This is a genomic window from Zestomonas carbonaria (assembly GCF_904061905.1).
In the GTDB taxonomy this organism is placed as follows: Bacteria; Pseudomonadota; Gammaproteobacteria; order Pseudomonadales; family Pseudomonadaceae; genus Aquipseudomonas; species Aquipseudomonas carbonaria.
On record NZ_CAJFCI010000029.1, the window covers coordinates 115,344 to 165,251 of the forward strand.

Here is a 49,908-nt window from a genome sequence, read left to right on the forward strand (position 1 = left end):
TCAAACCCCACATGGGGCGGTAATCCGGCCGTCCCGGGCTCATCACAAGGAGTCACCCCATGTACAAGCAAACACTCATCGTGCTCTGCGTACTGGGTTCAGTGGCAGGCTGCGCCACCAAGCCCGAGAACCCTGTCGACTACTACACCTACCGCAACCAGCCGCTGGTCAAGCAGGTCGAGGACGGCATGACCCGGCAGCAGGTGCTGAGCATCGGCGGCACGCCGTCGAGCGAGGTGCAGCGCCAGTTGCAGCCAGGTACCTGCAACAACTACATCCTCACCGAGGCTGGCCATCAGCAGCCCTACTACGTGCGCTTCGACTCCGCGGGGCGGGTCGACAGCAAGGGTTTCATGACCTGCGAGCAGCACGAGAAGAACCAGCGCGAGCTGGAGAAGCTCTAGACTGAATCGATACTCAAGGCACGTGTCTGTAGGAGTGAGCTCTGCTCGCGAAGCTAACGCAGACGCCTCGTCCGGGCGCAACCGCGAATCGCGGGCATGGCCCGCTCCTACGAGTTCTCCGTGGCATGACCGTCACTCCGACCAGTCCCCTTTCCCTTCGGAAGAGGGTTAGGGTGAGGGGACGGCGGTCGGTGATTTCGAGGCGCCGATATTCGCGGGCAGAGCCCGCACCTACGGTACGCGGCGTCTTGGTCACGAGATGGGCGTGAATGCCGATCCCCCTCCCCGCAACTACCGTCCCGTGGCGCCACGCCTCACCTGACCCGACCGATCCACCAGAGCACCGCCAGCGGCACGCCGAATACCACCAGGAAGACCAGCATCTCGGTGACCAGGGTCTGTCCTGCCGTCAGGCCTATCGCGCCATGCACCAGGCAGGCGACCAGCCAGGGCACGACGAACAGCCAGGCGACGGTCTGCCGGCCGAGGCCGAAGGCGCGGCCGATCAGGATGACGCAGCCGAGGAACAGCAGGCCGACGAGCGTTGCGATCAGGGTGTGCACGGTATCCGCCCTCTTCTCCACATATGTCTCGTAGCGTAGCGCCGATCGTCATCGCCTACGGCCTAGCGCCCTGCAGGCTCTTGAGCAACGGCTCGCACTGGCTCGGCGCGCCCTCGCCGGGCGCGATCAGCGCGAGCACCCCGGCGGCCGGGGCGATCACCGCGCCGAGCGCCAGCAGGCCGGCGCCACGGGCCAGCAGCGGGCCGGCCTTCACCCCGGCGTCCGGCGACTTGAAGGTGCCACGCACGTACAGCGGCGAGCGCAGGGAAATGATGCGCAGGCCCTTGGATTCCGGGTTGATGTTCAGGTCGAGCCGCTCGCTCTTGAAGTTGGCGGTGCCATCGACGTGGACGATGGCGTTCTCGGTGTCGAACACCACCACGCGGGTGGCCAGCAGGCCGTCCTTGATGCCCGCGTCGGCCGCCGCGCAGTTGATGCGCACCGGCTTGTCGCCGAACAGCTTGCCGACCAGGTAGTTGCCCACGTTCAACCCGGCGATCTCCATCAGGTCACGACTCACCGCCCCGTCGTTGACCAGCAGCTTGAGATTGCCGTTGGAAGTCCCGAGCAGCGCGGCCACCGAATTGCCGGAACCGCTCAGCTCGGCATCGCCATGCAGTTCGCCGAGGCTGGTCTGCAGCGGCGCGAAGGTGGGGAACAGTTGCTTGAGCTTGAAGTCGCGTGCGCGCAGCGTGGCGCGGCCCTGCAGCGGTGTCAGCCGGCCGTTGAGGCGGATGTTGGCGTCCAGCCGGCCGCCGGCCATCGAGAAACGCAGGGGTTCCAGGCTCAGCTCGCCGTCGTTGAGCACCACGTGGGTGGACAGGTCGTCGATCGGCAACTGGTCGCCATGCACGATGCGCTTGCCGGTGAAGCTGACGTCGGCGTCCATCGCCCGCCAGCGCTCGGTGCGGAACTCCTCGACCGGCAGCGCCTTGTCCGCCGGCTGCACGGCGGCAGCGCCGCGCTGTTTCTTCTCGGCGTTGGAATCGGCGCCGATCAGCGACGCCAGGTCGCTGAACAGCAGTTGGTTGGAGGTCAGGCTGCCGGACAGCTTGGGCCTCGGCGAGCGATTCACGAAGGTGAGATCGCCATGGATATCGCTGTCGCCGATCGAACCGTTGAACCCCTGGTAGCGGAACAGCGCGCCGCCCTCTTCGCGCAGGCTGGCGATCAGGTGGCCGTCGGTGGCATAGGCCGGGGTTTCCGGCAGGGTCACGCCGGTCAGTGGGTAGAGCTCGGCCAGGCTGCGGCCGGACAGCTTCAGGCGCAGGTCGAGGGCGCCGAGATTGCGCGGATCGCTGAGGGTGCCGGCGAGCACGACCCGGGTGGCGCCGATGCGCACGTCGGCCTGCACCGGCAGCGGCTGGCTGGCGTCGTGCAGCGCGAGCAGGCCGCCGACCTTGCCGTTGCCGGCGAGCGGCAGCCCCCGGTAGCGGCCCTCGACACGCCAGCCGAAGGCGTAGTCCTGGGTCGTCACGCCCTGTTCGACAGCCTTTTCGGCCACCTTGTCGCCGACGATCTGGCTGAACGGGACCGGCTCGCCGAGCGGGTCGATCCGCAGGGTCGCCTGGGTCTTGAGCGGCTGGTCGTCGATACGTACCACGCCCTGGTCGAAACCGATGCTGCCGATGTCCAGGGTCCAGGGCGCGGCCTCAGGCTGCTCGGGGTCCTGGCCGCCGAGGTCGAAGGTCCAGTTGTCGCGGCCGTCGGCGCGGCGAACCAGACGGGCATCCGGGGTACTGAGCTGGATCTGCGGGATGCTCACCGTCTTCCACAGCAGCGGCAGCGGCGCGAGGCGGAACTCGACCCGCTCCAGCCGGACGAAGTCGTCGCCCTCCAGCCACTCGGGATTGCCCAGGCGCAGTTGCTCGGCGACGAAGTGGGGCCACGGCAGCATCCCGCTCCAGCCGTCCTGCCCCACCTCGCGGTACCAGCGCACGGAAAGGTCGCCCTCGATGGCGAACGGCCGGTCGAGGGTGGCCGAGACCTTGTCGTTGAGGATCGGTTTGACCCGGTTCCAGTCGAAGGTGGCGATGAAGATCGCCAGGGCGGCAATCAGCAGTGCCAATACGGCAGCGCTCCAGCCCAGGGCGCGGCGGACACTCATGTACTTCTCCTTGTCTCCTTGTCGCGGCCAGACAACGGCGGCCGCATCGCTGCGTCTCGTTCTCTATCGACGGCGGCAAACGCCAATGATTCCCCCATTCCCGAGTGGAGCAGTCAAGCAATCAATGCCGTCGATATTTACCATTACCCATATGAACTTTTATATCTAATTCATGCGAATACCATGTGCCCCGTAGCCACTTGAAACCTCCCCCAGGAGAACTCCATGAAAAGCCAAGTATTCGCCACCCTGTTCCTCACCGGCCTCTCCGTCAGCGCCTTCGCCCTGCCGGCCGATCACACCGAACTGCCCTATGCCCGCGAAGCCGCATCCGCAACCCTGGTCGCTGGAGACGGCTGGCAACGCACCGGCGGCAAAGCCGAGCGCAACGCTGCTCCGGAAAGCCAGGACCGCTTCGACATCGCCCGTGGTGACGGCTGGGAGCGTACCGGTGGCAAGGCCGAGCGCAACGTCGCCCCGGAAAGCCAGGACCGCCTCGACATCGCTCGCGGTGACGGCTGGGAGCGTACCGGCGGCAAGGCCGAGCGCAACGTCGCCCCGGAAAGCCAGGACCGCTTCGATATCGCTCGCGGTGATGGTTGGGAACGTACCGGCGGCAAGGCCGAGCGCAACGCTGCTCCGGAAAGCCAGGTTCGTTTCGACATCGCTCGCGGTGATGGCTGGCAGCGTACCGGTGGCAAGGCAGAACGCCATGCCTGACCCTACCGGCGCCAGCCGGAATGCCCTACCACGACAAAGCCCGGTGCACCGCAGTCACCGGGCTTTGTGCATCATGGGGCATCGACCGGCCCCCGCTTGCCGGTAGCCCGGATGCAATCCGGGATAACACGCACCATCACTCCTGCCCCGAAATGGCCGTTCGACGCCTCCGAAGCCCATTTGCTAGAGTGCCGCGCATGCCACGTCCCAGCCTCCGCGCCGAACAGAAACAGCAGACCCGTCAGGCCCTGATGGGGGCCGCGCGCAACCTGATGGAAGGCGGTCGCGGCTTCGGCAGCCTGAGCCTGCGTGAAGTGGCGCGCGCCGCTGGTATCGTGCCGACCGGTTTCTACCGGCACTTCGCGGATATGGACGAACTGGGCCTGGCACTGGTCGCCGAGGTCGGCGAAACCTTCCGCGAAACCATCCGCCAGGTGCGCCGCCACGAATTCGAAATGCACGGGATAATCGACGCCTCGGTACGCATCTTCCTCGCCGCGGTGACGGCCAACCACGCCCAGTTCCTGTTCCTCGCCCGCGAGCAATACGGCGGCTCGCTGCCGGTGCGCCAGGCCATCGCCGCCTTGCGCCAGCGCATTACCGACGATCTGGCCGCAGACCTAAAGCTGATGAACCGCATGTCGCAACTGGACGATGCCGCGCTGAGCGTGCTCGCCGACCTGGTGGTGAAGACCGTGTTCGCCACCCTGCCGGAGCTCATCGACCCGCCGGCCCCCGGCCAGCCGACGCACCTCAGCGCCGAGGCGAAGATCATCCAGCAACTGCGCTTCATCATGATCGGCGGCAAGCACTGGCACGGCCTGGGCAAGCCCGGGGGCTGATTCATGACACGTTCGTTTATTGGGTCCCCGCGTTCGCGGGGATGACGGTTGGGCGAAGCCACCGCCCATCATCTCGTCACCCTGAGCATGTGATGCACGATTTCGGTGCATTAGCCGGATCACCGCACCAAATAAAACCTGACCAAGCACCCAAATTCGCGCACAGCGCTGCCCAATAACGGGCTCCGCGACGTTGGCAAGGCACTTGCTCTAGGCATTCCGTCTACCTAGCGGAAACTGCCCCATGCTGGTGATTCAGCAACGCATCGCGCCCCGCGACACCTGGGACGCCGAACTGCACCTGACCTTCGAAGCGCGCAGCAAGAGCCGCTTGCGCTGCTTCACCACGACTGGCGAGGAAGTCGGCCTGTTCCTCGAACGCGGCCAGCCGCCGCTGCACGATGGCGAATGCCTGCAAGCCCGGGATGGACGTGTGGTGCGCGTCTGCGCCAAGCCGGAGCAACTGTTGCACGTGACCTGCGCCAATGCTTTCGAGCTGACCCGCGCCGCCTACCACCTGGGCAACCGCCACGTCACCCTGCAACTCGGCGATGGCTGGCTGCGCCTGCCGGACGACTACGTACTCAAGGCCATGCTCGAACAGCTCGGCGCCACGGTGGAGCTGATCGAGGCACCCTACCAGCCCGAACACGGCGCCTACGGTGGCGGCCATCACCATTCCCACGCCGGCGACGCCGAGTTCAGCTACGCGCCGCGCCTGCACCAATTCGGCATCCGCCAGTGAACCATGCCGCCTGGGCGCTATTGAGGCTGGCCAGTCCGCAGTTGCCGATCGGCGGCTACAGCTATTCCCAGGGCCTGGAGATGGCCGTCGAACAGCAACGGGTGCACGACGCCGACAGCGCCCGGTGCTGGCTGGCCGACCAGTTGCTGCTCAACCTGGCGCGCTACGAGGCGCCGCTGCTGCTCGCCCATTGCCGGGCCGCCGCCGACGGCGACTGGGAGCGCCTGCTGGGCTTGGCCGAACAGCACCGCGCCAGCCGCGAGACCCGCGAGCTGCTGCTGGAAAGCCGGCAGATGGGCTACTCGCTGCAACAACTGCTCGACGGCCTGCCGGAGCTGGATGAAGCCGCCCGCGCACTGTTCGCCCGCCTCGAGGAATTCGGCCTGCCCCTCGCCTGGGCGCTGGCCGCGCGCGCCTGGAACATCACGGCACAGGACGCCCTGGCCGCCTGGCTGTGGGGCTGGCTGGAGAACCAGTTGGCGGTACTGATGAAGACCTTGCCGCTCGGCCAGCAGGCCGCGCAGCGCCTGACTTCGGAGCTGTTGCCGACGCTGGACGAAGCGCAGCGGCGGGCCACCGCAATCGATCCCGAACACTGGGGCAGCGCCGCCTTCGGCCTGGCCCTGACCAGCATGGCCCACGAGCGCCAGTACAGCCGTCTATTCAGGTCATAGGAGCAACTGTCCCGTTTTTTCTGGGTCCCCGCGTGCGCGGGAATGACATGACCGATCGACCGTCATCCCCGCGCACGCGGGGACCCACTAGACAGCGTAGGAGCGGCCCATGGCCGCGAAACCACCAGTAGGAGTGACACGGAAATGAACAGCCAACCCCTGCGCGTCGGCATCGGCGGCCCGGTCGGTTCCGGCAAGACCGCCCTGACACTGGCGTTGTGCCGCGAGCTGCGCGACCGCTACAACCTGGCGGTGGTCACCAACGACATCTACACCCAGGAAGACGCCCAGTTCCTGGTGCGCAACGAGGCGCTGGCCCCGGAGCGGATCATCGGCGTGGAAACCGGCGGCTGCCCGCATACGGCGATCCGCGAGGACGCCTCGATCAACCTGGAAGCGGTCGACCAACTCAACCGCCGCTTCCCCGGCCTGGAACTGATCATCGTCGAGTCCGGCGGTGACAACCTGTCCGCCACCTTCAGCCCGGAACTCTCCGACCTGACCCTCTACGTGATCGACGTGTCGGCCGGCGACAAGCTGCCGCGCAAGGGCGGCCCGGGCATCTGCAAGTCCGACCTGCTGGTGATCAACAAGATCGACCTGGCGCCGATGGTCGGCGCCTCGCTGGAAGTGATGGACCGCGACGCCCGCAAGATGCGCGGCGACAAACCCTTCGTGTTCAGCAACCAGAAGACCGGCCAGGGACTCGACGAGATCATCGCCTTCATCGAACGCCACGGCATGTTGAACCCCACCTAAAAGCCGAAAAAAGCGCTGAAGGCTGGAAAGCTGGACGAGAAACATCGGTTCCCTCTGACTCGGCCGTTTTTCGTTCAGCCTCCAGCCTTCCAGCGCTTTTCCTCGAAGGGTTTCGGCCCCCTTCATCTACAAGGAGCACCACCCCATGAACCTGCGCAAGACCCTCTTCAGCCTCGCCCTGTTCCTCACCCCGGCGCTGGCCTTCGCCCACCCCGGCCACGGTGACAGCGGCCTGGCCTCCGGCCTGGCTCACCCGGTGTTCGGTCTCGACCACCTGCTGGCGATGCTCGCCGTCGGCCTGTGGGCGGCCCAGCAGCAGGGCGCCGCACGCTGGGCGCTGCCCTGCACCTTCGTCGGCACCATGCTGCTCGGCGGCCTGTTCGGCTTCCAGGGCCTGGAGATTCCCCTGATGGAAACCGGCATCGCCGGCTCGGTGCTCGCCTTCGGCCTGCTGGTCGCCCTCGCCGTGCGTCCGCCGCTGGCCGTGGCGGTCGGCCTGACCGCCCTGTTCGCCCTGACCCACGGCGTCGCCCACGGCCTGGAACTGCCGGAGCTGGCCAGCCCCTGGGGCTACGCCGTCGGCTTCGTCGCCGCCACCGCTGCCCTGCATGCCGCCGGCTATGGCCTGGTACGTGTCCTGCCGCAGGCAGCCGCTCCGCTGGTGCGACTGGCCGGTGCGGCCTCGGCCGGCGCGGGTGTCTGGCTGCTGGCGAGCTGAGGAAATCCGCGGCTGGCCTGGCCCGGATCGCATCCGGGCCACGGCTTTCCGGCGCATTCGTTCGCGAGCCCGTCGCGAACGAATTCGCTCCCGCAGTTCACATCACGGCAACGTGCCACTCCCCACCCCACCCTTCATTTGTCATAGTCGCGGTGTCTGATTCGCAGTCCCTGATCACAGGAACCCCGTCATGCTGCGCTTCGCCCGCTTCCTGCTCGTTCCCCTGCTGCTGATCGCCGCAGTGCTCGTCGGCCTGGCATTGACCAGCCGCCCCAGCGCGCCGCCAGCGGTGCTTTCCGGTTTCTCCGATCAACCACTGGTGATCGCCCATCGCGGCGGGCGGGGCCTGTGGCCAGAGAACAGCCTGTTCGCCTTCGAACGGGCCAGCAGCCTGGACGTCGACATGCTGGAGATGGACCTGCGCCTGAGCCGCGACGGAGAGCTGGTGGTGATCCACGACAAGACCGTCGACCGCACCACCAACGGCAACGGCCCGGTCGCCGACCTCGACCTGGCCGAGTTGCAGGCGCTGGACGCCGGCTACCGCTGGAGCGCCGACGGCGGCGAGAGCTTCCCCTATCGCGGCCAGGGCGTGCGCATCCCGACCTTCGCCGAGGTGCTGGAACGCTTCCCCGAACAGCCCAAGGCACTGGAGATCAAGGTGCCGGACGTCGGCATGGAAGAACGGCTGTGCGATCTGCTGACCGCCCACGGCCAGCGCGACAAGGTGATAGTCGCCAGCTTCTACGACCGCACCCTGCAACGTTTCCGCGAATCCTGCCCGGACGTCGCCACGGCCGCCGGCCCCGGCTCGGTGCGCCTGCTGGTGGCGCTCGACTGGATCGGCCTGGGCCGCACGCTGTCGCCGTCCTACCAGGTGCTGCAGATCCCGCCCAGTCACGGCGACCTGCGCGTCGCCAGCCCCAGCCTGCTGCGCACCGCCCACGAGCGCGGCCTCAACGTGCAGTTGTGGACCATCAACGAGCAACCGGAAATGCGCCAGTTGCTCGACATGGGTGCCCACGGGCTGATCACCGACTACCCGGACCGCGCCTTGCAGCTACTGGGCCGCTCGACGCGCATCAGCTCCTTGAGCGATCAATAGCGAAGCCCGCCCAGGTCTGGCTCACCGGCATCAGCTCCAGGCTGTTGATGTTGATGTGCGCCGGCTGGTTGAGAATCCAGTGGATGGTCTCGGCGATATCCTCCGGCTGGATCGGCTCGGCGCCGGAGTAGGTGGCGTCGTACTTGGCCTGGTCGCCGCCGAAGCGCACCAGGGAGAACTCGCTCTCGCACAGCCCCGGCTCCAGGTCGGTGACCCGCACGCCGGTCCCGACCAGGTCGTTGCGCAAGCTCAGCGAGAACTGCCGGACGAAAGCCTTGGTCGCGCCGTACACGTGGCTGCCCGGATAGGGCCAGTTGCCGGCCACCGAGCCGAGGTTGACGATCCCCGCGCCACGACCGTGGGCGATCAGCCGGGGCAGCAGCAGCCGGGTGCTGTAGAGCAGGCCCTTGATGTTGGTGTCGACCATCACGTCCCAGTCGTTGAGGTCACAGCGCGGCGCCGGGTCGGCGCCCAATGCCAGGCCGGCGTTGTTGATCAGCCCGCGCAGGGTGGCGAACTTTTCCGGCAGCCCGTCGATGGCCCGCTCCATGGCGTGGCGGTCGCGCACGTCGAGCACCAGCGGGTGCACGTCGGTGAGCGCCGACAGCTCGTCGGCCAGCGCCTGCAAGCGTGCCTCGCGGCGCCCGGTGATCACCAGCGACCAGCCGGCCTCGGCGAAGCGTCGCGCGCAGGCCTCGCCGAATCCCGAGGTGGCGCCGGTGATGAAGAGGGTGGAAGTCATGCCGAATACTCCTGCAGCGGTTCGAGGGATCAGGTGTCTAGATTACCTCTTCGCGCCGCGCCCCACCGCTCAAGAAACCAGCAACCCCGTCCAGCCGGCATGGGCCGTGGCTCACGGCGGACTTTGCCCACCTTGTCCACAGGACGCTCCACAGATTCCTTGGATAAATCCCCACCGCCGTCGAGGCGACCCGGTGGATAAATCGCCCGTCCGCGCCTGGACAAAAGCTGAACAAATCGCTGAAACCTCGACGAGGCGTGGCCTGCAGCCATCCTTACCGACCTTATCCACAGCCCTGCCCACAGTGCACGTGGACAACCTCTCGGTTTTCGAACGAGCCGGAGCGTCGATTCAAGCAATTGTTTTGGCTGGAAAAAGCAGAACGTTCAAAAAACGCCCAGGCACCTTGGAAGCCCGGCCTGCGGGCTGCCTGGCAATCCCCGCCCAGCTTATCCACAGCACCCTCCACAGATTACGGGGATATCTCGATGCGCTACCGCGTTACCACGCCCAGGTTCACCGTCAGCGGCCAGCGCACCTCGCGCAACCGCGCCGTCTCGCCCCAGGCGCGGGCGAACTCGGGACGTAGCCGTTCGACCGGATCGACGCCTTCGGCGGCGCGGTAGTCGGCCACCGCCGACCAGCTTTGCAGGTAGCCGAGCAGGTGTTCCAGGCTCCATTGCGCATGCAGGCCGAAGGGCGGCACCTCCAGGCGCGGTAAGGGGAACGGCAGGTCCGCATAGCCGTTTTCCACATGCCGGCGACCGGTCGCCCAGTACGGACCGACGACGTCGTGGTAGAGATGCCCCACCAGCGCATCGAGCGCCGGCTCGATCTCCAGCAGGTTGTAGGAAAGCACCGCGAGCAGCGCTCCCGGACGCGACACCCGGCGCACCTCGGCATGGAAGGCGTCGACATCGAACCAGTGCAACGCCTGGGCGACCAGGGTCAGGTCGACGCTGCCTTCCGCCAGCGAGCTGTGCTCGGCCGGCTCGCAGCGGTAGTCGATATTGGCGGCGGTTGGCGCCTGGTCGAGTTGCGCCTGGCTGACGTCGGTGGCCACCACCCGCTGGAAATGCCGGGCCAGGTCCAGCGTCGCCTGGCCCGAACCGCAGGCACAGTCCCAGGCCAGCCCACGCGCCGGCGCCCGCTCGGCGAGCCAGGCGAACAGTTGCGCATCATAGGTTGGCCGGAAGGTCCGGTAGGCGGCGGATTGGCGGGTGAACAACTGGCGGGGGTCGGACATGGGAAGAGCCCTGGATCCGTAGGGTGGGAAACCGCGAAGCGTTTTCCACGCGGTGGCTGTCCACCACCGCGATGGTGGATGCGCGAAGCGACATCCACCCTACAGAAGCCGGACTCAGTCGACCAGGGTGACGGTGCCTTTCATCAGGGCGACGTGGCCGGGGAAGGAGCAGAAGAAGGTGTACTGCTCGTCCGCGCTGAGTTTGCTGACATCGAAGCTCACCGAATCCTGCTCGCCGGCGCCGATCATCTTGGTGTGGGCGATCACCCGCCCATCGTCGGGCTTCAGGTAGTCCTTGTCGAGGCCGGCGGCCATGCCGTCGGTGGCGACCGGCTGCACGTCGGCGGTCTTGGTCAGCACCCAGTTGTGGCCCATCACGTTCTTGGGCAGCTTGCCGCCGTGGGTGAGGTTCACCGTGAAGGTCTTGCAGCTCTTGCTGACCTTGATGTCCTGGGTATCGAAGGTCATCTGGTCCGTGGAGTTCACCGTGACGGAACAGTCGGCGGCGAATGCGGGGACGCTGGCCAGGGCCAGGGCGGATGCAACGACTAGCTTGCGGAACATGACGAACTCCTTGGCAGGTTGGGCATGAATATCCTGGCGCCTCGCATGGCAGGCCCGAATGAGTCTGCGGCGAGCGCGCCTCGCCAGCCGGCGGGCCATCCGCTGGCAGGCTCTGGAAAGACGTTCATACCATAGACGAATCCCCGCAAGAGCGAGGCAAAAAGACGCACCGGGGCTTCCCCTCCCCTCGCTTTCCGCCGCCGGTTACCCTGTATGGGTTTGTTCACCCACGGAGTAGACGATGTCCCTGCGTTCGATTTGCGTGTTCTGCGGCGCCAGCCCCGGCGCTACCCCCATCTACCGTGAAGCCGCCGAGGCACTCGGCCGCACCCTGGCCGCGCGCGGCATCACCCTGGTCTACGGCGGCGGCGCGGTCGGCCTGATGGGCATGGTCGCCGATGCCGCCCTGGCCGCCGGCGGCCAGGTGATCGGCATCATTCCCCAGAGCCTGAAAGAGGCGGAGATCGGCCACAAGGGCCTGACCCGCCTGGAAGTGGTCGACGGCATGCACGCGCGCAAGGCGCGCATGGCCGAACTGTCGGACGCCTTCATCGCCCTGCCCGGCGGCCTGGGCACCCTGGAGGAACTGTTCGAGGTGTGGACCTGGGGCCAGCTCGGCTATCACGGCAAGCCGCTGGGGCTGCTGGAAGTGAACGGCTTCTACGACAAGCTCATCGACTTCCTCGACCACCTGGTGGCAGAACGCTTCGTGCGCGACCAGCACCGCGGCATGCTGCAGGTCAGCCCCTCGCCCGAAGCCCTGCTCGACCTGCTGGAAAACTGGAAGCCGACAGTCGCGCCGAAGTGGGTGGACCGCGAGCCGCGCTGAAGGCTCCGGGTACTCGCCCGTGGGGTGAGAAGGGATCAGACCCTTTCCGGTGGGCTGAAGCCCACCCTACGGGGTCGCCTGAGCAGAAAGCGTACGCCTCCACCGGGGCCCCGGCCGGCCATGCCTGTGGCTTGCTGCTCCCAGTTTATCCACAGCATGCTCCACAGATTGCGTGGATATCTCGCCAGCGGGCCGCTGCGTCCGGTGGAAAGGCCCAGCCGGACGATCACCGTCCGAAGCGGCATCGGCGCCGGGAAACCGTTCGGCCAGTATCCGTCCCCAGATACCTCCGAAGTTACCCACGAAAGCTGTGGAGCATGCTGTGGATAACGTGGGAGCAGAACCCTGCGAGACCATCCCAACGGGCCATTGCGGTCGCTGTACGTTTTCTGTCCACGATTCTATTTCCATTTTGAAAACAGATAGTTAATCCGCTGCGCGGACCATGCGCACCAATGAAAATCCCCATGCACGGTCCGCATCGGCGCACATGGCATCCACTCGGCTACTTACCCAAGAAATCTGTGGATCGCACTGTGGATAACGTGGGAGCAGAGTCCTGCGGGACCGGCCGGGCGGGCCTTGAAGAGAACTGTACGTTTTCTGCCCACCCGTAAACTTTCCAATTGAAAACATTGACTTACCGTAGGGTGCGCCGCGCGCACCGTTTACCGGAGCCCCACCTCACATCTCGCCGGCAAGCACGCTGCCGACCTGGATCGGTGTGCACGGCACCCCCTACGAAAGCCGCTCTGCTAGCCCCTCCCTTCGCCAACCCGCGCAACGGCTATGGTTTCTATACAGCCCTTCACTTCTTGGAGAGGAAGACGCTATGAACCATCCGCTCTGGCTCGACCTGGGCCAACACTGGAAATGGATCGCCCTGCGCGGCATCGCCGCGGTGCTGTTCGGCTTGCTGGCATTGATCTGGCCGGGGCTGGCGCTGGCCGTCCTGGTGATCATCTTCGGCGCCTACGCGCTGGTCGACGGCATCTTCTCCCTGATCGGCGCCTGGCGCATGCGTCACGAGGGCGAGCCGCTGTGGCCGTTGCTGGTGGTCGGCGTGCTGGGCGTGCTCGCCGGCCTGGTGGCGCTGCTCTGGCCGGAACTCACCGCGCTCGGCCTGCTGATGCTGATCGCCATATGGGCCATCGCCATCGGCCTGCTGCAGATCGTCGCCGCGCTGCGTGTGCGCCAGTTGCTCGACAACGAATGGTGGCTGGGCCTGTCCGGCGCGGTGTCGTTGCTGTTCGGCCTGTTCCTGCTGATCTTCCCCGGCGCCGGTGCGCTGGCGATGGTCTGGCTGATCGGCGCCTACGCGGTGTTCTTCGGCGTGCTGCTGGTGATGCTCGCCTGGCGGCTGCGCGGCACGGCGACACTGAGCACATGAAGGTAGGCGCCGCCGACTGGTGCGTGCTGCGCCTGGACGACAACGGCAACCAGTTCCTCGTCCGCGCCGGCCTGGACCGTGCGCAGGCCGAGGCGCTGGCCCGCGACTTCGCGGCGCGCGGCCACAAGCAGAGCTACTGGGCGCAACCGACGACGCCCGGCGCAGCCGATCCGCCGCCGAGCCGGTCGGATGTTCCGTAACGTCCCTTTCCGCACAGGAGTTCGCCGATGAAGAACGCATTCCTCGTCCTGCTGGCCGCACTCGCCCCGCTCGCCGGGCTGCCCCCGGCAGCCGCCGCGACCGAGCCGGCGTCCTGTGCCACGGTGCGTTTCTCGGATGTCGGCTGGACCGACATCAGCGTCACCACCGCCGTCGCCAGCGAACTGCTCGAGGCACTCGGCTACAGGACCAGGACCAGCACGCTGTCGGTGCCGGTGACCTATCGCTCGCTGGCCAACAGCGACCTCGACGTGTTCCTCGGCAACTGGATGCCGACCATGGAGAACGACATCCGGCGCTATCGCGAGGACGGCTCGGTGGAAACCCTGCGCGCCAACCTGGAGGGCGCCAAGTACACCCTGGCGGTGCCCGCCTACGCCTACGAGGCCGGCCTGCGCACCTTCGCCGACATCGCCCGGTTCCGCGACAAGCTGGGCGGCAGGATCTACGGCATCGAGCCGGGTAACGACGGCAACCGCCTGATCCAGAGCATGATCGACCGGGGCGTCTTCAACCTCGGCGACTTCAAGCTGGTGGAATCCAGCGAGGCGGCGATGCTCGCCCAGGTACGCCGCGCCCAGCGCAGCCAGGACTGGATCGTGTTCCTCGGCTGGGAGCCGCACCCGATGAACACCCAGCTTGAAATGCGCTACCTGAGCGGCGGCGACGACTTCTTCGGCCCCGACTACGGCCGCGCCACGGTCTACACCAACGTGCGCAAGGGCTACGCCAGCGAATGCCCGAACGTCGGCAAGTTGCTCGGCAACCTGGTCTTCAGCCTCGACATGGAGAACCAGTTGATGGGCCAGGTGCTCGACGACAAGCAGAAGCCGCGCGAGGCCGCACGCGCCTGGCTGCGCGCCAACCCGCAGGCGCTCGGCGCCTGGCTGGACGGCGTGAGCAGCCGCGACGGCCAGCCGGGGCTGGACACGGTCAAGGCCAAGTTGGCGGACTGAGATGGGCCTGTCGCTGGAACAGAAACTGCCACTCGGGCAGGCGGTCACCGACGGCGTCGACTGGCTGACCCGCCATGGCGCCAGTTATTTCGACACCATCGCCAGCGTCCTGGAATGGCTGATCAACGGCGTCACTTCCGGGCTGCTGTGGTTCCACCCGCTGGCGCTGATCGGCCTGTTCGCCCTGCTCACCCAGTGGCTGCAACGGCGCTGGGGACTGACCCTGTTCTGCATCGCCGCGCTGTTGCTGATCCTCAACCTCGGCTACTGGCAGGAAACCCTGGAAACCCTCGCCCTGGTGCTGTTCGCCACCGTGCTGTGCGTCGCCGTCGGCGTGCCGCTGGGCGTCCTCGCCGCCCATCGACCGGGCTTCTACGCCGTGCTGCGACCAGTGCTCGACCTGATGCAGACGGTGCCGACCTTCGTCTACCTGATCCCCACCCTGACGCTGTTCGGCCTTGGTGCGGTGCCGGGGCTGATCTCCACCGTGGTGTTCGCCATCGCCGCACCGATCCGCCTCACCTGCCTGGGCATCCGAGGCGTGCCCCACGAACTGCTCGACGCCGGGCGTGCCTTCGGCTGTTCGCGGCGCCAGTTGCTGACCCGCATCGAACTGCCGCACGCCATGCCGAGCATCGCCGCCGGGGTGACCCAGTGCATCATGCTGTCGCTGTCGATGGTGGTGATCGCCGCGCTGGTCGGCGCCGACGGCCTCGGCCGGCCGGTGGTCAACGCGCTGAACACCGCCGACATCGGCCTGGGCTTCGAGGCCGGGCTGGCCATCGTGCTGCTGGCGATCCTCCTCGACCGCGTGTGCAAACCGCCGGCACCGCGCCAGAAGGAGGCCGGCACATGAGCCTGATCCGCTTCGACCGGGTCGACCTGGTGTTCGTCAAGTCGCCGAAGCGCGCGCTCAAGCTGCTCGATGAAGGCCTGTCGCGCGATGCCATCTTCGCCCGCAGCGGCCAACTGGTGGCGGTGGCCGGCGCGAGCCTCGCCGTCGAGCGCGGCGAAACCTGCGTGCTGATGGGCCTGTCCGGCTCCGGAAAATCCAGCCTGCTGCGCTGCGTCAACGGCCTCAACCGGATCAGTCGCGGCCACCTGTGGATCGAGCACGAAGGCCGGCCGCTGGACCTCGCCGCCTGCAACCGCGCCGAGCTCAAGGCCCTGCGCACCCGGCGCATCGCCATGGTGTTCCAGCAATTCGCCCTGCTGCCCTGGCTGACGGTGGCCGAGAACATCGGTTTCGGCCTGGAACTGCAAGGCATGGCGGCGGCCGAACGGCACCAGCGGGTGACCGACAAGCTGGAGCTGGTCGGCCTCGGCCCCTGGCGCGACAAGCGCCCCGACGAGTTGTCCGGCGGCATGCAGCAGCGCGTCGGCCTGGCCCGCGCGCTGGCCATGGACGCCGACATCCTGCTGATGGACGAACCCTTCTCGGCCCTCGACCCGCTGATCCGCCAGCAGTTGCAGGACGAATTGCTCGACCTGCAACGGCGCCTGCACAAGACCATCGTGTTCGTCAGCCACGACCTCGACGAGGCGCTCAAGCTGGGCAACCGCATCGCCATCATGAAGGACGGGCGGATCGTCCAGCACGGCCGCCCCGAAGACATCCTGCTCAACCCGGCCGACGACTACGTGCGCAACTTCGTCGCCCACACCAACCCGCTCGACGTGCTCAGCGGGCGCAGCCTGATGCGCCCGTTGGCCGACTGCCACGACGGCGCCGGGGAAATCTGCCTGGACCGCGAACAGGACTGCTGGCTGGGCCTGGCCAGCGACCAGCGTCCGCTCGGCGCCCGGCGCGGCGACCAGCCCCTGGAGCTGCAACAGTGGACACCCGGCCAGCCGCTCAGCGAGTTGCTTCCCCAACCGACCCTGGTGGATGCGCGAATCGTCATGCGCGACGCCCTGCAAGTGCGCTACCGCACCCGCCACCCGCTGGTGTTGCAGGAACAGGGACGCATCGTCGGTCTGCTCGACGATCACGAGCTGTACCACGCGCTGCTGGGGCAGCCGGCGTAGCGGCTACCCTCTCCCGGAGGGAGAGGGAGCTGTTCGCCTAGTGCAATAACCCCTACTTCAACTCCCCGGAACTCTTGCCCAACAACCGCCGGGCAACGATCAGCATCTGGATCTGCTGGGTGCCCTCGAAGATGTCGAGGATCTTCGAATCGCGCGCCCACTTCTCCAGCAACTCGTCCTCGCCGTAACCCAGTGCACCGGCCAGCTCCACGCACTTCAGGGTCACCTCGGTGGCCACCCGCCCGGCCTTGGCCTTGGCGATCGACGCTTCCTTGGAGTTGGGCAGCTTGTTGTCGGCCATCCAGGCCGCCTTGAGGGTCAGCAGGCGCGCCGCTTCCCACTCGGCCTCCAGCCGGTAGAGGGTCGCCTCGGCGTGGCTGACGCTGAACAGCGGCTTCGCATAATCGAACGCACAGGCGCCCTTGAGCAATTCGCGGGTGCGGTCGAGCGCCGCCTTGGCTACGCCGATGGCCATCCCGGCGACCAGCGGACGGGTGTTGTCGAAGGTCTCCATGACCCCGGCAAAGCCCTTCTGCACGTCGATCTCGGGGTTGCCGAGCAGGTTGGCCGCCGGCACCCGGCAGTCGACGAAACTGATCGCCGCGGTGTCCGATGCCTTGATGCCGAGCTTCTTCTCCAGGCGGGCGACGGTCATCCCCCGAGTGCCCTGCTCGACCACGAAGGACTTGATCGCCGCGCGACCAAGACTCCTGTCCAGGGTCGCCCAGACCACCACGGAATCGGCGCGCGCCCCGGAAGTGACGAAGATCTTCTCGCCGTTGAGGATGTAGTCGTCGCCGTCCTTCACCGCGGTGGTGCGGATCGCCGCCGAGTCGGAGCCGCAGCCCGGCTCGGTGATCGCCATCGCCGCCCAGGTGCCGGCGAAGCGCTGCAACTGATCCTCGTTGGCCACCGCCGCGATCGCCGCGTTGCCCAGCCCCTGGCGCGGCATGGCCAGCAGCAGGCCGACGTCGCCCCAGCACAGCTCCATCACGCCGAGCAGCGCGGCCATGTTGCCGCCGTTCTTGACGCCTTCCTGCTGCTCGCGAGCGGCGCCGCGCTTGCTCGCCGAGCCGGCGCCCACCGCATCCGGCGAGCCGGCGTTCATGCCGTCGAGCAGCGCGGCGAGCAGGTCCAGCTCCTTGGGATAGGCGTGCTCGGCCTTGTCGTACTTGCGCGAAATGGGACGGAAATAGTGCTCCGCCACCTGATGCGCCTGGCGGACCAGGCCGCCGAATTTCTTGGGGGTTTCCAGATTCATACTGTCGCGTCCCTCACAGGTGCAGGCCGCCGGCCATGATCGCCACGCCGCGCAGATCGCGGTACCAGCGCTCGACCGGGTGTTCCTGGGTGAAGCCGTGGCCGCCGAGCAATTGCACCGCATCGCTGCCGATCTTCATCGCCTTCTCGGCGCACAACAGGCGCGCCAGGTAGGCCTCTCGGTGGAACGGCAACCCCGCCTCGGCCCGCGCGCAGGCGCGCCAGACCATCAGGCGCATGGCGTCCAGCTCCACGGCGATATCGGCGACCATGAACGCCACGCCCTGGCGATGGCTGATCGGTTCGCCGAAAGCCACCCGCTCGTTGCAGTAGCCGGTCACGTAGTCCAGCGCGGCCTGGCCGGTACCCACCGCCAGGCCGCACCAGGCCAGCGCGGCGTAGTCCAGGAAGCTCTGGTAGTCGAAGTCCTCGGAGGCCAGGCGCTGCTCGACGGGGACCCTGGCAGCCTTGAAGCGAATGCGTGCGGTGCCACCGGCACGCAGGCCCATGGCCGGCTCGGCGTGGCGGCTGACGCCTTTGGCAGCCGCGTCGACCAGGAACAGCGCCGGACCATCCTCGGCCTGGGCGGCGACGATCAGCCGGCTGGCCTCCAGGCCGCGCAGCACCAGGCATTTCTCGCCGGACAGCAGATAGTGCTTGCCCTTGCGCCGGGCACGGGTGGCCGGCTTGAGCGGATCGAACAACGCCACCGGCTCGTTGACCGCGATGGCCGTGAGCGGCGCCGGCTCGGCCTCGACGAAGGCCGGCAGCCAGCGTGCGCGCTGCTCCGCCGAGCCCCAGCGACGCAGGCAGTTGGCCGCCGACAGCGGCACCAGCAGGGCGGCGGCCAGGGACAGGTCGCCCTGGCCAAGCGCCTCGGCGATCAGCGCGTTGGTCAGGGTGGTGCGCCCACCGGCCAGGCCGCCTTGCTCCTCGCCGACGCCATAGTGACTGAGGCCCAGCTCATGGGCCTGGTTGAGCAGTTCGGCAGGCACCGAGCCGCGCGCGTCGGCCCCCTCGGCAGCCGGACGCAACACCTCGCGGGCGAAACCGCCGAGCATGTCGACCAGCATCTGCTGCTCGTCGGTGAGCGACAGGTCGAACAGCGTGGCCGGATCGCTCAGGCGCGGCGTGGCGCTCTGCTGCTTGCCGCCGCGCTCGGCGGCCAGGCGAAAACCGGCACGGCTGCCGGCATAGACCAGTTTTTCCAGCGGCTGGCGCAGTTTCAGGCGGTCCGGCCAATCGGCCTGGGCCACCCGGTTGAGCACCGCCAGTGCGCGGCCTTGGACAGTGGAAGGCATGGGCATCTCGCTCCAGACGGGATGAAGATACCCACAGCATGCGCGCGACGGCGCGAAGCGGCTATGACCGGGCCGCCGCGGCAGGGTGGCAGGTCAGTCAGTCGCAGGGGGAACCACGCCTTGTCGATCCACCAGGCGGGGCATGGTGGATGTAAAAAGCGACATCCACCCTACGGAACTAGCGGCTGCGGATCTTCTCGACGATGGCGGTGGTCGAGCTGTTCTCCACCAGCCCCAGCACCTTCACCTCGCCGCCGTAGGCCTGCACGATACCGGCGCCGACCACCTGGTCGATGCCGTAGTCGCCGCCCTTGACCAGCACGTCCGGCTTGACCTGGGTGAGCAGGCGCTCGGGCGTGTCTTCGCCGAAGCTCACCACCCAGTCCACCGCCTCCAGGCCGGCGAGCACCGCCATGCGCCGGTCCACCGAGTTGATCGGCCGGCCCGGGCCCTTGAGGCGGCTGACCGAGGCGTCGTCGTTGATCGCGACCACTAGGCGGTCGCCCTGGGCGCGGGCCTGCTCCAGGTAGGTCACGTGGCCGGCGTGGAGGATGTCGAAGCAGCCGTTGGTGAAGACGATCTTCTCGCCGTGGGCGCGGGCGTCATCGATGCTGGTGAGCAATTGTTCGAGGCTCAGCACACCGCGCTCGGAGCCCTCTTCGCGCTGCACCGCGCGGCGCAGCTCGGGGGCGCTGATCGCCGCGGTGCCCAGCTTGCCGACCACGATGCCGGCAGCCAGGTTGGCCAGCGCCACCGCCTGCGGCAGCTCCTCGCCGGCGGCAATGGCGGCGGCCAGGGTGGAGATCACCGTGTCGCCGGCACCGGTGACGTCGAACACTTCGCGGGCCCGCGCCGGCAGGTGCAGGGCCGGCTGGTCGGGACGCAGCAGGGTCATGCCGTGCTCGCCACGGGTCACCAGCAGGGCGTCCAGCTCCAGTTCGCGCATCAGCGTCGCGCCCTTGGCGACCAGCTCGTGCTCGTCGGCACAGCGGCCGACGATGGCCTCGAACTCGCTGAGGTTGGGGGTGATCAGGCTGGCGCCGCGATAGATGCCGAAATCCTTGCCCTTGGGGTCGGCCAGCACCGGGACGCCGCGCTCGCGCGCGATGCGGATCAGTTCCTGATGGTTGCGCAGCGCGCCCTTGCCGTAGTCGGAAAGCACCAGCACCTTGACGCCGTCGAGCAGCGCGCCGACGTCACCGGCCAGCGCCGCGGCGTCGGTGGCGAAGGGTTGTTCGAAGTCCATGCGCAGCAGTTGCTGGTGACGGCTCATGACCCGCAGCTTGACGATGGTCGGCTGCGCGGCGATGCGCTGGAAGCGGGTCTTCACCCCGGCGCTGGACAGGCTCGCGGCCAGGCTGTCGGCCGCCTCGTCCGCGCCGGTCACGCCGATCAGCGCAGCCGGCGCGCCCAGGGCGGCGATGTTCAGCGCAACGTTGGCGGCACCGCCCGGACGGTCCTCGATCTGGTCGACCTTGACCACCGGTACCGGCGCCTCCGGGGAAATCCGCGAGGTGCTGCCGTGCCAGTAACGATCGAGCATGACGTCGCCAACCACGAGGACGGGGGCTTGGTCGAAACGGGGCATGGAAAGCTTCATTGCGGCTCCGGAAGACGAGGAAAAACGTCGGGCATCATAGCATAGAGCCCCTGTCCGCCTCGCCAGGCGGCAGCCGGAATCAGCCGTCCTGCTCGGCGGCCACCGGCTCGTCGCCTTCCTGGAACTGCTTGGCGTGCAGGCGCGCGTAGTAGCCGTTCAGCGCCAGCAATTCGGCGTGGCTGCCGCGCTCGACGATCTGCCCCTGGTCCATCACCAGGATCAGGTCGGCCTTCTCGATGGTCGACAGGCGGTGGGCGATCACCAAGGTGGTGCGGCCCTTCATCACCTCGTCCAGCGCCGCCTGGATATGCCGCTCCGACTCGGTGTCCAGGGCCGAGGTGGCCTCGTCGAGAATCAGCAGCGGAGCGTTCTTCAGCAGCGCGCGGGCGATCGCCAGGCGCTGGCGCTGGCCGCCGGAGAGCAGCACGCCATTCTCGCCGACCAGGGTGTCGTAGCCCTGCGGCAGCTTGTCGATGAACTCGGCGGCATAGGCGGCGCTGGCGGCCTTCTTCACGTCATCGAGCGGCGCGCCGGCGAGATCGCCATAGGCGATGTTGTTGGCCACCGTGTCGTTGAACAGGGTGACGTGCTGGGTGACCAGGGCGATGTGCCGGCGCAGGTTGCGCAGGCGGTAGTCCTCGACATCCACGCCATCGAGCAGGATCTGCCCCTGATCATGGTGATAGAAACGCGGGATCAGGTTGGCCAGGGTCGACTTGCCGCTGCCGGAGCGCCCGACCAGGGCGATCATCTGCCCCGGTTCGGCAACGAAGGACACATCGTGCAGCACCGTCTTCTCGGCGCCCGGGTACTGGAAGCTCAGGTCGCGCACCTCCAGCCGGCCGCTGACCCGCTCGCGCTCGACCGTGCCGTTGTCGACCTCCGGCGCTTCGTCGAGCTGCTCGAAGATACTCTCGGCACCGGCCACACCCTTCTGGATGGTCGAGCTGACTTCGGAGAGCTGGCGAATCGGCTTGGGCAGCAGGCCAGCCAGGGTGATGTAGGCAACCAGGTCGCCCGCCGAGGCATCGCCGCGCATGAACAGCACGAGGAACATCAGCACTGCCATGGCGGCATAGATGACCACTTGCAGCGTCGGGGTGTAGATCGCGTTGGTCTTCACCATGCGCAACTGCTTGCGGCTATTGTCCTCGCTGGCATCGAGGAAGCGCTGCTGCTCGTAACCCTCGCCGCCGAAGCTGCGCACCACCCGGTAACCCTGGATGGTCTCGGAGGACACATGGGTGACATCGCCCATGGCCACCTGGATCTTCTTGCTCTGCTTGCGGAATTTCTTGCTGGCACTGACCACCATCAGGCCGATCAGCGGCAGGATGGCCACCATCACCAGGGTCAGCTTCCAGTTCATCCACAGCAGCGTGGCGAACAGGAACACCACCGTCATCCCCTCGCGCACCACCACCTTGATGGCATCGGTGGCAGCACCGGTCACCATGGTCACGTTATAGGTGATGCGCGAGATCAGGTGGCCGGAGTTGTGGCTGTCGAAATAGCGGTTGGGCAGGGTCAGCAGGTTGTTGAACAGCGCCACGCGCAGGTCGTGCACCAGCCCGAGGGAAACCTTGGCCAGGAAGTAGTTGCCCAGGTAGGAGCCGACGCCCTGCCAGAGCGCGATCAGGACGATCAGCAGTGGCACGGCCTGGACGAGATTGAGGTCGTCCAGGTAGGGAACACCGGGAAACAGGCTGGCATCCGGATTCGAAAGACCATCGACGAAGTACTTGAGAATGTAGCCGAGCATCGGCTGGGTCGAAGCGAAGATCAGGAAGCCGACGATGCTCACCAGGAACATGCCGATATAGGGCTTCACGTAGCTCAGCAGGCGGAAGTAGATTTTCAGGCTGGACGCTTGAGCATCGCTTCGTTCAAGGTTGGTCATTCATCTGAAGCCTTTGATTGCAGGTCGTGGAGTCTAACATAGGCTCCTGATCTCTCTGCGCGGCATCAGGTAAACTGCTGCGCCTCTCGGCTTGCCGGCCTCATTTCAGCGTGAATGCCCCATGACCCCACTGACTTATGAACAATTCATGTCGCTACGCGAGAATGCCGAGCTGCTGGAAGCTGATCACCATGGCGAGAAAGTCCTGAATCTAACGGATGGCAGTTTCCTCAAGCTGTTCCGACGCAAGCGCCTGCTTTCATCCAGTCTCTATCGCCCCTATGCCGTTCGCTTCGCCAGGAACGCCGACGCCCTGAAAGCCCGGTACATTCCCTGCCCCGAGATCATCGACACCTACCGCATCAACTCCATAGAGAGAACGGCCGTGCACTACTGGCCGCTTCCCGGAGAGACCTTGCGCCAATGCCTGCCTCAGCAGGATTCGGGCACCCTTTCGAGAACCTGCCGGCGACTGGGTGCTTTCATTGCGCAGTTGCATCGGCAAGGGGTCTACTTCCGCTCACTGCACCTCGGCAACATCGTGCTGACCGACGACTCGGAACTGGGCCTGATCGATATCGCCGACATGCGCTGCGGCGCGCGCGCGCTCAATCGCAACCAGCGCAAGCGCAACTTCCAGCACCTGTTCAGATATACCCGGGACATCGCCATGCTCCAGCCCGAAGCCATCCAGTTCGCGGCCGGTTACTGCAGCGACCTGCCTCCCGCCCAGAAGGCGTACTTCAATGAGTACCTGGCCCGGCTGCTTCAGGCGTCCCCGACCATCGCCGAGGGGATCGCCGAGCAATGCGAGAGTGAGCAGAGATGAGCCGCCTGAGCGTCCTGATTCCGGTCTATAACGCCGCCCCCTACCTCAAGGAAACGCTGGAGTCCCTGTTCGCCCAGACCCGGCCGGCAGACCAGATCGTCGTCATCAACGACGGCTCTACCGATCAGTCGCTGGAGCTGCTGCAGCAACTCCAGAGCAAAGAGCAGCGTATCCAACTGATCGACCAGGAAAACGCCGGTGTCTCGGCTGCGAGAAATCGCGGGCTGGCCGTTTGCGACGGCGATTTCATCGCCTTGATGGATGCCGACGATATCTGCCTGCCCGAACGTTTCGCGCTCCAGTTGGAAACCATGCAGGCGCAGCGCCTGGACATCTGCGGTAGCTGGCTGCGTACCTTCGGCCGCAGCGAGCGTGAAGTCCGCTATCCGTGCGACGACGCGGAACTGAAGTGGAACTATCTGTTCCTCGGACGAACGCTGCCCAATCCCACCGTGATGATGCGGCGCGCAGCACTCGGCGAGGTCCGCTATCGGGAGGGCCTGGCCTTCGCGGAGGACTACGGTTTCTTTCTCGACGTTTTCCTGAGCGATCCCACCATCCGGATGGGCAATATCCCCCAAACGCTGCTCAACTACCGGACCCATGCCCAGCAGGCCTCGCAGCGCCTGCAGGAGCGCAACCAGGATGCGATAGTCGGGCTCCTGCTGTCCCTGCTGCCCAAGGTAGGCATACAGGCCAGCACGCAGCAGCTGCACAGCCACTACCAGATATGGCAACAGAGAAAGGCACTCTCCAGCGAGCTGTTGCAGGACTACCTGCCGCTGATGAGCAAGCTGGCCGGATGGCTGTCGCAGCAGACCGGCGACAAGCGCCTTGCGACCCTGCATTGGGCCACATTGGCGAAGTACCACAAAGCGCTGGGCAAAGAGGCACGGGCCTCAATCGAGCAGGCTGCCGGAGCCGACTGGCCGCTATGGCGGAGAATGATCGAGAGGCTGGCGCCTCCACGCCTGTAGCCGCTCCAGGGCCAGTGCCAGGCCGATCGGAATCCAGGTCAGGAACCATATCTCCTGGGGTTTGCTCCAGAGCCCGGCACCATCCGAAAGCACCGCCAGCGAAGCGAACAGCCAGGCGCCCAACAGAGCGCTGCCCAGCGGTACGTCCCACATGCGCCAGGCCAGCCAACCCACCAGCAGCCAGGCACCGACCCACAGCACCAGCCCGACCAGCCCGAGTTGCAGAGCGATGTCCAGGAGCAGGTTGTGGGGATGGTCGAAGGGTGCGGCAATCGCCTCTATCTGCAGCTGGAACGAGCTCCCCATACCCAGCCCCAGGAACGGATTGCCGCCCAGCAGCAGCTTCAGGCCCTCCTCCGCCAGCTCCGGGCGATAGGACAGCCCTCGTTGCAATGCGAACTCCGGCGCCAACCAGAGCGCCGCGCCGCCCCCCAACAGACAACCGGCGGAGAGGACCGTATAGAGGCGCTCCCTTTTCCAGAGCGGAGCCAGAACGAGAACCGCAGCCAGGGCGATCCATATGCCTTTGCTCTGCGCGAACACCAGGTAGGCCAGCAGCACCGCAAGTGCCACTGCCCATACTCCGGTCTCTCGGGCTCCGTCAGGTTTCAGGTTGTAGAGCACGACCATGAAGAAACCGAACGCCTGCGCCGCCAGGATCGAATGCTCCAGTTGCCAGACCCCTGTCACCCTGGCCGTCCAGGCAGCCCCTTCGAGCCAATAGGTCTTCAGCAGGTAGACGCCGGCGAGGCCAGCCATGAAATAAGCGGCGAACCGCAGCATCCTCTCCAGCGGGAATTGCGGCAAGGTGCCCAGCAGTCTCATTGCCCAAAGGCTGAGGACCACATACAGGACATGCTTGAACTGCCTGAACGGATCATCGACCGACGACCAGAACAGGGTCGCCAGGGACCACGCGGTGAACGCCAGCAGGCTCACGCCCAAGGCGGAACGCAGCAACTGACGCAGCTCCGAGCGACACGTCCAGAGCATCGCCAGCCCCGGGATCCAGAGCAGGATGGCCAGGAACTGGTGATACAGATTGCTGGTGGGAAGACCGATGCCGACCAGCAGGCATACCGCTCCTGGCAGCAGGAGGTGCGGCTGCAGCCGTGCCATGAGCCGGCTAGGCATCCGTGCTACCAGGGGTGCCCTCTGAAATCAGCTCGAGATACTGCCTGCGAAAATCGATGATCCCGTGCGCCTCGCAAAGATAGGCATAGGCCCGCTCGCCCTCTTCGCGCAGGGCCTGGGGCGAAAGTTCGAGCACCTGCTCAAGCCGGGCGGCCAGATCATCCACATCGCCAGACCTGAACAGGTGGCCGCCGCAATCCTCGAGAATCGGACGCAGGCTGTCGATGTCCGAACCGATCACCGGCAAGTGGCCGCTCATGCCCTCCAGCAGGGCCAGTGGCAAGCCCTCGCTCAGCGAGGGCATCACGAAGACGTCGTAGGCGCGCACATACTGCAACGCATCCTCTTTGGCACCGAGCAGGTGCACACGCCCTTGCAGCCCATGTCGGGCGATGGCCGCCTCGAGATCGGCGCGGGCACGGCCTTCGCCGATGATAGCCACCAGGGCCTGCGGGTAACGGGCCTGCACCCGGGCGAACGCCTCGATCAGATAGATGTGTCCCTTGACCGGCACCAGGCGGCCGATCGTGCCGAAGACGAATGCCTCGGGCGTCAGTCCGAGCATCGCCCTGGCCTGCCCGCGGGGATGCTGAAGGCTTTCGGCGCGCGAGATGTCGATGGCGTTGTTGATCTGCACCGTGTTGCGCGTATCGAAGCCGGCACCGCAGTTCACCAGATAGTCCCGCACCGCTCGCGACACCCCCACCACACGCCAGTTCGACGTCAACAGGCGGCGAGCCTCCCAGCGCCGATAGGCGCGGTCGAAGTCGCCGATACCGTGCTGCACGCCGATGCAGAGCGGAATGCGCAACCAGCGGTTCAGCAACATCAGCATGTTCATCGGCTTGAAGCGATGGGCGATCACCACATCGAAACGCTCTTCGCGGCAAAGCTTGTAGAGGCGCCACAACGCTCTCAACCGCAGCCCCTTCAAGTCCGACTGGCGGAAATCGAAGTAGACCGAGCGCGGCGCACGGCTTTCGGGGCCTCCCGGCTGCGGCCGATCACGCAGGAAAGCGGTGGTCACCTCGAAGCGATCGACAGGCAACCCCTGGATCACCTGCTCGGCAAGATCGGAGGCATTGACGTTGTAGCGGTTCTGCAACTGCAGGACCTTGATCTTGCGGCTCATCAGGGCCTCCTGAACCACAGGCGCAATGCCTTGCGCGCATACGAGCCCTTGAACAGCACCCGCCAGTCCCGCTTGATCGCGGCGCGAAAGTAATCCTTGGCGGCAGAGACATCTCCGGCCAGATAGGCGCTGCGAAACAGCGACAGGCTGCGCTGCACGTAGAACTCGGGCTTCAGCGATTGGAATTCGCTACCCAGCCGCCGTGGCGAAAACACTTCGTCGACCAGGGCCAAGCCACCCGCCTTGGCGTGGCTGAACTGATGACGCAGGCTGTCGTCATGCTTGTGGATCAGCACCAGGGGCTGCTCGAGCACCGTGCTGGGGTAATTGGCCAGGGCCTGGGCGAATACCGGAATGTCCTCGGCACTGCGAAAGGCTTCCGGGTAGTCGCCACGCTCGAAGATTTCCCGATGCATGGCGCAGGCACCATTGGACAGGGCGATGCGCTTGTCCAGCAGGTAGGCGCGCAGCCGCGCCAGCGGTTGCTCGGCCAGCGCTGGCGGCAGGTGCTCGCGGCGCCTGCCATCCGGAAAGACGCCGACATGGCCGCCAATCACCAGGCGGGTCTGCGGCTGCGCGGCGAGATGCTTCCTTAGCGCCGCCAGCGCGCCCGGCACCAGTTCGTCATCGGCATCGAGAAACACCAGATAGTCGCCCGATGCCTCCCGGATACCCAGGTTACGCGCCGACGAAGCGCCGCCGTTGGCCTTGTGGATGACCCGGAAACTTCCCGGGCCGACCTGCTGGAGACGCTCCAGCACCTGCCGCGTGTCATCGGTCGAGCCGTCGTCGACGACCAGCAGCTCATCGCCCTCGTCGAGCTGGGGCATCACCGACGCTATCGCACGTGGCAGGACCGCCGCGTAGTTGTAGGCGGGAATGACGATGCTAAGCAGACGCTTGGTCGGCACGCTCATACCAATCCTTGCCTTCCTTAACCACCAGGATGTCTTCCATGATCAGGTACTGCAGGTCCGAGCCGTAGAACATGTTCAGCGCGTCGGTCGGCGAGCAGATCATCGGTTCGCCGCGGCGGTTGAGCGAGGTGTTCAGCGATACGCCGTTGCCGGTGAGGTTTTCCAGTTCCTTCATCAGGTCGTACCAGCGCGGGTTGTGGCGGCGCTCGAGGACCTGGGCGCGGGAGGTGCCGTCCTCGTGCACGACTTCGCCGACGCGGGTCTTCCACTCTTCGTTGACTTCGAAGGTGAAGGTCATGAACGGCGACGGGTGGTCGACCTTGAGCATCTGCGGCGCCACGCTGTCGAGCATCGACGGGCAGAAGGGCCTCCAGCGTTCGCGGAACTTGATCTGTTCGTTGATGCGGTCGGCCACGCCCGGCACGCTCGGACAGCCGATGATCGAGCGACCGCCGAGGGCGCGCGGGCCGAACTCCATGCGACCCTGGAACCAGGCCACCGGGTTGCCGTCGACCATGATCCGGGCGATGCGCTTCTCGACATCGGCGATCTGCCTGAACACCGGCTTGTTCGGGTGCCGGGCGCAGGCGGCGATGACGTCTTCGTTGGTGTAGGACGGGCCGAGGTAGACGTGCTCCATCTTCTCCACCGGCACGCCGCGCTGCACCGATACGTAGGCCGCCGCGCCGACCGCGGTGCCAGCGTCGCCGGAGGCAGGCTGGACGAACAGTTCCTTCACGTCCGGGCGGGCGATGATCTTCTGGTTGAGCTTGACGTTCAGCGCGCAGCCGCCGGCGAAGGCGATCTTGCCGGTCTCGCGGATGATGTCGCCGAGGTAGTAGTCCATCATCTCCAGCGCCAGCTTCTCGAACAGCGCCTGCATGCTGGCGGCGTAGTGCACGTAGGGGTCGTCGGCGATGTCGCCCTCGCGCTTCGGGCCCAGCCACTCGATCAGCTTGGGCGAGAAGTAGAAGCCCTTGCCCTTTTCCTTGTAGCGGCGCAGGCCGATGACGTTGGCGTATTCGGTGTTGATCACCAGTTCGCCGTTCTCGAACTTGGCCAGGCGGGAAAAATCGTACTTGCTGGCATCGCCGTAGGGTGCCATGCCCATGACCTTGAACTCGCCGTCGAGCATCTCGAAGCCGAGGAACTCGGTGATCGCGCCGTACAGGCCGCCGAGCGAATCCGGGTCGTAGAATTCCTTGATCTTGTGGATCTTGCCGTTCTCGCCCCAGCCGAAGAAGGTGGTGGCGTACTCGCCCTTGCCGTCGATGCCGAGGATCGCGGTCTTCTCCTGGAAGCCCGAGCAGTGATAGGCGCTGGAGGCGTGGGCCAGGTGGTGCTCGACCGGCTCGATCTTGACCTTCTTGAGGTCGAAGCCGAGCTGTTGCAGGCACCACTGGATGCGCTTGTGGTAGCGCTTGTAGCGGCGGTTGCCCATGAGGATGGCATCCAGCGCGCGGTCCGGGGCGTAGGCGTAGCGCTTGGCATAGTGCCAGCGTGCCTTGCCGAACAGGCTGATCGGCGCGAAGGGGATGGCCACCACGTCGACGTCGGCCGGCTTGATCCCCGCCTGTTCCAGGCAGAACCTGGCCGATTCGTAGGGCATGCGGTTCTTCGCGTGCTTGTCGCGGACGAAGCGCTCTTCTTCGACTGCCGCGATCAGCTTGCCGTCGATGTACAGGGCGGCGGAAGGATCATGGCTGAGGGCGCCGGATAGGCCGAGAATCGTCAGTGACACGGTGTTGCCTCTTCGTGGAGCCGGGCTTCAAGCCAGAAGCCTGGAGCCACAGCGATGATGTTCAGTGGCTCGGTCGGAGCCTTTGCTTCCAGCTTCAAGCGTCCGGCTTCAAGCTGTCCTTCGGTAAACGTTGGTCGAGCAAGCGGTACAGCGCCGAATCGGCCGGCCAGTTGCGCAGGAAGCGGGCGCGATCACGAGCATAGGCCATGGCGAAACGGTGTTCGCTGCGATGCTGCTGCATGGCATCGAGATCGATCAATGCCCAGTGGCCGTCCTGCCAGAACAGGTTGCTGCCCTTGAGGTCGCCATGGCTGATGCGTTCCCGCTGCAGCACGGCGAACAACCGGTCCAGCGCGGCCAGTTCGGCTTCCGGCGGCGAACCGTCCAGATACGGTTTGAAACGCGCGAGTATATCCTGCCCGGCGAGACAATCGGTAATCAGGTAGGCGCGCCCGCGCAGCCAGCACCAGCGCCGCTCGAGCACGGCCAGCGGCCGGGGCGTGAGGATGCCGAGGAAATCCAGGCGGTTGCCCTCGCGCCAGCTATGCCAGGCGCGGCTGGGCCGCCAGAAGCGCTTCAGCCAGTGGGCGAAGCCCTTGATGTTGTAGCGCTTGACCACCAGCGGCCGGCCGTCCAGCTCGATGCGCGCGACGGTGGCCGAGCCGCCGTTCTTCAGCGCCTGGCCCTGCTCGATCCAGCGATCCGGGTCGGCCAGCAACGGTTGCAGGCAGGCCTGTTCCTCGCGGCGCACCGCACGCAGGCCGAAGGCGCCACGGCGCACGCTGAACAGGGTGCACTCGCGGCCGACCTTGCTCATGAAGTCGCGCAGGCGCCAATGACGCACCTTGTGGATTTCCTTGAGCAGCGCCTCGAACGGCAGGGCGTGCTCGCCGTTGGCCATCAGGTAATGGACCAGCAGCTCCTCGGTGAAGGACTCCAGCTCGGCCGGCAACTGGGCGAAGAACATGCCCAGGTTCTTCAGCACCCGTTCGCGCGACAGCGGCTGCCCGGCATTCTCCACCTGCACTCCGCCACCGTCGATCAGGTACAGCCGGCCGTCGTGGCGCAGCAGGTTGTCCAGGTGCAGGTCGGCCTGCCACAAGCCCTTGGCGTGCAGGCCGGCGATGGCCGTCAGCGCTTCGCCGAGCACCGCCTGCTGCGCCTCGGAGAGCAGCGGCTGGTCGACCACCCGTTGCCAGGCCTGGTCGAGGCTTTCCGCGCCATCCAGGTAATCGAACAGCAGCCAGCCGCCCTCGCCCGCCACCATGCCGTCGGCCAGCAGCAGCGGCGTCGGCAGTTGCTGTTCGGCGAGCCGCCGCGCGCCGCTCAGCTCGCGGAGGAAATGCCGTGCCGCGCGGCGGCCGACCAGCAATTTGGCGAGCACCCTGCGGCCGCGCCAGGTGCCGACGCCGACGTAGCGCTTGCCGGGCAGCACCCGCAGCAGGCTATGCAGGTGCAGCTCGGCCGGGCCGGCGGAGTCGGCCAGCTCGACCTGTAGCGGCAGTTCCGGCGTGCGTCCGGCGCTGCGCAGTTCGCTCAGTTTCATCGACGTGCCTCCTTGTGCCTGCGCCGCAGGGACAGGCGGCGCAGCCAGGTCCGCGCATCGCTCGCGTCACCCAGGTAGGCGGCGAGCAGCCGGGCGATGTCGGCATCGTCCCAGGCCCGGGCGCGGCGCAGCAATGGTTCGAGGTCCTTGACCCGGTCGCGGCGGCCGAACAGCAGCGGGCGGGTCTTTTCCAGGTCGATCAGGCACGCCTCGAAGCCCACGCCGGCTGCGCGCAGGAAGATGTGCTTGGGATAGAAGCAGCCATGTTTCTGGCCGGCCCCGTGCAGCCGGCGGGCCAGTTCGCCGCAGGCTTGCAGGATGGCCGCCCGCCGGGCGGCATCGAGCCGTGGCCAGTCTTCCAGGTACTGTTCCAGGTCCTGCCAGCCGTCCAGGGCACGGGTCAGCAGGATCGCCCGCTGTTCGCCGCCGCCCCGCCGCCGCCCGAAGAACGCCGCCTCCAGGGTCGGGATGGCGAGTTGGCGATAGCGCTGGATATTGCGGAACTCGCGGGCGAAGGTCGGCTCGCCGAGCGGATGCGCCGGGCTCCGGGCCAGGTGGTTGCTCTGTCGCTTCAGGTAATAGGCGGTCTCGCCGAGGTCCAGGCGATAGACGCTGCTCCAGCCGCCGCGCTCGGTGTTCGGCTCGTCCACGGTTTCCAGCTTGAGCGCCCACAGCGCGTCGAAGTCGGCGAGGCCATGGCGTTCGAGCAGGGCGCGGTCATCGGCGGCGATGAAATCGTTCATTCGCGCCCCTCGAAGAAGGCGACGATCCGCCGGATGCGCTGCTTGTCGCCGGCATTCAGCCGCGAACGGCCGCGATATTGCAGGTAGAAGCGCAGCCGCTGGGTACGGCTGAGCTGCTGCTTGGCCACCTTGTCCAGGCAGGCCAGGTCCTTGATGATCCGGTAGCGCAACAACGGGCCGTGCCAGAAGGCGCCGGTCGGGCAGTCGATGAAGAACAGCTCGCCCTGTTGGTTGACCAGCAGGTTGCGCCACTTCAGGTCGTTGTGGGCGAAGTGGTGATCGTGCATCGTCCGCGTCGCCCGGGCCAGTTGGCGGCTGACGCCATCGACCCAACGCGTGTCGCTCAGGCGCGGGTCGCCCTGCCGGGCCAGCGCGGCCAGGTCCTCGGTACCGACCAGTTCCTGGGTGATCAGCGCGCCGCGGGCAAAGGCGCCGCCACGCCGCTCCAGGCCGTAGGCGGCGATCGGCGCCGTGGGGATGCCCCAATCGGCGAAGTGCTTGAGGTTCTGCCACTCGGCCTTGACCCGTGGCCGGCCGAGGTAGCGGCGCAGCCCCTTGCCGGCGCCCCAATAGCGCTTGACGTAGTAGCGCAGGCCCTGGTGCTCGACGCGCAGCACCTCGGACAGCGGATCGCGGGTGATCTCCTCGCCCTCCAGGGCGAACACCGCGTCCAGGTCGCCGAACACGTCGACGGCGGCCGGCTCCACTCTCCAGAAACTCACCCCTGCGCCCCCGGTGCGTACTTGCGCTGGTAGCGCGCCAGCAGGCGCTCGGCCTTGCGCTCCAGCCAGGCCAGCAGTGCTGCCTCGTCGCGCAGGATGTCGCGCAGCGAGCGCTGGCCGCCGGCCCCGAAGTAGCCTTTCAGGAAGCGCAGCTTGTCGCGGCGGGTCAGGCCGATGTTCAGCGCGGAGAAATACAGCCCGGCCAGGTCCTTGTCGCGCCAGCGCTTCGGCACGGCGGCACGGGCCTGCGCGCGGTGCAGGTCGATCAGCGACAGGCACAGGTCATCCGCCGTCACCGGCCGCTCGGTGCTCAGCAGGAAGTGGCAGATGTAGCAGTCGCGGTGGTTGACCCCGGCGCGGTGCATGGCGCCGGTCATCCGCGCCACCTCGGTAATCAGTGCGTGCTTGAGGCGTGGCTCGGGCGGCTGCTCGACCCAGTGCCGGGTGAACACTTCCAGGTCGACGGTCGGCGCCAGTTCCTCGGTGATGATGAACGAGTGCTGCGTCGCCGGGTTGCCGCCGAGCTCGCCGTAGGCCACCGCGGTCATGGTCGGCACGCCGGCCTCGTGCAGGCGTTCGAGCGCCGCCCATTCCTGGCCAGCGCCGAGCACCGGGGCCTTGGCGGTCAGCAGGTTCTTGGCGATCTCGCCCCAGCCGATGCCACGGTGGATCTTCACGAAGTAGCCGCGCCCGTCGACTTCGGTGCGCAGGGTGCGGCGGCCCTCCAGCTCGCGGTAGACCTTGCCTTGCAGGCGCTCGACCTCGACGAACGGGTCCTTGCCCGCCCAGAGGGTCTTGAAGGGTTCGGCGAGGATCAGGCGCATGCAGAACTCCTGTTGGAGCCAGCCTGCCGCGGTCCGGCACTCCGCCGATGCTCTTGCAGTGCCGGGATCGCGAGCAGGCTCGCTCCTACAAAAGACACCCTGTTCATGCCCGCTCCGCGAGGATCACGTCGGCCGCGTGCTGCGGCATGGAATAGAGATCGGCGCTGTCGGCGAAGGCCAGGCCGTTGCGCGACCAGGCCGCGCGCGCCGCGTCGTCTTCGAGCATCCCGGCGAGCATGCGGTTGAGCCGCTCCTGCTCGAACGGGCTGGGCACCACCCGGCCGGCATCGGCCTCGGCGATGTAGTGGGCGTAGCCGCACACGTCGGTGACCAGCACCGGCAGACCGGCGACCAGCGCCTCCAGCAGCACGGTGCCGGTGTTCTCGTTGTAGGCCGGGTGGATCAGCAGGTCGGCGCCGAGCAGGAAGCGCGGGATGTCGCTGCGACCCTTGAGTATCCGCACCTGGTCGGACAGGCCGAGCGTCTTGATCTGCAACAGGAACGGCTTGGGATCGTCCTGGCCGATGACGATCAGCCGGGCGCGCTTCTTCAACGCGCGCGGCAGCGCGGCGAGCGCCTTGAGGCTGCGATCCAGGCCCTTGGTCTTGAAGCCGGAGCCGATCTGCACCAGCAGCAGTTCGTCGTCCGCCAGCTTGAACTCGCGACGGAAGTCGGCGCGGATCTCGGCGGCGTTGGCCGGCGCCCGGCGGTCGGCGGCGATGCCCGGCGGCAGCAGGTGGAAGCGCGCCGCCGGGGTGGCGTAGTGCTTGACGAACAGCGGCTGCTGCACCTCGGAGATCATCAGCACCTCGGTCCTGGCCTCGGGCGCGAACACCGCACGCTCGTAGTCGGCGAAGTGCCTGTAGCGTCCCCATTTGCGATACAGGCCGCCGCGCAGGTTCTGCGCCTTGTCCTCGAAGCAGGGATCGGCGGCGTAGTAGACGTCCAGGCCGGGCATCTTGTTGAAACCGATCACCCGGTCCACCGGGCGCTTGCCGAGGTCGGCCGCGACCCAGGCGCTGAACTTCTCGTTGCGCCGATGGTTGAACAGCGCCTTGACCGGCGCCACCAGCACCTCGAAGCCTTCCGGCACGTCGCCTTCCCAGCTCATGGTGTAGACGCGGATGGCGTGGCCACGGCCCTGGCATTCCAGGGCGATGCGCAGGAAATCGCGCTGCAGGCCGCCGAACGGAAAGTACTTGTAGAGGATGAATGCCAGGGTCATGGGGCGGTTCGGTCCTTGGATGGCGGGCGCGGGGCCGTCTCGACGGGGAAGAGGCGCATCAGCATACCGGTTCGCTCAGCAGCAGGGCCTCCAGCTCCAGCGCCACGCGTTCCGGGCGCAGGCTGTCGAAGCAGGGCTTCTCGCGGTCGCCCTTGCCGGCGTCCGGGCCTTCGGCGCACAGGTGCACCTGGGAACGGCCATAGGCGCCGACCAGGTCCGGGCGGGTCGGCCCGTAGAGGGAAATGGTCGGCACATCGAGCGCCGCGGCCAGGTGGCCGAGGCCAGTGTCCACCGCCACGCAGGCGCGCGCGCCGGCGATCACCTTGGCGATGCCGGCGAGGTTCAGGCGCGGCAGCACGCTGACGTGTTCCAGGCCATCGGCCAGGCGTTCGGCTCGGGCGCGCTCGGCATCGCTGCCCCAGGGCAGGCGCACCGCCCAGCCGAGTTCGTCCATGCGCTCCAGCAACGCGCGCCAGTAAGGCTCCGGCCAGTGCTTGCTGGGCCAGGTGGTGCCGTGCAGGAACAGCAGGTAGGGCGGCGCGCCGGGATCGGCCAGCCGGTTGCGATCCAGGCCGTAGTCGGCGATGCCCTGCGGCAGCGAATAGTCGAGCGCCTGGGCGAACAACTGGCGCACCCGCTCCAGGGCATGCTGCCCCTTGGCCACCCGATAGCGGCGGTCATAGAAGCGGCTGGCCAGCGGCTCGCGGGCGGACGCCGCGTCCAGGCCGGCCACCGGGCCGCTGGCGTAGCGAGTCAGCCAGGCGCTCTTGAGCAGGCACTGGGCGTCGATCACCAGGTCATAGCGGGTGGCGCCCAGGCGCTGCTTGAAGCGCCGCCACTCGCCATTCCTGAAGGTCTTCCAGGGGTGCTTGCGCCAGCGGCGAATCGCCACCGGGATCACCTCGGCCACCGCCGGATGCCAGGCGGGAATCTCGGCGAAGCCCTCTTCCACCACCCAGTCGAAGCGGATGCCGGGGATCGCCCGCACCGCGTCGGTGAGCGCCGGCAGCGTGTGGATCACGTCGCCGAGCGACGAGGTCTTGATCAGCAGCACTCTCATTCGCCGACCTCGACGGGATCGCTCACCAGCCGGTCGAGGGCTTCCAGCACCGGGCGCGGTTTCAGTTCGCGCAGGCAGTTGTAGTGGCCGAAGCGGCAGGTGCGGTCGAAGCACGGGCTGCACTCCAGGCCGAGGCGAACGATTTCCACGTGCTCGGCCAGGGGCGGGGTGAACTGCGGCGAGGTGGAGCCGTAGACCGCCACCAGCGGGCGGTTCAGCGCGGCGGCCACGTGCATCAGGCCGGAGTCGTTGGAAACCACCGCGCCCGCGCAGCTCATCAGGTCGATGGCCTCGGCCAGGCTGGTGGCGCCGGCCAGGTTGCTGACCTCCTCGCGCAGCCCGGGGATCAGGCGCATGCGGATGTCCTCGCCGCCGGGATGGTCGTTCTTCGAACCGAAGATCCACACCTGCCAGCCGGCACGGACCTTCAGCTCGGCGACCTTGGCGTAGTGCTCGGCCGGCCAGCGCTTGGCCTCGCCGAACTCGGCGCCCGGACACAGCGCCAGCACCGGCCGGTCGAGCCCCAGGCCGAACTTGGCCAGCGCCGCGTCGCGGCTGGCCGGGTCGATCCGCAGGCTCGGTCGCGGATAGGGTTTCGGCAGCTCGGCACCCTTCTCATAGGCGAGCGCCATGAAGCGCTCGATCATCAGCGGGTAGCGCTGCTTGTCCAGCGGGCGGATGTCGTTGAGCAGGCCGTAGCGCATCTCGCCCTTCCAGCCGGTGCGCACGGGGATGCCGGCGAAGAACGGCACCAGGGCGGACTTCAGCGAATTGGGCAGGAGGATCGCCTGGTCATACCGGCCTTTCAGGCCGTGGCCGATCCTGCGCCGGGCGGCGATGTCCAGCACGCCGTGGCCGAGCGGGAAGCTCAGCGCCTGGCGCACCTCGGGCATGCGCTCGAGGATCGGCCGGCTCCACTCGGGCGCCAGCACGTCGATCGCGCAGTCGGGGTGACGCTGCTTCAGGCAATGGAACAGGGTCTGCGCCATCACCATGTCGCCGACCCAGCTCGGCCCAACGATCAGGATATTCATTGAGTAGCCTCAAGCTGTAAGCCAAAAGCTGCAAGCCGAAGCAGCTCGGACCGCTTGCAGCTTACAGCTTGTGGCTTGGCGCTTACTTCACCAGGGTGCGCCACTCGGCGTGGGCGCTGGTCTTGCCGGTCACTAGGTCGAAGTAGGCCTTCTGCAGCTTCTCGGTCACCGGGCCGCGACGGCCGATGCCGATCTTCCGGCCATCCACTTCGCGGATCGGCGTGACTTCGGCGGCGGTGCCGGTGAAGAAGGCCTCGTCGGCGATGTACACCTCGTCGCGGGTGATGCGCTTCTCGACCAGCTTGATGCCCAGTTCGTCGGCCAGCCGCAGCACGGTGTTGCGGGTGATGCCGTTCAGGCAGGCGGTGACTTCCGGGGTGTAGACCACGCCGTCCTTGACGATGAACACGTTCTCGCCGGAACCCTCGGCCACGTAGCCTTCCGGGTCGAGCAACAGGGCCTCGTCGGCGCCGCCGGAAATGGCTTCCTGCAGGGCCAGCATGGAGTTGATGTAGTGACCGTTGGCCTTGGCGCGGGTCATCGAGATGTTCACGTGGTGACGGGTGAAGGAGCTGGTGCGCACCTTGATGCCCTGCTCCAGCGCTTCCTCGCCCATGTAGGCGCCCCAGTGCCAGGCGGCGACGATCACGTGCACCTGGAGGCCGGACGCGCGCAGGCCCATGCCTTCCGATCCGTAGAACACCATCGGGCGCAGGTAGGCACTTTCCAGATTGTTCTCACGCACCGTGGCGCGCTGCGCTTCGTTGATCTCGTCCTTGGTGAACGGGATCTGCATGTTCATGATGTGCGCCGAGTCGAACAGACGATCGGTGTGCGCCTGCAGGCGGAAGATCGCCGTGCCCTGCGGGGTGTTGTAGGCGCGCACGCCTTCGAACACGCCCATACCGTAGTGCAGGGTGTGGGTCAGCACGTGGGTGGTGGCTTCGCGCCACGGCACCAGTTTGCCGTCATACCAGATCACGCCATCACGATCGGCCATCGACATCTTTGCCAGCTCCTCAAGTGTTCGACTCGTTCATCGGTTCCGCCACGGCACGCCCCGTTCGGGCCCGCCGCGAAAATCCAGCTCAGCTCAACTCCATGGCGCGCCACAGGCGCATCACCGCGCGGCGCTCGGCATGGAACTGGTCGCCGGAAACCACGCCCGGCTGTTTCTGCAGGGCCAGGCGGTGGGCCGCCGAGCGGTAGGCCTTGTAGACCTCCTGCAACAGACGGGCGTCCTCTTCCGGCAGCAACCCGGCCTCGCCCAGCTCGTCCAGGATGCGGATGTTGTCGGTCCAGCGCAGCAGTTGCGGGTACTGGTGCGACCAGGCCAGGGCCGCGTATTGCACCATAAATTCGATATCGACGATACCGCCGGCGTCCTGCTTGAGGTCGAACGGCGCCTCGGCGTCGAAGGCGTTCGGCGCGGTGCCGGCGGCGGTCGCCTTGCTGCCGAGGTTGTCGCGCATCTTCGCGCGCATCTCGCTGACTTCCGCGCGCAGCTTGTCCAGATCGCGCGGCTGGCCGAGCACCGCGGCGCGCACCTGCTCGAAGGCGGCGCCGACGCGAGCGCTGCCGACCAGCACGCGGGCGCGGATCAGCGCCTGGTGCTCCCAGGTCCAGGCCTCGTTGCGCTGGTAGCGCTCGAAGGCGCCGAGCGAGCTGACCAGCAGGCCGCTGGCGCCGGACGGACGCAGGCGCATGTCCACCTCGTAGAGCTGGCCGGAGGTGGTCTGGGTGGTCAGCAGGTGGATGATGCGCTGGCCGAGGCGGATGAAGAACTGCGCACCGTCGATCGGCTTGGCGCCGTCGGTCTCGGCCTGCGGGTCGCCGTCGTGGATGAACACCAGGTCGAGATCCGAGCCGTGCCCCAGCTCCAGGCCGCCGACCTTGCCGTAGCCGACGATGACGAAGTCCGGGTCGCACAGGCTGCCGTCGCTGCGCTTCGGCGTGCCGAACTTGCTCACCGTCTGTCGCCAGGCCAGCCCCAGCACCTGGTCGAGGATCGCCTCGGCCAGCCAGGTCAGGTAGTCGCTGACCTTCATCAGCGGCAGGGTGCCGGCGATCTCCGAGGCGGCCACGCGCAGGCTGTGGGCCAGCTTGAAGTGGCGCAGGGCCTCCATCTGCTGTTCGAGGTCGTCCTCGGGAATCCGCGTCAGCCGCTCACGCAGCTCGGCGGCCAGTTCGGGCGCCTGCGGCGGCTTGAACAGCCGACCCTCGTTGAGCAGTTCATCGAGCAGCAGCGGGAAACGGGCGATCTGCTCGGCGATCCACGGGCTGGCCGCGCACAGGGCGAGCAGCCGCTGCAAGGCGCCGGGGTTCTCGCTGAGCAGCACCAGGTAGGCCGAGCGCCGCGCCACCGCTTCGACCAGCGGCAGCACGCGTTCGAGCACCAGGTCGGGGTTGTCGTGCTCGACCGCCTGGGCCAGCAGGCGCGGCACGAAGGCATCCAGGCGCTCGCGGCCGAGGCGCTGGATGGCCCGCACCTGCGGGCCGTTGCGCAGGTCGGACAGACGCCGCCAGGCAATGGACGGCTCGCTGAAACCGGCATCGGCCAGTTGCCGGCAGGCGGCTTCCTCGTCCAGCGCCTCCTGCCAGAGCGGCAGCCACTCGGCGCCGACGCATCCGCCGTCGCCGCTGCCTTCCTCCTCGTCGGGATCGGCGATCACCTGGCGGAAATGCCAGTCGATCCGCCCGCGCCAGTGCATCAGTTGCGCGAGGAACGCGTCCCAACCGGCAAAGCCCATGATGCAGGCGACCCGCGCACGGTCGAGATCGTTGTCCGGGAGCATCTGCGTCTGCCGGTCGGCGATGGCCTGCAAGGCATGCTCGACGTAGCGCAGGAAGCGATAGCCGTCGCGCAGTTCGTCGACCACCGCCGGCGGCAGGTAGCCCTGCCCTTCCAGGGTCTGCAGCACCTTTAATAAAGGACGCTGTTGCAGGCTGAGGTCGCGGCCACCGTGAATCAGTTGGAAGGCCTGGGCGATGAACTCCACCTCGCGGATGCCGCCGGCGCCGAGCTTGATGTTGTTGGCCATGCCCTTGCGGCGCACTTCCTGCTGGATCAGCAGCTTCATGGCGCGCAGCGCCTCGACGGCGGAGAAGTCCAGGTAGCGGCGGTAGACGAACGGCCGCAGCATCTCCAGCAACTGCTTGCCGGCCACCTGGTCGCCGCCGACCACCCGCGCCTTGATCATCGCGTAGCGTTCCCAGTCGCGCCCCTGGTCCTGGTAGTACTGCTCCAGCGCGTTGAAGCTGAACACCAGCGGCCCGGACGAACCGTAGGGGCGCAGGCGCATGTCGACGCGGAACACGAAGCCATCCACGGTGATCGCGTCGAGCGCCTTGATCAGGCGCTGGCCGAGCCGGGTGAAGAACTCCTGGTTGTCCAGCGGACGCTTGACGCCCTCGGTCTCGCCGCCTTCCGGGTAGCCGAAGATCAGGTCGATGTCCGAGGACAGGTTGAGTTCGTGGGCGCCGAGCTTGCCCATGCCGAGCACCACCAGATGCTGCGGCTGGCGGCTGCGCCGGCCGATCGGCGTGCCGAACTGCGCGGCATGGCGCTCGTAGAGCCAGTGGTAGGCGAGGTCGATGCTGGCGTCGGCCAGGTCGGAGAGGTCGCAGCAGGTTTCGTTCAGGTCGGCCTGGCGGCTGAGGTCGCGCCAGACGATGCGCAGTTGCTGGCGGTTGCGGTAGCGGCGCAGGCGGCGGCCCAGCTCGGCCTCGTCGTCGCAGTCGGCCAGCGCTGCGTTCATCTGTTCGCGCAACTCGCCCGGCCGCAGCGGGCGCTCCAGTTCGCCGGAGTCGGCCAGTTCGAGGAAGGCCAGGGGATCGCGAACGATCTGCTCGCTGACGAAATCGCTCAGCGCGCCGACCCGCGCCAGCGCCTCGCGGCGCGCCGCTGGCCAGCTCGCCAGGCGCTCGGCCTGCTCCTGCAAGGCGGTCCCGGCACGGCTGGCGCAGGGGAGAAGAACGGTAGGCAGGTCGACAAGCGATGGCAGGCTCATGGTCTATCCTTTGTTCGGGCCGCAGGCGGCAACCGACGGACTGCCGAAATTTCTGAAACCCTTGCTACGCCTGGCTTGGAGAGGCATCCACCCAAGGCTTCAGCCCACTCTGCGGCGTGAAATTGTAGTTTTACTACTAAAGATTGTATCCAAAGGGCTGAAACGCTCGTCGATTTGTAGTAAAACTACACGACGCCGGGACCACCCCCGGTAAATCCAAGAATTCACGCGGGCGCCCCACAAGGCCGTCCGCGCACATACCGGCAACCGATTCTGGAAGCCTTTCCGCCCTGGAGCAAGCCATGCAAGACATCGATCCCGTCGAAACCCAGGAATGGCTGGACGCGTTGGAATCCGTCCTCGACCGCGAGGGTGAAGATCGTGCTCACTATCTGATGACCCGAATGGGCGAGCTGGCCACCCGCAGTGGTACCCAACTCCCCTACGCGATCACCACGCCGTACCGCAACACCATCCCGGTGACCCACGAAGCACGCATGCCCGGCGACCTGTTCATGGAACGCCGCATCCGCTCGCTGGTGCGCTGGAACGCGCTGGCCATGGTGATGCGCACCAACCTGCAGGATCCCGACCTGGGCGGTCACATCTCCAGCTTCGCCTCCTCGGCGACCCTCTACGACATCGGCTTCAACTACTTCTTCCAGGCCCCGACCGAGGAACACGGCGGCGACCTGATCTTCTTCCAGGGCCACGCCTCCCCCGGCATCTACGCCCGCGCCTTCCTCGAAGGCCGCATCACGGAAGACCAGATGGACAACTTCCGTCGCGAAGTCGACGGCAAGGGCCTGTCGTCCTACCCGCACCCCTGGCTGATGCCGGACTTCTGGCAGTTCCCCACCGTGTCCATGGGCCTCGGCCCGATCCAGGCGATCTACCAGGCGCGCTTCATGAAGTACCTGGAAAGCCGCGGCTTCATCCCCGCCGGCAAGCAGAAGGTCTGGTGCTTCCTCGGCGACGGCGAGTGCGACGAGCCGGAATCCCTCGGCGCCATCTCCCTGGCCGGCCGCGAGAAGCTGGACAACCTGATCTTCGTGATCAACTGCAACCTGCAGCGCCTGGACGGCCCGGTGCGCGGCAACGGCAAGATCATCCAGGAACTGGAAGGCGTGTTCCGCGGTGCCCAGTGGAACGTCAACAAGGTGGTCTGGGGTCGTTTCTGGGACCCGCTGTTCGCCAAGGACAAGGACGGCGCCCTGCAGCGCCGCATGGACGAGGTGATCGACGGCGAGTACCAGAACTACAAGGCCAAGGACGGCGCCTACGTGCGCGAAAACTTCTTCTCCAGCCCCGAACTGAAGGAGATGGTCAAGGACCTCTCCGACGACGAGATCTGGAAGCTCAACCGTGGCGGCCACGACCCCTACAAGGTCTATGCGGCCTATCACCAGGCGGTCAACCACCAGGGCCAGCCCACCGTGATCCTGGCCAAGACCATCAAGGGCTACGGCACCGGCGCCGGTGAAGCGAAGAACACCGCGCACAACACCAAGAAGGTCGATACCGAGAGCCTCAAGCAGTTCCGCGACCGCTTCGACATCCCGATCAAGGACGACGAGCTGGAAAAACTGCCGTTCTACCGTCCGGAAGAAGGCAGCGCCGAGGCCAAGTACCTGGCCGAACGCCGCGCCGCGCTGGGTGGCTTCGTTCCGCAGCGCCGGACGAAGAGCTTCAGCGTGCCGACCCCGCCGCTGGAGACCCTGAAAGCCATCCTCGACGGCTCCGGCGATCGCGAGATCTCCACCACCATGGCCTTCGTGCGCATCCTCGCGCAACTGGTCAAGGACAAGGAACTCGGCCAGCGCATCGTGCCGATCGTCCCCGACGAGGCACGAACCTTCGGCATGGAAGGCATGTTCCGCCAGCTCGGCATCTACTCCTCGGTCGGCCAGCTCTACGAGCCGGTGGACAAGGACCAGGTGATGTTCTACCGCGAGGACAAGAAGGGCCAGATCCTCGAGGAAGGCATCAACGAAGCCGGCGCCATGAGCTCGTTCATCGCCGCGGGCACCAGCTACAGCACGCACAACCAGCCGATGCTGCCGTTCTACGTGTTCTATTCGATGTTCGGCCTGCAGCGCATCGGCGACCTGGCCTGGGCGGCCGGCGACAGCCGTACCCGCGGCTTCCTGATCGGCGGCACCGCCGGACGCACCACGCTGAACGGCGAAGGCCTGCAGCACGAGGACGGCCACAGCCACATCCTCGCCAGCACCATCCCGAACTGCCGCACCTACGATCCCACCTACGGCTACGAGCTGGCGGTGATCATCCGCGACGGCATCCGCAAGATGACCGAGGAGCAGCAGGACGTCTTCTACTACATCACCGTGATGAACGAGGCGTACCAGCAGCCGGCCATGCCGGAAGGCGCCGAGGACGGCATCATCAAGGGCATGTACCTGCTCGAGGAAGACAAGCGCGAAGCCGCCCACCACGTGCAGCTTCTCGGCTCCGGCACCATCCTGCGCGAAGTGCGCGAGGCGGCGCGGATCCTCCGCGAGGACTACAACATCGGCGCCGACGTGTGGAGCGTCACCAGCTTCAACGAACTGCGCCGCGACGGCCTGGCCGTGGAGCGCCGCAACCGCCTGCACCCGGAACAGAAGCCCCAGCAGACCTACGTCGAGCAGTGCCTGTCCGGCCGCAAGGGCCCGGTGGTCGCGTCCACCGACTACATGAAGCTGTTCGCCGAACAGATTCGCCAGTGGGTTCCGTCCAAGGAGTACAAGGTGCTCGGCACCGACGGCTTCGGCCGCAGCGACAGCCGCAAGCAACTGCGCCACTTCTTCGAAGTGGATCGCAACTGGATCGTGCTGGCCACCCTCGAAGCCCTGGCCGACCGAGGCGAGATCGAACCGAAGGTGGTGGCCGAGGCCATCTCCAGGTTCGGCATCGACCCGGAAAAACCGAACCCCCTGGACTGCTGAGGAGCGGCACGATGAGTGAGTTGATTCGCGTACCCGACATCGGCAGCGGTGAGGGTGAAGTCATTGAATTGTTCGTCAAGGTCGGCGACCGCATCGAAGCGGATCAGAGCCTGCTGACCCTGGAATCGGACAAGGCGAGCATGGAAATCCCGGCGCCCAAGGCCGGGGTGGTCAAGAGCCTGAAGGTCAAGCTGGGCGACCGCCTGAAGGAAGGCGACGAACTGCTGGAGCTGGAAACCGAGGGCGGCGCGGAAGCACCCGCCCCGGCCGCCGAGCCGGCCAAGGCCGAAGCGGCGCCCACTCCCGCACCGGCAGCAGCCCCCGCTGCTGCCCCGGTCGCGGCCGTGGCGGAAAGCGTGCAGGACATCCACGTCCCGGACATCGGCTCGGCCGGCAAGGCCAAGGTCATCGAAGTGCTGGTCAAGGCCGGCGACACCGTCGAGGCCGAGCAGTCGCTGATCACCCTGGAGTCGGACAAGGCCAGCATGGAGATCCCCTCGCCGGCCGCCGGCGTGGTGGAGCAGGTGCTGGTCCAACTGGATGCCGAAGTCGGCACCGGCGACCTGATCCTCAAGCTGAAAGTCGCTGGCGCCGCGCCGGCGGCGGCTCCGGCTGCCGCGGCGCCCGCCGAGCAGCCCAGCCAACCGGTGCACCGCGTTCCCGAAGGCGCCGCGCCCGCGGTGGCGGCCGAGGTCAAGGCCATCGCCGCGCTGTCGGCCGCCGCGGAAGGCAGCCCCGGCATCCCCGAACGCTCCAGTGGCGCCAAGGTCCACGCCGGCCCGGCGGTCCGCCAACTGGCCCGTGAGTTCGGCGTCGAGCTGGGTGTCGTGCCGGGCTCCGGCCCGAAAGGCCGGGTCCTCAAGGAGGACGTGCAAGCCTACGTCAAGGCGATGATGCAGAAGGCCAAGGAAGCACCGGCCGGCGCGACCGGCGGCGCCGGCATCCCGCCGATCCCGGAAGTCGACTTCAGCAAGTTCGGCGAAGTGGAAGAAGTGGCGATGACCCGCCTGATGCAGGTCGGCGCCGCCAACCTGCACCGTAGCTGGCTCAACGTGCCGCACGTGACCCAGTTCGACTCGGCCGACATCACCGAGCTGGAAGCCTTCCGCGTCGCCCAGAAGGCCGTGGCCGAGAAAGCCGGGGTCAAGCTGACCGTGCTGCCGCTGCTGCTCAAGGCCTGCGCCCACCTGCTCAAGGAACTGCCGGACTTCAACAGCTCGCTGGCGCCGTCCGGCAAGGCGCTGATCCGCAAGAAGTACGTGCACCTCGGTTTCGCCGTGGATACCCCGGACGGCCTGCTGGTGCCGGTGATCCGCGACGTCGACCAGAAGAGCCTGCTGCAACTGGCCGCCGAAGCCGCCGAACTGGCGGAGAAGGCACGCACCAAGAAGCTCTCGGCCGACGCCATGCAAGGCGCCTGCTTCACCATCTCCAGCCTCGGCCACATTGGCGGCACCGGCTTCACGCCGATCGTCAACGCGCCGGAAGTGGCGATCCTCGGGGTCAGCAAGGCGACCATGCAGCCGGTATGGGACGGCAAGGCCTTCCAGCCGCGCCTGATGCTGCCGCTGTCGCTGTCCTACGACCACCGAGTGATCAACGGCGCTGCCGCCGCGCGCTTCACCAAGCGCCTTGGCGAAGTGCTGGCGGATATCCGCACGCTACTGCTGTAACGCTTCCCAATCGAGCACGCCACGCTCGTTCCTCGACCCCGCCGCCTGGCGGGGTTTTTTTTATTCCCCGCAGGCAAGGCCCGCTCTTGTAGGGTGCGCCGCGCGCACCGATAAGGCGGCAACCCGATGTTCCCGGCGCAACGCGGAGCCCGTCCCCGATAAACGGTGCGCACGACGCCCCCTACCAAGGATCGCCATAACCATCGGGTGGGCCGAAGCCCACCCTGCGTTCAGTTCTTCTGCACGTTGCGGATCAGGAAGCTCAGCGCCTTGGCCAGTTCTTCGGCGCCGGCATGGTCGCGGACGATGGTGATTAGCGGGCTGCCGTCCTGCGGGTTGCGCAGGATGCAGGTCTGGCCGCTGGCCGGGCAGTCGTAGCGCACGAAGGGATCGACGCCGAACACCGCTACCCGCTGGTTGCGCACCGCCAGCGGGGTGCCCTGCGCGGCGCGGATCTCCTCGCGCACCAGCAGCTCGCCGGGAGCGCTGATGCTGATCCGGTAGAGCAGGTCCTGGCGCTGGGCCTGGCCGACCTGGTAGCTGGCGCGCAGGGCGTAGGTGTCGAGCAACCGGTTGCACTGGGCGAGCAGCGCCTTGCGCTCATCCTGGGTCTGGTGCAGGCGCTTCAGGTCGTTGAGGTAGCGGCCCTGGTCGGCACCGCTCAGCTCGGCCTTGCTCTGCGCGGCGGGCTCTTCGGCGACGGCCGGGGAGGGCTGCCCCAGCAATGCGGCGATGAAGGCCAGAACACTTAGCTTTCTTGTATGTCTGAATGGCATGATGCACCCTTACCGAACACGTCGTAGTAGGCCGAAGCCCGTGTTCGGTCAGCATAGTGGATGCCCATCGCCCGATGAAAAGCCATACCGATGCCGTCAGCCGAGTGATGGCCGAGGTTGTGACGCAACTGCCAGTTCCGACACGACTGGGCATGTTGCGCTTCGAGCGCCTCAACGAGGCAAGCTGGGCTTTGCTCTTTCTCGACCCCGCCTGCGAGCGTGAACTCGGCCTCGGCGCCAGCGATCTTTGCAGCCTGACCGGCGCCCCCTACGCCAGCCTGATGGAACCGGATGCCCGCTACCGGCTGCACGAGGACATCCAGCAGCAGTTGCTCGCCGGCCCGCACTACCGGGTCACCTACACCCTGCACACGCCGAACGGCAGCCGCCGGTTGCTCGAACTCGGCGAAACCTTCAAGCAGCACGGCCGCCAGTTGCTGCGCGGCTACCTGCTGGCGATCGAGGCGCCGCCGCAACGCGCCGAACCGCCCGCCAGCGACGACGAACAGCACCTGTTCCAGCGCGCCGTCGAGCAGAGCTCCAGCGCCTTCATGCTGGTCGACCGCGATGGCCTGGTGGAGTACGTCAACCCGAGCTTCACGGCGATCACCCTGTACAGCGCCGACGAGGTGCGCGGCCGCCGGCTGTCCGAACTGCCGGCCTTGGAGAACCTCAGCGACATCCTCTTCGACTCGCAGTTCGGACTCGCCGAGCACAACAGTTGGCAGGGCGAGTTCCGCAGCCGGCGCAAGAACCTCGAACCCTACTGGGGCCAGTTGTCGATCTCCAAGGTCCACGACGACGCCGGCAAGCTGACCCACTACATCGGCATCTACGAAGACATCACCGAGACCAAGCTGGCCCAGCAGCGCATCGAGCGGCTGGCCTACACCGACAACCTGACCCGCCTGGGCAACCGCCCGGCGTTCATCCGCAGCCTGGAACAGCGCTTCGCCCATGGCGGCGACAAGCCGTTCAGCCTGCTGCTGGTGGACATCGACAACTTCAAGCGGATCAACGACAGCCTCGGCCACCAGACCGGCGACAAGCTGCTGGTCAGCCTGGCCAAGCGCCTGCGCAACAGCCTGGGCGCCAACGGCAGCCTGGCGCGCTTCGCCAGCAACGAATTCGCCGTGCTGCTCGACGACACCGACCTGGCCAGCGGCCAGGCGTTCGCCACGCAGATCCTGCACATGCTCGACAAGCCGCTGTTCGTCGACAACCAGTTGATCAGTATCACCGGCTCGGTCGGCCTGGCCTGCGCGCCGCTGCACGGCGAGGACCCGCAGACCCTGATGAAGCACGCCGGCCTGGCCCTGCACAAGGCCAAGGCCAACGGCAAGCACCAGGCCCAGGTGTTCACCGAGGCGCTGAACGCCGAGGCGCACTACAAGCTGTTCGTCGAGAACAACCTGCGCCGCGCGCTGACCCAGAACGAACTGGAGGTGTTCTACCAGCCCAAGCTGTGCCTGAAGAGCGGCCAGCTTCGCGGCCTGGAGGCGCTGCTGCGCTGGAACCACCCGGACAAGGGCATGATCCGCCCGGACCAGTTCATCAGCGTCGCCGAGGAAACCGGGCTGATCATCCCCATCGGCAAATGGGTGGTGCGCCAGGCCTGCCGCATGAGCCGGCAGCTTGCCGCCCTCGGCCTCGGCGAGCTGCAGGTGGCGATCAACCTGTCGCCCAAGCAGTTCTCCGATCCCGACCTGGTCGGCTCGATCGCCTCGATCCTCCACGAGGAACAGCTCTCCGCCCGGTTGCTCGAACTGGAACTGACCGAGAGCCTGCTGCTCGACGCCACCGAAGACACCCGCCACCAGCTCACCCGCCTGAAGAACCTGGGCCTGACCCTGGCGATGGACGACTTCGGCACCGGCTACTCGTCGCTCAGCTACCTGAAGAAGTTCCCCATCGACGTGATCAAGATCGATCGCAGCTTCATCAAGGACATCCCCGACAGCCAGGACGACATGGAAATCACCTCGGCGGTGATCGCCATGGCCCACAACCTCAAGCTCACGGTGGTCGCCGAAGGCATCGAGAGCGCCGCGCAACTGGCGTTCCTGCGCCGCCACCACTGCGACGTCGGCCAGGGCTACCTGTTCGACCAGCCGATCGCCGGACGCGTACTGATCGACAGCCTGCGCCGTTATCCTTGTCGGAAGTGAAGCCGAGAAAAGCGCTGGAGGCTGAACGAGTGCAGGCGACTTCTCGTCCAGCTTTCCAGCCTCCAGCGCTCTTTTCGCCTTTTCTCTTGTAGCCTGTAGCTTTTCGCCGTCCCCTCGGAGAATCACATGGTCCTGCGCTCGCAAATCCTCATCGACAAACAATCCCTGCCCGACGCCAGCCAGGCCCTGCCCGGTCGCGCCACGCCGATGCCGGTGCCGGAGCGCCATTACGTCAACGGCAACCCGCTCGTGGGGCCCTTCCCGGAAGGGCTGCAACAGGCGGTGTTCGGCCTCGGCTGCTTCTGGGGCGCCGAGCGGCGTTTCTGGCAGCAGCCGGGAGTGTGGACTACCGCGGTCGGCTACGCCGGCGGGCCGACCCCGAACCCCACCTACGAGGAAGTGTGCTCCGGGCTGACCGGCCACTCCGAGGTGGTGCTGGTGGTGTTCGATCCGCAAGTGACGAGCTACGCGCAATTGCTGAAAGTGTTCTGGGAAGCCCACGACCCGACCCAGGGCATGCGCCAGGGCAACGACGTCGGCACCCAGTACCGCTCGGCCATCTACTGCCATGGAGCCGAACAACTGGCCGCCGCCGAAGCCAGCCGCGAAGCCTTCCAGGCCGAGCTGCAACGCAACGGCTACGGGCCGATCACCACGGAAATCGCCGAGGCGCCGACCTTCTATTACGCAGAGGCCTATCACCAGCAGTACCTGGCGAAGAACCCCGGCGGCTATTGCGGGCTGGGCGGCACCGGCGTGTGCCTGCCGGCGTAGAGGCTTCGCTCTGGCAGGGTGCGCCGCGCGCACCGTTCATCTCGGTACAGGCACGGCTTCCGTCGGGGCTCCGGATCGGTGCGCGCGGCGCACCCTACGGGAAAGCGCTGCGTTACTCCTCGATGAGCCAGTCCAGCCGCCAGCCGGGTTCGCCCTGGGCCAGCAGCCCTGCCAGCCAGGGCAGCATCTCGCGCAGCTCGTCCTCCAGGCCCCACGGCGGGTTGGCGATGGCCAGGCCGGAGCCGGCCAGGCGGGTCGGATCGTCGGGGCTGTGGACGTACAGTTCGGCGCGCAGCAGCTTGGGCGCGGCGCTGGCGGCCAGGTCCTGGTAGAAGCGCCTGAGCTGGTCCAGCGACTTGATCGGGTACCAGATCGCCACCACCGTCTGGCGCATCCGCCCGATCGCCTCGTCCAGCGCCGCCACGCAGCGCTCCAGCTCGTCGACCTTCTCGAACGGCGGGTCGATCAGGAACAGGCCGCGTTTCTCGTTGACCGGCAGCAGCGCGCGCGGGATGTGCCAGCCCTCGCCCAGGCGCACCACCACCCGCCGGTCGCCGGCCATGTTGTCCTTGAGCAGGCGGCCGTCCTCGGGGTGCTTCTCGTTGAGCAGCAGGCGGTCCTGGGGACGGGTCAGGGTGCGCGCCAGCTCCGGCGAACCGGGGTAGTAGCGCAGTTCGCCGTCCAGGTTGAGCGCCATGATCGCCTTCAGGTAGTCGCTGGCCAGCGCCGGCGCCTCGCTCTGCCACAGCCGGCCGATCCCCTCGCGCCACTCGTCGGTACGGCTGGCCTGCTCGCCGAGCAGGTCGTAGAGGCCGACCCCGGCGTGGCTGTCGAGATAGGCGAACGGCGCCTCCTTGCGCGACAGCAGGGCGATCATCCGCGACAGGGTCAGGTGCTTGAGGACATCGGCGTGGTTGCCGGCGTGGAAGGCGTGGCGGTAGTTCATGGCGGGCTCCTGGCGCGGGAGCGGGATTCTAGCATTCTGGTGGGGTGGGTTTCGGGT

At 66.9% G+C, this 49,908-nt stretch carries 44 protein-coding genes; 20 read left to right on the forward strand and 24 right to left on the reverse strand.

The genetic code is table 11. The features are described from left to right. Positions 1 to 59 precede the first annotated feature (59 nt). Positions 60 to 404 (forward strand): osmotically-inducible lipoprotein OsmE, encoded by a 345-nt coding sequence (gene osmE, locus PSEWESI4_RS06515; RefSeq protein ID WP_187670378.1) that lies wholly within the window; start codon positions 60 to 62, stop codon positions 402 to 404. A gap of 314 nt (positions 405 to 718) precedes the next feature. Here the strand turns inward: osmE and PSEWESI4_RS06520 are convergent, their stop codons facing one another. Both PSEWESI4_RS06520 and PSEWESI4_RS06525 read right to left on the reverse strand, forming a co-directional pair. After that, positions 719 to 967: a hypothetical protein gene (locus tag PSEWESI4_RS06520; RefSeq protein ID WP_187670379.1), complete on the reverse strand. Its 249-nt coding sequence runs from the start codon at positions 965 to 967 to the stop codon at positions 719 to 721. 55 nt (positions 968 to 1,022) lie between these two features. Then, positions 1,023 to 3,074 carry an AsmA family protein gene (locus PSEWESI4_RS06525; protein ID WP_187670380.1) on the reverse strand — a complete coding sequence of 684 codons (2,052 nt, stop codon included), beginning with the start codon at positions 3,072 to 3,074 and terminating at the stop codon, positions 1,023 to 1,025. A gap of 225 nt (positions 3,075 to 3,299) precedes the next feature. Between PSEWESI4_RS06525 and PSEWESI4_RS06530 the strand changes: the two genes are divergently transcribed. The 7 genes from PSEWESI4_RS06530 (at position 3,300) to PSEWESI4_RS06560 (ending at position 8,637) form a co-directional block, all read left to right on the forward strand. Next, the gene (locus PSEWESI4_RS06530) at positions 3,300 to 3,794 is read left to right on the forward strand and encodes a hypothetical protein (RefSeq protein WP_187670381.1); all 495 of its coding nucleotides are present in this window, start codon (positions 3,300 to 3,302) and stop codon (positions 3,792 to 3,794) included. Positions 3,795 to 3,991: 197 nt separating this feature from the next. Continuing rightward, complete coding sequence (fabR, locus tag PSEWESI4_RS06535; RefSeq protein ID WP_187670382.1) at positions 3,992 to 4,636, forward strand: HTH-type transcriptional repressor FabR; 645 nt, start codon at positions 3,992 to 3,994, stop codon at positions 4,634 to 4,636. A 244-nt stretch (positions 4,637 to 4,880) separates the two neighbouring features. Then, positions 4,881 to 5,381, forward strand: a complete 501-nt coding sequence (gene ureE, locus PSEWESI4_RS06540; protein WP_187670383.1) for an urease accessory protein UreE — start codon at positions 4,881 to 4,883, stop codon at positions 5,379 to 5,381. After that, a complete protein-coding gene (locus tag PSEWESI4_RS06545) occupies positions 5,378 to 6,055 on the forward strand; it encodes an urease accessory protein UreF (RefSeq protein ID WP_187670384.1) in 678 nt (225 codons plus the stop codon). The genes ureE and PSEWESI4_RS06545 overlap by 4 nt, the downstream gene beginning before the upstream one ends. 144 nt (positions 6,056 to 6,199) lie before the next feature. Continuing rightward, positions 6,200 to 6,814, forward strand: a complete 615-nt coding sequence (ureG, locus tag PSEWESI4_RS06550; RefSeq protein ID WP_187670385.1) for an urease accessory protein UreG — start codon at positions 6,200 to 6,202, stop codon at positions 6,812 to 6,814. A gap of 145 nt (positions 6,815 to 6,959) precedes the next feature. After that, the gene (locus tag PSEWESI4_RS06555) at positions 6,960 to 7,532 is read left to right on the forward strand and encodes a HupE/UreJ family protein (protein WP_187670386.1); all 573 of its coding nucleotides are present in this window, start codon (positions 6,960 to 6,962) and stop codon (positions 7,530 to 7,532) included. 190 nt (positions 7,533 to 7,722) lie between these two features. Beyond that, positions 7,723 to 8,637: a glycerophosphodiester phosphodiesterase gene (locus PSEWESI4_RS06560; protein WP_187670387.1), complete on the forward strand. Its 915-nt coding sequence runs from the start codon at positions 7,723 to 7,725 to the stop codon at positions 8,635 to 8,637. On the opposite strand, the gene PSEWESI4_RS06565 is transcribed toward PSEWESI4_RS06560, so the two are convergent. The 3 genes from PSEWESI4_RS06565 to azu all read right to left on the reverse strand — a co-directional run bounded on the left by PSEWESI4_RS06565 (position 8,615) and on the right by azu (position 11,189). Further along, positions 8,615 to 9,379 (reverse strand): SDR family oxidoreductase, encoded by a 765-nt coding sequence (locus PSEWESI4_RS06565; protein WP_187670388.1) that lies wholly within the window; start codon positions 9,377 to 9,379, stop codon positions 8,615 to 8,617. The two genes, PSEWESI4_RS06560 and PSEWESI4_RS06565, sit on opposite strands and share 23 nt — an antisense overlap. 493 nt (positions 9,380 to 9,872) lie before the next feature. Then, positions 9,873 to 10,625 carry a class I SAM-dependent methyltransferase gene (locus PSEWESI4_RS06570; RefSeq protein ID WP_187670389.1) on the reverse strand — a complete coding sequence of 251 codons (753 nt, stop codon included), beginning with the start codon at positions 10,623 to 10,625 and terminating at the stop codon, positions 9,873 to 9,875. A gap of 114 nt (positions 10,626 to 10,739) precedes the next feature. Further along, positions 10,740 to 11,189 (reverse strand): azurin, encoded by a 450-nt coding sequence (azu, locus tag PSEWESI4_RS06575; protein WP_187670390.1) that lies wholly within the window; start codon positions 11,187 to 11,189, stop codon positions 10,740 to 10,742. Between the two features lie 241 nt (positions 11,190 to 11,430). Here azu and PSEWESI4_RS06580 point away from each other — a divergent pair, with 241 nt between their 5' ends. The 6 genes from PSEWESI4_RS06580 to choV all read left to right on the forward strand — a co-directional run bounded on the left by PSEWESI4_RS06580 (position 11,431) and on the right by choV (position 16,611). Next, entirely contained in the window at positions 11,431 to 12,018 is a 588-nt protein-coding gene (locus PSEWESI4_RS06580) for an LOG family protein (protein ID WP_187670391.1), read from the forward strand. Between the two features lie 832 nt (positions 12,019 to 12,850). After that, positions 12,851 to 13,408: an HdeD family acid-resistance protein gene (locus PSEWESI4_RS06585; protein ID WP_187670392.1), complete on the forward strand. Its 558-nt coding sequence runs from the start codon at positions 12,851 to 12,853 to the stop codon at positions 13,406 to 13,408. Next, the gene (locus PSEWESI4_RS06590) at positions 13,405 to 13,608 is read left to right on the forward strand and encodes a hypothetical protein (RefSeq protein WP_187670393.1); all 204 of its coding nucleotides are present in this window, start codon (positions 13,405 to 13,407) and stop codon (positions 13,606 to 13,608) included. Before PSEWESI4_RS06585 ends, PSEWESI4_RS06590 begins: the two co-directional genes overlap by 4 nt. Positions 13,609 to 13,635: 27 nt before the next feature. Continuing rightward, a complete protein-coding gene (locus tag PSEWESI4_RS06595; protein WP_187670394.1) occupies positions 13,636 to 14,583 on the forward strand; it encodes a choline ABC transporter substrate-binding protein in 948 nt (315 codons plus the stop codon). Position 14,584: 1 nt separating this feature from the next. Next, entirely contained in the window at positions 14,585 to 15,439 is an 855-nt protein-coding gene (gene choW, locus PSEWESI4_RS06600) for a choline ABC transporter permease subunit (protein WP_187670395.1), read from the forward strand. Then, positions 15,436 to 16,611, forward strand: coding sequence for a choline ABC transporter ATP-binding protein (gene choV / locus PSEWESI4_RS06605; RefSeq protein ID WP_187670396.1), 1,176 nt, complete (start codon positions 15,436 to 15,438; stop codon positions 16,609 to 16,611). Before choW ends, choV begins: the two co-directional genes overlap by 4 nt. Before the next feature lie 52 nt (positions 16,612 to 16,663). Here the strand turns inward: choV and PSEWESI4_RS06610 are convergent, their stop codons facing one another. The 4 genes from PSEWESI4_RS06610 to msbA form a co-directional block, all read right to left on the reverse strand. Beyond that, positions 16,664 to 17,872, reverse strand: a complete 1,209-nt coding sequence (locus PSEWESI4_RS06610; protein ID WP_187670397.1) for an acyl-CoA dehydrogenase family protein — start codon at positions 17,870 to 17,872, stop codon at positions 16,664 to 16,666. 13 nt (positions 17,873 to 17,885) lie between these two features. Next, on the reverse strand, positions 17,886 to 19,178 hold the full coding sequence (locus PSEWESI4_RS06615) for an acyl-CoA dehydrogenase family protein (RefSeq protein ID WP_187670398.1): 1,293 nt from the start codon (positions 19,176 to 19,178) through the stop codon (positions 17,886 to 17,888). A gap of 172 nt (positions 19,179 to 19,350) precedes the next feature. Beyond that, positions 19,351 to 20,772: a bifunctional D-glycero-beta-D-manno-heptose-7-phosphate kinase/D-glycero-beta-D-manno-heptose 1-phosphate adenylyltransferase HldE gene (gene hldE / locus PSEWESI4_RS06620; protein ID WP_187670399.1), complete on the reverse strand. Its 1,422-nt coding sequence runs from the start codon at positions 20,770 to 20,772 to the stop codon at positions 19,351 to 19,353. A 79-nt stretch (positions 20,773 to 20,851) separates the two neighbouring features. Then, the gene (gene msbA, locus PSEWESI4_RS06625; RefSeq protein ID WP_187670400.1) at positions 20,852 to 22,672 is read right to left on the reverse strand and encodes a lipid A export permease/ATP-binding protein MsbA; all 1,821 of its coding nucleotides are present in this window, start codon (positions 22,670 to 22,672) and stop codon (positions 20,852 to 20,854) included. A gap of 121 nt (positions 22,673 to 22,793) precedes the next feature. Between msbA and PSEWESI4_RS06630 the strand changes: the two genes are divergently transcribed. Continuing rightward, positions 22,794 to 23,501, forward strand: a complete 708-nt coding sequence (locus tag PSEWESI4_RS06630) for a phosphotransferase (RefSeq protein ID WP_187670401.1) — start codon at positions 22,794 to 22,796, stop codon at positions 23,499 to 23,501. After that, entirely contained in the window at positions 23,498 to 24,478 is a 981-nt protein-coding gene (locus PSEWESI4_RS06635; RefSeq protein ID WP_187670402.1) for a glycosyltransferase family 2 protein, read from the forward strand. Before PSEWESI4_RS06630 ends, PSEWESI4_RS06635 begins: the two co-directional genes overlap by 4 nt. Here PSEWESI4_RS06635 and PSEWESI4_RS06640 read toward each other — a convergent pair. The 13 genes from PSEWESI4_RS06640 to glnE form a co-directional block, all read right to left on the reverse strand. Next, positions 24,434 to 25,597, reverse strand: coding sequence for an O-antigen ligase family protein (locus PSEWESI4_RS06640; RefSeq protein ID WP_187670403.1), 1,164 nt, complete (start codon positions 25,595 to 25,597; stop codon positions 24,434 to 24,436). The genes PSEWESI4_RS06635 and PSEWESI4_RS06640 overlap by 45 nt on opposite strands. A gap of 7 nt (positions 25,598 to 25,604) precedes the next feature. Further along, positions 25,605 to 26,744: a glycosyltransferase gene (locus PSEWESI4_RS06645; RefSeq protein WP_187670404.1), complete on the reverse strand. Its 1,140-nt coding sequence runs from the start codon at positions 26,742 to 26,744 to the stop codon at positions 25,605 to 25,607. Beyond that, on the reverse strand, positions 26,744 to 27,661 hold the full coding sequence (locus PSEWESI4_RS06650; protein WP_187670405.1) for a glycosyltransferase family 2 protein: 918 nt from the start codon (positions 27,659 to 27,661) through the stop codon (positions 26,744 to 26,746). The genes PSEWESI4_RS06645 and PSEWESI4_RS06650 overlap by 1 nt, the downstream gene beginning before the upstream one ends. Continuing rightward, a complete protein-coding gene (locus tag PSEWESI4_RS06655; RefSeq protein ID WP_187670406.1) occupies positions 27,633 to 29,402 on the reverse strand; it encodes a carbamoyltransferase family protein in 1,770 nt (589 codons plus the stop codon). The genes PSEWESI4_RS06650 and PSEWESI4_RS06655 overlap by 29 nt, the downstream gene beginning before the upstream one ends. 94 nt (positions 29,403 to 29,496) lie before the next feature. Further along, entirely contained in the window at positions 29,497 to 30,948 is a 1,452-nt protein-coding gene (locus PSEWESI4_RS06660; protein WP_187670407.1) for a lipopolysaccharide kinase InaA family protein, read from the reverse strand. Next, entirely contained in the window at positions 30,945 to 31,691 is a 747-nt protein-coding gene (locus tag PSEWESI4_RS06665) for a lipopolysaccharide kinase InaA family protein (protein WP_187670408.1), read from the reverse strand. The genes PSEWESI4_RS06660 and PSEWESI4_RS06665 overlap by 4 nt, the downstream gene beginning before the upstream one ends. Beyond that, entirely contained in the window at positions 31,688 to 32,413 is a 726-nt protein-coding gene (locus PSEWESI4_RS06670; RefSeq protein WP_187670409.1) for a lipopolysaccharide kinase InaA family protein, read from the reverse strand. The genes PSEWESI4_RS06665 and PSEWESI4_RS06670 overlap by 4 nt, the downstream gene beginning before the upstream one ends. After that, positions 32,410 to 33,237, reverse strand: coding sequence for a lipopolysaccharide core heptose(I) kinase RfaP (gene rfaP / locus PSEWESI4_RS06675; RefSeq protein ID WP_187670410.1), 828 nt, complete (start codon positions 33,235 to 33,237; stop codon positions 32,410 to 32,412). Before rfaP ends, PSEWESI4_RS06670 begins: the two co-directional genes overlap by 4 nt. Positions 33,238 to 33,340: 103 nt before the next feature. After that, positions 33,341 to 34,462, reverse strand: coding sequence for a glycosyltransferase family 4 protein (locus tag PSEWESI4_RS06680; RefSeq protein WP_187670411.1), 1,122 nt, complete (start codon positions 34,460 to 34,462; stop codon positions 33,341 to 33,343). 58 nt (positions 34,463 to 34,520) lie between these two features. After that, positions 34,521 to 35,522 (reverse strand): lipopolysaccharide heptosyltransferase I, encoded by a 1,002-nt coding sequence (gene waaC / locus PSEWESI4_RS06685; RefSeq protein WP_187670412.1) that lies wholly within the window; start codon positions 35,520 to 35,522, stop codon positions 34,521 to 34,523. Continuing rightward, positions 35,519 to 36,556 (reverse strand): lipopolysaccharide heptosyltransferase II, encoded by a 1,038-nt coding sequence (gene waaF / locus PSEWESI4_RS06690; protein ID WP_187670413.1) that lies wholly within the window; start codon positions 36,554 to 36,556, stop codon positions 35,519 to 35,521. Before waaF ends, waaC begins: the two co-directional genes overlap by 4 nt. Positions 36,557 to 36,638: 82 nt before the next feature. Then, complete coding sequence (locus PSEWESI4_RS06695) at positions 36,639 to 37,562, reverse strand: branched-chain amino acid transaminase (protein WP_187670414.1); 924 nt, start codon at positions 37,560 to 37,562, stop codon at positions 36,639 to 36,641. A gap of 82 nt (positions 37,563 to 37,644) precedes the next feature. Continuing rightward, a complete protein-coding gene (gene glnE / locus PSEWESI4_RS06700; RefSeq protein ID WP_187670415.1) occupies positions 37,645 to 40,566 on the reverse strand; it encodes a bifunctional [glutamate--ammonia ligase]-adenylyl-L-tyrosine phosphorylase/[glutamate--ammonia-ligase] adenylyltransferase in 2,922 nt (973 codons plus the stop codon). Positions 40,567 to 40,868: 302 nt separating this feature from the next. Here glnE and aceE point away from each other — a divergent pair, with 302 nt between their 5' ends. Together aceE and aceF are read left to right on the forward strand one after the other, a co-directional pair. Beyond that, on the forward strand, positions 40,869 to 43,514 hold the full coding sequence (aceE, locus tag PSEWESI4_RS06705) for a pyruvate dehydrogenase (acetyl-transferring), homodimeric type (RefSeq protein WP_187670416.1): 2,646 nt from the start codon (positions 40,869 to 40,871) through the stop codon (positions 43,512 to 43,514). 11 nt (positions 43,515 to 43,525) lie between these two features. Then, positions 43,526 to 45,187 carry a dihydrolipoyllysine-residue acetyltransferase gene (gene aceF / locus PSEWESI4_RS06710; RefSeq protein WP_187670417.1) on the forward strand — a complete coding sequence of 554 codons (1,662 nt, stop codon included), beginning with the start codon at positions 43,526 to 43,528 and terminating at the stop codon, positions 45,185 to 45,187. A gap of 230 nt (positions 45,188 to 45,417) precedes the next feature. Here aceF and PSEWESI4_RS06715 read toward each other — a convergent pair whose 3' ends face one another. Beyond that, positions 45,418 to 45,963 (reverse strand): hypothetical protein, encoded by a 546-nt coding sequence (locus PSEWESI4_RS06715; protein ID WP_235978883.1) that lies wholly within the window; start codon positions 45,961 to 45,963, stop codon positions 45,418 to 45,420. A gap of 74 nt (positions 45,964 to 46,037) precedes the next feature. Between PSEWESI4_RS06715 and PSEWESI4_RS06720 the strand changes: the two genes are divergently transcribed. Together PSEWESI4_RS06720 and msrA are read left to right on the forward strand one after the other, a co-directional pair. Then, a complete protein-coding gene (locus PSEWESI4_RS06720; protein ID WP_187670418.1) occupies positions 46,038 to 48,131 on the forward strand; it encodes a putative bifunctional diguanylate cyclase/phosphodiesterase in 2,094 nt (697 codons plus the stop codon). Positions 48,132 to 48,257: 126 nt separating this feature from the next. Then, positions 48,258 to 48,905 (forward strand): peptide-methionine (S)-S-oxide reductase MsrA, encoded by a 648-nt coding sequence (gene msrA, locus PSEWESI4_RS06725; RefSeq protein WP_187670419.1) that lies wholly within the window; start codon positions 48,258 to 48,260, stop codon positions 48,903 to 48,905. Positions 48,906 to 49,017: 112 nt separating this feature from the next. Here msrA and PSEWESI4_RS06730 read toward each other — a convergent pair whose 3' ends face one another. Beyond that, on the reverse strand, positions 49,018 to 49,851 hold the full coding sequence (locus tag PSEWESI4_RS06730; RefSeq protein WP_187670420.1) for a 23S rRNA (adenine(2030)-N(6))-methyltransferase RlmJ: 834 nt from the start codon (positions 49,849 to 49,851) through the stop codon (positions 49,018 to 49,020). Positions 49,852 to 49,908: the final 57 nt, after the last annotated feature.

What these genes read in the sequence shown, in the direction of transcription:
- PSEWESI4_RS06645 (WP_187670404.1), bottom strand. Translation starts at nt 26,744, where the DNA reads ATGAGCCGCAAGATCAAGGTCCTGCAGTTGCAGAACCGCTACAACGTC.
- waaF (WP_187670413.1), bottom strand. Translation starts at nt 36,556, where the DNA reads ATGAATATCCTGATCGTTGGGCCGAGCTGGGTCGGCGACATGGTGATG.
- PSEWESI4_RS06585 (WP_187670392.1), top strand. Translation starts at nt 12,851, where the DNA reads ATGAACCATCCGCTCTGGCTCGACCTGGGCCAACACTGGAAATGGATC.
- PSEWESI4_RS06640 (WP_187670403.1), bottom strand. Translation starts at nt 25,597, where the DNA reads ATGGCACGGCTGCAGCCGCACCTCCTGCTGCCAGGAGCGGTATGCCTG.
- PSEWESI4_RS06665 (WP_187670408.1), bottom strand. Translation starts at nt 31,691, where the DNA reads ATGAACGATTTCATCGCCGCCGATGACCGCGCCCTGCTCGAACGCCAT.
- waaC (WP_187670412.1), bottom strand. Translation starts at nt 35,522, where the DNA reads ATGAGAGTGCTGCTGATCAAGACCTCGTCGCTCGGCGACGTGATCCAC.
- PSEWESI4_RS06635 (WP_187670402.1), top strand. Translation starts at nt 23,498, where the DNA reads ATGAGCCGCCTGAGCGTCCTGATTCCGGTCTATAACGCCGCCCCCTAC.
- PSEWESI4_RS06630 (WP_187670401.1), top strand. Translation starts at nt 22,794, where the DNA reads ATGACCCCACTGACTTATGAACAATTCATGTCGCTACGCGAGAATGCC.
- PSEWESI4_RS06720 (WP_187670418.1), top strand. Translation starts at nt 46,038, where the DNA reads ATGAAAAGCCATACCGATGCCGTCAGCCGAGTGATGGCCGAGGTTGTG.
- PSEWESI4_RS06695 (WP_187670414.1), bottom strand. Translation starts at nt 37,562, where the DNA reads ATGTCGATGGCCGATCGTGATGGCGTGATCTGGTATGACGGCAAACTG.
- ureG (WP_187670385.1), top strand. Translation starts at nt 6,200, where the DNA reads ATGAACAGCCAACCCCTGCGCGTCGGCATCGGCGGCCCGGTCGGTTCC.
- PSEWESI4_RS06680 (WP_187670411.1), bottom strand. Translation starts at nt 34,462, where the DNA reads ATGACCCTGGCATTCATCCTCTACAAGTACTTTCCGTTCGGCGGCCTG.
- PSEWESI4_RS06570 (WP_187670389.1), bottom strand. Translation starts at nt 10,625, where the DNA reads ATGTCCGACCCCCGCCAGTTGTTCACCCGCCAATCCGCCGCCTACCGG.
- rfaP (WP_187670410.1), bottom strand. Translation starts at nt 33,237, where the DNA reads ATGCGCCTGATCCTCGCCGAACCCTTCAAGACCCTCTGGGCGGGCAAG.
- PSEWESI4_RS06610 (WP_187670397.1), bottom strand. Translation starts at nt 17,872, where the DNA reads ATGAATCTGGAAACCCCCAAGAAATTCGGCGGCCTGGTCCGCCAGGCG.
- PSEWESI4_RS06615 (WP_187670398.1), bottom strand. Translation starts at nt 19,178, where the DNA reads ATGCCCATGCCTTCCACTGTCCAAGGCCGCGCACTGGCGGTGCTCAAC.
- choV (WP_187670396.1), top strand. Translation starts at nt 15,436, where the DNA reads ATGAGCCTGATCCGCTTCGACCGGGTCGACCTGGTGTTCGTCAAGTCG.
- aceE (WP_187670416.1), top strand. Translation starts at nt 40,869, where the DNA reads ATGCAAGACATCGATCCCGTCGAAACCCAGGAATGGCTGGACGCGTTG.
- ureE (WP_187670383.1), top strand. Translation starts at nt 4,881, where the DNA reads ATGCTGGTGATTCAGCAACGCATCGCGCCCCGCGACACCTGGGACGCC.
- choW (WP_187670395.1), top strand. Translation starts at nt 14,585, where the DNA reads ATGGGCCTGTCGCTGGAACAGAAACTGCCACTCGGGCAGGCGGTCACC.
- PSEWESI4_RS06595 (WP_187670394.1), top strand. Translation starts at nt 13,636, where the DNA reads ATGAAGAACGCATTCCTCGTCCTGCTGGCCGCACTCGCCCCGCTCGCC.
- PSEWESI4_RS06660 (WP_187670407.1), bottom strand. Translation starts at nt 30,948, where the DNA reads ATGAAACTGAGCGAACTGCGCAGCGCCGGACGCACGCCGGAACTGCCG.
- PSEWESI4_RS06565 (WP_187670388.1), bottom strand. Translation starts at nt 9,379, where the DNA reads ATGACTTCCACCCTCTTCATCACCGGCGCCACCTCGGGATTCGGCGAG.
- glnE (WP_187670415.1), bottom strand. Translation starts at nt 40,566, where the DNA reads ATGAGCCTGCCATCGCTTGTCGACCTGCCTACCGTTCTTCTCCCCTGC.
- PSEWESI4_RS06730 (WP_187670420.1), bottom strand. Translation starts at nt 49,851, where the DNA reads ATGAACTACCGCCACGCCTTCCACGCCGGCAACCACGCCGATGTCCTC.
- azu (WP_187670390.1), bottom strand. Translation starts at nt 11,189, where the DNA reads ATGTTCCGCAAGCTAGTCGTTGCATCCGCCCTGGCCCTGGCCAGCGTC.
- aceF (WP_187670417.1), top strand. Translation starts at nt 43,526, where the DNA reads ATGAGTGAGTTGATTCGCGTACCCGACATCGGCAGCGGTGAGGGTGAA.
- PSEWESI4_RS06555 (WP_187670386.1), top strand. Translation starts at nt 6,960, where the DNA reads ATGAACCTGCGCAAGACCCTCTTCAGCCTCGCCCTGTTCCTCACCCCG.
- PSEWESI4_RS06580 (WP_187670391.1), top strand. Translation starts at nt 11,431, where the DNA reads ATGTCCCTGCGTTCGATTTGCGTGTTCTGCGGCGCCAGCCCCGGCGCT.
- PSEWESI4_RS06530 (WP_187670381.1), top strand. Translation starts at nt 3,300, where the DNA reads ATGAAAAGCCAAGTATTCGCCACCCTGTTCCTCACCGGCCTCTCCGTC.
- osmE (WP_187670378.1), top strand. Translation starts at nt 60, where the DNA reads ATGTACAAGCAAACACTCATCGTGCTCTGCGTACTGGGTTCAGTGGCA.
- PSEWESI4_RS06650 (WP_187670405.1), bottom strand. Translation starts at nt 27,661, where the DNA reads ATGAGCGTGCCGACCAAGCGTCTGCTTAGCATCGTCATTCCCGCCTAC.
- msbA (WP_187670400.1), bottom strand. Translation starts at nt 22,672, where the DNA reads ATGACCAACCTTGAACGAAGCGATGCTCAAGCGTCCAGCCTGAAAATC.
- fabR (WP_187670382.1), top strand. Translation starts at nt 3,992, where the DNA reads ATGCCACGTCCCAGCCTCCGCGCCGAACAGAAACAGCAGACCCGTCAG.
- msrA (WP_187670419.1), top strand. Translation starts at nt 48,258, where the DNA reads ATGGTCCTGCGCTCGCAAATCCTCATCGACAAACAATCCCTGCCCGAC.
- hldE (WP_187670399.1), bottom strand. Translation starts at nt 20,772, where the DNA reads ATGAAGCTTTCCATGCCCCGTTTCGACCAAGCCCCCGTCCTCGTGGTT.
- PSEWESI4_RS06590 (WP_187670393.1), top strand. Translation starts at nt 13,405, where the DNA reads ATGAAGGTAGGCGCCGCCGACTGGTGCGTGCTGCGCCTGGACGACAAC.
- PSEWESI4_RS06525 (WP_187670380.1), bottom strand. Translation starts at nt 3,074, where the DNA reads ATGAGTGTCCGCCGCGCCCTGGGCTGGAGCGCTGCCGTATTGGCACTG.
- PSEWESI4_RS06715 (WP_235978883.1), bottom strand. Translation starts at nt 45,963, where the DNA reads ATGCCATTCAGACATACAAGAAAGCTAAGTGTTCTGGCCTTCATCGCC.
- PSEWESI4_RS06560 (WP_187670387.1), top strand. Translation starts at nt 7,723, where the DNA reads ATGCTGCGCTTCGCCCGCTTCCTGCTCGTTCCCCTGCTGCTGATCGCC.